We start from the raw sequence: 55,228 nt of genomic DNA, 5'->3' as shown, positions 1-55,228 counted from the left end.
TGGATGCTCGGCTCGGAGCTTGCGGAAGCCGCCGCAGCGACACGGCTTGGCGCTGCGGGTGCGCAGATCATCCGCATACCGCCCGCAAGCGCCTCCGGGCTTGATCTTCCGGCTGTGCTGCATGCGCTGGCCGAGAAGGGCATCACGCGGCTGATGGTCGAGGGCGGCAGCCGTGTTGCCGCATCCTTCGTCGCCACCGAGCTTGCCGATCAGATATGGCTGTTCCGCGGGGCGGAAGGGGTCGGCGCCGATGGGGTTGATGCGCTCGATGCATTGCCCCTGTCGAAAATCACGCAGTCGCAGGGATTCCGCGTTCATGCTAGCGAGACATTCGACAGCGATACTCTCACCATCTACGAGCGCGCATAAATGTTCACCGGCATTGTCACCGATATCGGCGAGATCGTCAGCCTGACAGCTGTGGCGCAGGGGCAGTTGCACCGCCTTCGCATCGCCTGCCGCTACGATCGTGCGACCATCGCCGACGGCGCATCGATTGCCTGCAACGGCGTCTGTCTGACAGTGGTCGCCTCCGGTGTTGACGGCGCCAAAACCTGGTTCGACGTCGATGCTGCGGCCGAGACGCTGGCACTGACGACGGCGAAGCACTGGAAGGTCGGCTCAAAGCTCAATCTGGAGCGCGCTCTGAAGATCGGTGACGAGCTCGGCGGCCATATCGTGGCCGGCCATGCCGACGGGATCGCGACCATCGTCAGCCGCGAGGACTTGCCCGACATGGCGCGGTTCGAGCTTGGCACCACGCGCGAGCTGGCGCGTTTCATCGCCACCAAGGGCTCGATCACGCTCGATGGGGTGTCGCTGACCGTCAATACGGTGAAGGATGTGACCTTCTCGGTGCTGATCATCCCGCACACGCTGACGGTCACGACGATCGGCGGCTGGAAGGCGGGCGCCGAGGTCAACATCGAGGTCGATTTGATGGCCCGCTATGCGGCGCGGCTGACGGAAATGAAGTGACGGCGTAGCCGTCATTCCGGGATGGTCCGCAGGACCAGACCCGGAATCTCGAGATTCCGGGTTCGATGCTTCGCATCGCCCCGGAATGACGGTTTAAAACTTGGCTTAGCCCCTCGCGGCGACTACATAACGCCGACCCTCTGAAACGGATTTGACTATGGCAGACGCGCGGCGCGCAGCCCTGAAGGACCAGACCGACATTTCCGGCGCGCGCGCGCTGATTGTCGAGGCGCGGTTCTATGACGATCTCCAGGACGCGATGCTCGAAGGCGCCGTGGCTGAGCTGAAGGCGGCCGGCCTGACCCACGACGTCATCACAGTTCCCGGCGCGCTGGAAATTCCCGCGGCGATCGCCATCGCGGTCGACGCCGCGGCGGGCAGCGGCAAGCCCTATGATGCGGCGATCGCGCTCGGCTGCGTGATCCGCGGCGACACCATCCATTTCGAGATCGTCTCGCAGGAATCCTCGCGCGCGCTGATGGATATTGCGGTGGCGCGAAAGCTGCCGCTCGGCAACGGCATCCTGACCGTCAACACCGAGGCGCAGGCCTGGGCGCGGGCGCGCGCCAGCGAGCTCAACAAAGGCGGCGACGCCGCGCGCGCCGCAATTGCGATGCTGCGCATCAAGCGCCGGCTGGCGCGAGCTTGATCATGGCCGACAACAGCAAAAAGCCGCCGGCTGGCACGGAGAAGAAGGCGAACCGACGCGGTGCGGCGCGGCTCGCAGCCGTGCAGGCGCTGTACCAGATGGATGTCGGCGGCGCCGGAATCAACGACATTTTTGCGGAGTTCGAGAGTCACTGGCTGGGCAACGAGGTCGAGGGCGACACTTATCTCCCCGCGGAAGCAGCGTTCTTCCGCGACGTCGTCTCCGGCGTCGTGCGCGACCAGAAGAAGCTCGATCCGCTGATTGACGAGGCGCTTTCAAGGGGCTGGCCTTTGAAGCGGATCGAGGCGATTCTGCGCGCGGTGCTGCGGGCAGGGGCCTACGAATTGGAACACCGCAAGGACGTGCCGGGCCGCGTCGTCGTGTCCGAGTATGTCGACGTCGCCAACGCGTTCGTCGATCGCGAGGAGACCGGCATGGTGAACGCGGTGCTCGACCAGATCGGCCGCCAGTTTCGCGGCGACGAGTTCGGGCGGGGGTAGGACGAGACGCAGGGCGGTGAAGTGATGCGACGTGGCTGCCCCATATTCCGTCGTCATCACCCGCGAAGGCGGGTGATCCAGTACTCCGCGGCGGTCGTGCTTGAGCAGAGGCGGCTCGGCGTACTGGATCGCCCGGTCAAGCCGGGCGACGACAGCGATGTGTGTGGCCGACGCTGATGGCAAGCCCACAGAATCCCTCCGGCGAAGACTCCCTCATCGCGCGCTATTTCAAGCCGCTGGCGACCGATCCCGGCGCGTTGGGGCTGGCCGACGACGCCGCGATCCTGCAATCGCTCGGTGAGGACATCGTCGTCACCACCGACGCCGTGGTCGAAGGCGTGCACTATCTTGCCGGTGATCCTCCCGATACCATCGCGCGTAAGGCGCTGCGGGTGAACCTGTCCGACCTCGCCGCCAAGGGTGCGATACCGGCCGGTTTCGTGCTGACGCTGGCGCTGCGCAGCAAGGAGGATGCCTGGCTCAGGCCATTCGCGGAGGCGCTGGGCGAGGACGCCAAGACTTTCGCCTGCCCGCTACTCGGCGGCGACACGGTATCGACGCCGGGGCCGCAGATGATCTCGATCACCGCCTTTGGCCGCGTGCCGCGGGGGCGGATGGTCGGCCGTAGCGGCGCCAGACCGGGCGACCGTATCCTGGTGACGGGCACAATTGGCGACGCCGCGCTCGGTCTCGACGTGCTCACGGGCGGTGCGCTGGCCGGGGCGCTTGCGTCCGATCCCGCTGCAAGGGATGCACTGGTCTCGCGCTATCGCGTGCCGCAGCCGCGCAATGGGCTGGCGCGGGCCGTGCGCGACGATGCGACGGCCGCAATGGACATCTCCGACGGGTTCGCCGGCGATCTAACAAAACTCTGTGCGGCGTCGGGCGTCTCGGCCACGGTCGATGTGGCGAGCGTGCCGCTCTCAGCCATTGCGGCAGGTCTGGTCGCGCGCAACGCCGTTCGCCTCGAGACGCTGCTTGCCGGGGGCGACGACTACGAGGTGCTGTGCACCGTGCCGGCCGCCCAAAGCTTTGCGCTGATTACCGCCGGGCGGGCTGTAGGGATTGGCGTCACGGCGGTCGGCACGATCATCGAGGGCAATGGACGGCCGCACTTCCTGGATTGCATGGGCCGGGAACTGGCATTGAAGCGGCTGTCCTACAGTCACTTCTAGGACTTGCTCCAGCCTGGGTCCAAGCCCTTGGGACGAGGCTAAATACCTGCCGAGATCGGCCTTTTCGGCCGCTTACGGCGTTGCACACGCATTCTGATTTTGGCAAGCTTGTGGCTGAACAGGGCCGCCCCTTCGGGCAGGGGCGGCCCTGTTCAACATAAAGGTGCCGCACCGCAAGACGGAAGAACAAAGGCGCCGGGGGTACGTTCATCAAGGATCTGAGGCAAAAAATCACATGACAGCATTATGGTTGATTGTGCTCTGCGGAGTGCTTTCCGTCGTCTACGCGATTTGGGCGACGTCTTCGGTGTTGAGCGCGGATGCGGGGTCGCCGCGCATGCAGGAGATCGCGGGTGCGGTGCGTGAAGGCGCACAGGCCTACTTGCGGCGTCAATACACCACCATCGGTCTCGTCGGCATCGTCATCTTCGCGCTGCTCGTCTACTTCCTCGGTCTGTATGTTGCGATCGGTTTTGCCATCGGCGCCATCCTGTCGGGGGCGGCCGGTTTCATCGGCATGAACGTCTCGGTCCGCGCCAATGTGCGGACCGCCCAGGCTGCGACGACGTCGCTGGCGGGCGGGCTCGAGCTCGCCTTCAAGGCGGGTGCCATCACCGGCATGCTGGTCGCCGGCCTCGCGTTGCTCGGCGTGACGCTCTATTTCGGCTTCTTGGTCTATTCGCTGAAGCTCGCGCCTGACAGCCGGGTCGTCGTCGACGCCATGGTGGCGCTCGGCTTCGGCGCCTCGCTGATCTCGATCTTCGCCCGTCTCGGCGGCGGCATCTTCACCAAGGGTGCGGACGTCGGCGGCGACCTCGTCGGCAAGGTCGAGGCCGGCATTCCCGAGGACGATCCGCGCAACCCGGCCACCATCGCCGACAACGTCGGCGACAACGTCGGCGACTGCGCCGGCATGGCCGCCGATCTGTTCGAGACCTATGCGGTGACTGCGGTCGCCACCATGGTGCTCGCGGCGATCTTCTTCGCCAAGACGCCGATCCTCATGAACATGATGACGTTGCCGCTCGCCATCGGGGGCATCTGCATCATCACATCGATCGTCGGCACCTTCTTCGTCAAGCTCGGGCCGAGCCAGTCGATCATGGGCGCGCTCTACAAGGGCCTGATCGCAACCGGCATCCTGTCGCTGGTCGGCATTGCCGGCGTCATCTACACCCTGATCGGCTTCGGCAAGCTCGACGGCGTCGAGTTCACCGGCGCGGCGCTGTTCGAATGCGGCATTGTCGGCCTCGTCGTCACCGCATTGATCATCTGGATCACCGAATACTACACCGGCACCGACTATCGCCCGGTGAAGTCGATCGCGGCGGCCTCGGTGACCGGCCACGGCACCAATGTGATCCAGGGTCTGGCGATCTCGATGGAGGCAACCGCGCTGCCTGCGCTCGTCATCATCGCCGGCATCCTTGTCACTTACAGCCTTGCCGGCCTGTTCGGCATCGCGATCGCGACCGCCACCATGCTGGCGCTCGCCGGCATGGTCGTCGCGCTCGATGCGTTCGGTCCGGTGACCGACAACGCCGGTGGCATCGCCGAGATGGCGGGTCTGCCGAAGGAAGTGCGCAAGTCGACCGACGCCCTCGACGCGGTCGGCAACACCACCAAGGCGGTGACGAAGGGCTACGCGATCGGCTCTGCCGGTCTCGGCGCTCTGGTGCTGTTTGCGGCCTACAACCAGGACCTCAAATTCTTCATTGCGGACTCGGCGCACCACGCTTACTTCGCCGGCGTCAATCCGGACTTCTCGCTCAACAACCCCTATGTGGTTGTCGGCTTGTTGTTCGGCGGTCTGCTGCCCTATCTGTTCGGTGCGATGGGCATGACCGCGGTGGGACGCGCGGCCAGCGCGATCGTCGAGGAGGTGCGCCGGCAGTTCCGGGAGAAGCCGGGCATCATGCAGGGCACCGACAAGCCGGATTACGGCAAGGCGGTCGACCTGCTGACCAAGGCGGCGATCAAGGAGATGATCATCCCGTCGCTGCTGCCGGTGCTGTCGCCGATCGTGGTCTACTTCCTGATCTACGCGATCGCGGGCGGTGGCGCGGCCGGCAAGTCGGCGGCGTTCTCGGCCGTTGGCGCGATGTTGCTCGGCGTGATCGTGACAGGCCTGTTCGTCGCGATCTCGATGACCTCGGGCGGCGGCGCCTGGGACAACGCCAAGAAGTATATCGAGGACGGCCATTACGGCGGCAAGGGCAGTGATGCCCACAAATCCGCTGTTACCGGCGACACGGTCGGCGATCCCTACAAGGATACGGCCGGCCCCGCGGTGAACCCGATGATCAAGATCACCAACATCGTGGCCCTGTTGCTGCTGGCGATCCTGGCGCACTGAACCTGTCAGGCGTCCCGAACGACAAACCCGCGGTGCAAGCCGCGGGTTTTTTCTTGTCGGCTTTACAGGGGACCGTCGCCATGACGTTCGAGACCACCAAGTGTATCCAGTGCGGCTGCGACATGTTGGCGGCCGATACTGTCTGTCCGGCTTGCGGCAAAACGCAAAGAGGCTCCCGGCAATCCGGGCCTCGCACATTGCTGGCGGCCGCGCTGGCGGGGGCTGTTCTCTTGGCTTTCAACTGGTTCAAGTCGCCTGCGCCGCACGGGGGACAGGCTACTGCACATCCATCTGCAAGCCTTCCTTCTCGATGATGCCGGCGAACTTCTTGGTCTCGGCATCCACGAAGTCGGAGAACTGCTGCGGTGTGCCGTAATCGGCGCGGGCACCCATGGCCGTGATCTGCTTCTTGATGTCCTCGCGCTCCAGCATCGCCTTGACTTGAAGATTGAGCGCTTCGAGCACCGGAGCGGCGGCGCCTTTCGGCAGGAACACCGCGAACCAGGACGACACGTCGAAGTTCGCAAGCTCCGGCGCGCTCTCGCGCATGGTCGGCAGGTTCGGCGCGAGCTCGCTGCGCTCGGTCGTGGTGACGCAGAGGCCGTTGAGCGTGCCGTTCTGCACCTGCGGCAGGCTTGGATAGAGATTGTCGAACAGGATCTGGATATCGCCGGCGAGGGCAGCCTGGAGCGCGGGGCCGGCACCGCGGAACGGGATGTGCGTCATCTTCAGCCCGGCAAGCTGGAGGAACCAGGCGCCGGTGAGGTGAGGGCTCTGGCCGACGCCGGACGAGGCGTAGCTGAGCTTGTCTGGATTGGCCTTGAGGTAGGCGATCAGCTCGGGAATCGACTTGATGCCGGTTTTCGGATGCGCCGAGACGATGTTCGGGATCCGGATCATGTTGGAGACCGGCTGCAGCTGGTTCGGCTTGTAGTTGAGGTTCTTGAAGATGCTATAGGCGATCGCGTTCGGACCGGGATTGCCGATCAGGATGGTGTGGCCGTCAGGCTTCGAGCGCACCACCTCCGCCGTGCCGATCGTGCCGCCGCCGCCTGAGCGGTTCTCCACGACGGCAGTCTGGCCCCAGGCGGATTGCAGATGAGCGGCGAGCAGCCGGCCCATCACGTCGGTCGAGCCGCCGGCCGCGGCCGGCACGATGATGCGGATATTCTCGGTCGGCTTCCAGTCGGCGAGGCTCGATCGCGGCAGGATGGCTGCTGCTGACAGTCCTACAGCACCGGTGAGCACGCGACGACGCGACAGCAACTTCTCGGACACGAATCCACCCCCCACTGCTTGTTTTGCAGAGAGCGTAGGGAACCCGGCGCACGACGGCAAGCCGCACGAGGCGGCACGACGCCGCAGGCTGAAGCCTCAGTTAAAGCTGAGCAGCTTGAACAGCGGCGCGAGGTAACTCATCTCCTGGCCCGAGGTCGGCGTGGTCCGGCTGATGAAGTCGAAGATCTTGCCGTCCTGGAGGCCGTAATTCGCAAGCCGGCGCACGCGCCGGTTCTTGTCGAAATAAATCGCGATGACGCGCTGATCGACCAGCTTCTGGTTCATGAAGGCGACCGGCCGCTCCGAGCGCTGCGAAATGTAATAGAACACTTCACCGTCCAGCGTGGCGACGGTGGAGGGCGTGCCCATCACGATCAGCACCTGATCCTGGCTCGCGCCGATCGGAATTTGCTCGAGCGCGCCGGGCGGCAGGATATAGCCCTTCTGGAATTGCTCACCGGTGCAGCCGGCCAGCGCCGCGCCAACCAGGGTCACGGCCGCGAGCATGCGCAGGCCGCGCCAGCGCGAATTCAAGGCGCGCCAGCGCGAATGAAGGCCGCGCGGTCTGTCGGCGCGCGGGCGGCTCTGGTTCGTTATCGTCATTGCGGAACTGATTCCGTCCCCTTGCGTCGCGCGAGGCGCTGAAGTACCGGGCGGAGGCTCTGAATGCAACACGCGCGCGCCCGCTTGCGGAAACCACAATGCTTTGGCCGTTCAATCACTTCAGGAAACCCCGGCTAACCCCGGCCGGCACCATTGAGGCCATCTATGGCATGATCGTGACGCAGGCGCGAGAACCCATATTTTACCGGGACTTGGGCGTGCCGGACACGGTTAACGGCCGTTTCGACCTGTTGCTGCTGCATCTTTGGCTGCTGCTGCGGCGCCTGCGGACCGCCCAGGACGGCGTGGAGCTGTCGCAGGTACTGTTTGACCGCTTCTGCGAGGACATGGACGACAATTTGCGCGAAATGGGCGTGGGCGACCAGACCGTCCCGCAGCGGATGCGGGCCTTCGGCGAGGCCTTTTACGGCCGCGTCCAGGCCTATGACCAGGCGATCGATGCCGGGGCTGAGGCGCTGGCGCAGGCGATCTGCAAGAATATCTTGAATGGCGCCGGGATCGATCGGGCGCGGCGGCTCGCCGTTTACGCGCAGGCCGCGGAGGCGGCTCTCGGCTTGGCTGGCGAACAGGCGCTGCTGCTCGGATCCTTCAAGTTTCCCGCGCCAAATGGGAAGGACGTGACGCCATGAACCGACCGATGACCGAATCCAAGCCCGACCCCTGGCGCGCGCCCGTGATGGTTGCCCATATTCCGGACACCGGCCTACATCGCGAGCTTGAGGCGTCGCCCGCCGAGCGTCAGGCTGTGGCCGAGTTTGCCGGTCTGCGCGAAATTCTGCCGCTCCACGCCAGTTTCGACGTCGTGCCGAAGAGCGGCGGCCGGATCCATGTCACAGGCCACGTCCGGGCCCGGGTCGGCCAGACCTGCGTGGTGACGCTCGATCCGATCGAGAGTGAAATCGACGAGGAGATCGATCTGATATTCGCGCCCGAGGCCGAGGTGCGGCGGCTGGCCGACCTGATCGAGGAAGGGCGGGACGATCAGGAGCCCCCCGAAGTCGCCGATCCGCCGGAGCCGATCGTCAACGGGATCATCGACCTCGGCCGGCTTGCGACCGACGCGCTGTTCCTAGCGATTGATCCCTATCCGCGCAAGCCCGGTGCCGTGTTCGAGGCGGAGGTCACCGCTCCCGATCCCGAGGACAATCCCTTTGCTGCACTGAAGGCGCTTCAGGACAAGAAGAAGGGCCCGTAGCTCGGCCGTCCCGCGGGGCCGTTTTGCGCCGTCGCGCGAGGTGCTTGCCTGGGCGGATTGAAAGATCGTGCTATCTGCTTGATTTATCCATATTTCCTTCAAACTTGCTGACTCGTGGCCAGATCGTCCGCAATCCAAAAGACTGGGGGCAAGAGGTTGTTTCGGGATCACAAAACGCTATTGTCGCGCCCCGGTCGGAGCGCGTCGCCGCGCTTGGCCGGTCGCCATGTTCGTGGCGTACCCATTTCGCGGCCCCGCTAGTTGACGACCGCACCAGACCAGGTTTCCGGGATTTTGATGCCAAGCAAGGTTCGTATTGCGCTTGACGCCATGGGGGGCGACGTGGGCGCCGCCGTGGTCATTCCAGGCGCGGCCATCTCGCTCGGCAGGCACAGCGGGACCGAGTTTCTGCTGGTGGGTGACCGCGCCAGGATCGAGCCCGAGCTTGACCGTTACCCGGAGCTCAAGGCCGCCTCCCGGATCATCCACACCGACGTCGCTGTCAGCATGGAGGACAAGCCGAGCCAGGCGCTGCGGCGCGGCCGCAAGACCTCCTCGATGTGGCTCGCCATCGAGGCGGTGAAGAAGGGCGAGGCCGATGTCGCGATCTCCGCCGGCAACACCGGCGCGCTGATGGCGATGGCGCGCTTCTGCCTGCGCACGCTGCCGGGGATCGACCGTCCCGCGATCACGGCGGTATGGCCGACCATGCGCGGCGATTCCGTCGTGCTCGACCTCGGTGCCACCATCGGCGGCGATGCGCGCCACCTGGTGGCGCTCGCGCTGATGGGCGCGGCGATGGCGAGCGTGCTGTTCAACAAGAAGCGTCCGACCGTCGGTCTGCTCAATATCGGGGTCGAGGAGATCAAGGGGCATGAGGAGATCCGCGAGGCCGGCGAAACCCTGCGCGCGATGAACCTGCCGCAGCTCGATTATATCGGCTTCGTCGAGGGCGACGGCATCGCCAAGGGGCTGGCCGACGTGATCGTCACCGAGGGCTTCAACGGCAACATCGCGCTCAAGGCCGCCGAAGGAACCGCGCGGCAGATCGCGGCCTTGCTCCGCGAGGAGATGCGCCGGAGCTGGATGTCGAAGCTCGGCTATCTGTTCGCGCGCCGCGCCTTCCAGACCCTGCGCGAGAGAATGGACCCCAACAAGTCCAATGGCGGCGTATTCCTTGGATTGAACGGGGTGGTGGTCAAGAGCCATGGCGGAACCAACGCCGAAGGCTTTGCCTATGCGATCGATGTTGGCTATGAGATGGCCAAGTTCGATCTTCTGAACAAGATCAATCAGATGCTCAACCGAGATGGGGGTGCGCTCAGTTCCGTGCCAACCGCTCCGGAGGATGTTTCGTGACGACAATTCGTTCGGTCGTGCTGGGCTGCGGTGCCTATCTGCCGGAGCAGGTGGTGACCAATGCCCAATTGGCGGCGCGCATCGACACGTCCGACGAGTGGATCGTGCAGCGCACCGGCATCCGCGAGCGGCACATTGCGGCCGACGGCGAGTTCACCTCGCATCTCGCCATCAAGGCGGCGCAGGCCGCACTCACCGATGCAGGCATCGATGCGCAGTCGATTGAGTTGATCGTGCTCGCGACCTCGACGCCTGACAACACATTCCCGGCAACCGCGGTCGCCGTGCAGCACGCGCTCGGCATCAACCATGGTGCGGCGTTCGATCTGCAGGCCGTGTGCTCGGGATTCGTATTCGCACTTGCGACCGCCGACAATTTCCTGCGCACCGGCGCCTTCAAGCGGGCGCTGGTGATTGGTGCGGAGACCTTCTCGCGCATTCTCGACTGGAACGACCGCGGCACCTGCGTGCTGTTTGGCGACGGCGCCGGCGCCGTGATTTTAGAAGCGCAGGAGCAGCCCGGCCAGGCCGCGACCGACCGCGGCGTGGTGACCACGCATCTGCGCTCCGACGGCCGTCACAAGGCGAAACTGTTCGTCGACGGCGGCCCGTCCTCGACTCAGACCGTCGGCCATCTGCGCATGGAGGGCCGCGAGGTGTTCAAGCACGCGGTCGGCATGATCACCGACGTGATCGTCGACGCCTTCGAGGCGACCGGCCTCAATGCCGACAGCATCGACTGGTTCGTGCCGCACCAGGCCAACAAGCGAATCATCGACGCGTCCGCCCACAAGCTGCATATCGCGCCGCAGAAGGTGGTGTTGACGGTCGACCGCCACGGCAACACCTCGGCGGCCTCGATTCCGCTGGCACTGTCGGCGGCGCGCAAGGACGGCCGCATCAAGCGCGGCGACCTGGTTTTGCTCGAGGCGATGGGCGGCGGCTTCACCTGGGGCTCCGCGCTCGTGCGCTGGTAAGGCCACAGTCGATAAAATTTTGCCGGAATCAGCTCCGATTATCGATGCGTCTGCATTGATGAGCGCTGTTGACCGTCGTATCGTAACCTCATAATTTCAGACAAGAATTGTTCGCCGTGATGTGGGGCAGGGCGATGACCGATACAAGCAAAACCGTAACGCGTGTTGATCTCTGCGAGGCCGTCTACCAGAAGGTGGGGCTGTCGCGGACGGAATCGTCTGCCTTCGTGGAACTCGTGCTGAAGGAGATCACCGACTGCCTTGAGAAGGGCGAGACGGTGAAATTGTCGTCATTCGGCTCCTTCATGGTCCGCAAGAAGGGTCAGCGCATCGGCCGCAACCCGAAGACCGGTACCGAAGTGCCGATCTCGCCGCGCCGGGTCATGGTGTTCAAGCCGTCGGCGATCCTGAAGCAGCGCATCAATGCGCAGCACCGCACCAACGGCGACGGCAGCAAGGTTCAACCGGAGGCGTAACCGCTCTCCAGAAGGATTTGGCATTTGGACAAGGCGCCGGATGCGTTCCGAACCATCAGCGAAGTAGCGCAGGAACTCGACATTCCGCAGCACGTGCTGCGGTTCTGGGAGACACGATTCTCCCAGATCAAGCCGATGAAGCGCAGCGGCGGCCGCCGCTATTACCGCCCCGACGACGTCGACCTGCTCAAGGGCATCCGCCGTCTCCTCTACGGCGAGGGCTACACCATCCGCGGGGTACAGCGGATCCTCAAGGAGCACGGCGTCAAATCGGTGCAGGGCCTGGCCGACAGCTCGGCCGCGGTCTCGTTCGGCGCGATCGAGGACGCCATCGGGGCGAGCCTGATGGAGCCCGAGGAGGAGACCGGCGTCCGCGGCAGCCGCGACACCGACGATGACGATTTCCAGGGCGAGGAGGCGGAAGGCATCGACTTCCGCTTCTCGGAGACCGACGACGAAGAAATCCTGACCACCTTCCGCAAGGGCGGCACCGCCGCCCCAGTCGGTCCCAGCGCGATCGACCGGGAGCGGCTGGGACGGGTGCTGAGCGACCTCGTCGCCTGCCGGGAAATGCTCGATCTGGCGCTGAAGGACGGCTGAGCGGCAAGTCCGCCGGTTTTGCGGGCGGTTCCGGACGCTATCAGCGAAGACACCAAATTGGTGTGACCTCGCCTTGCGCAAAGCAGCGATCCTAGCTAATGGAACGACGTTCGGAGCGTGGCGCAGCCCGGTTAGCGCACTAGTCTGGGAGACTAGGGGTCGGAGGTTCAAATCCTCTCGCTCCGACCATTTTTCAAATCATCTGTCGGGCGGATTGATCGGCGGCGTGGAGCTTGCTGCCGCCACGATCCGTGTGTGGCGCTCTGGAGCGCGTGGCCGCTTTGGTGGCCGTTACCAAAAATGCCGAAAACAACCCCCATGCACAGTAGCGAAGTCATTGGCAGGATTCGTTTTTTCCGAAGCGATTTGACGCGTCGTGCAAAGCAGGGGACATGATGTCATCGTGGCAGTCATGTGAGATCGGCGGAATCTGCTTCAGTTGCGTACAAGCTCAAGGCAGCGCCGAGACCTTGGGTGAAGTCGCCTTTAGCCGCGACGTCCAGTAGGGATGATTGCCGGACGCGACGTTGAGGCTGACCGTCGATTTGCTGCGCGAGTTAGGCGGGGGAGTTGAACGCGTCGAATGTCAACGTTTATGTTGACAACACACCTGTGTTCCTATTATGTTCTTCTGGCGATATTGAGTCTTGAGGATCCGTCTTGACGGGCAAGCCCTCTTCCTGTGTCTCTGCGATGCGAGGTTTTTGCTTCCTTAGGGGAGGGAGTTTTGGCGCTGCCGGAGCTTACAGCGGACAATGCGCTAATCTTCCGCATCACCCATAAAGATAATCTGCCTTGGATATTGGATAACGGCCTTCACTGTCGGAATTCCACAAAGCAGGACCCAAACTTCGTAAACATCGGACTCGTAGAGCTGATCGACAAGCGGAAGACGTGGGCTGTTCCCGTTGCGCCCAAAGGGACCTTGAGCGACTACGTCCCGTTTTACTTCACGCCACGGTCGATGATGGCCTACAACATCCATACTGGCCGCACTGTGCAGCAGAGAGACAACGACCAGATCGTAATTCTTGTCGCTTCGCTTGCGCGCCTTAAAGAGAAGGGGGTGCCGTTCATCATGACGGACAGGCACGCGTGCGCCTCACTGGCAAACTACTACGACAAGACGGACGGTCTCGAGAAAATCGATTGGACGATTCTTCGAAACAGCGACTTCAGTAGAAACAACGACGATCCCGATAAGACGAATCGGTACATGGCAGAGGCGTTAGTACATAAGCACATGCCAACCGATGCTCTTCTCTACGTGGCGTGTTGTGATGAAAAGAAAAAATCGTGGGCAAACGAACTAGTGTCTAAGCGCAAGCTAAACCTGGAAGTCCACACCAAACGAGGATGGTACTTCTGATGATTACCTTCACTGAGGGTAACCTGCTCAAGGCTGACACTGAGGCTTTGGTCAATACGGTGAATACAGTTGGTGTAATGGGGAAGGGGATTGCCTTGATGTTCAAGGAAACATTCCCTGAGAACTTCCGTGCGTATTGCGCTGCCTGCAAGAAGCATGAGATTAAGGTCGGCCATATCTTCGCTACTGAACGAAAAGATCTGATGGGCGGACCGAGGTGGATCATAAACTTTCCTACTAAGCAGCATTGGCGCAATCCGTCCAAGATCGAATGGATCAAGGATGGGCTAGAAGATTTGGTGCGGTTCATTGGTGAGCATAAAATCAAGTCGATTGCTCTGCCGCCATTAGGGAGCGGCAATGGCGGTTTGGATTGGAAGCGCGTTCGGCCGCTGATCGAATCGGCGATGGGTAATCTTGACGTTCAGGTCGTAGTTTACGAGCCGACAGCGCGCTATCAAAACGTCGCGAAAGCTGAGGGCGTCGAGAAGTTGACATCGGCGCGAGCATTGGTTGCAGAACTGGTTCGCCGTTATTCGGTCCTAGGGTTTGAATGTACGCTCCTGGAGATTCAGAAGCTCGCCTATCTTCTTCAGCGAAAGATAGTAGCAAGTGGGTTGGCAAGCCCGCTTGGGCTGAAATTCCAAGCCGACAAGTTCGGCCCGTACGCTCCGACTTTGGGGTATTTGCTAAATAACTTGGATGGAAGTTATCTTCACTGCGAGAGGCGCGTGGCTGATGCAAACATTCTCGATACGATTTGGTTCGAGAGTGCAAAGAAAGATGTTGTAGCCACCTATCTCAAGACCACAGAGGCGAAAGAATTCGTCGGGGCTCTGGATGAAACGACGGGCTTGATCGACGGTTTCGAGTACCCGCTCGGCATGGAGCTATTGGCTACTGTCGATTGGTTGCTCAATCAGGATAAGGTCGAGCCAACACTGGATGATGTGAAAAAGGGTCTCGCTAATTGGCTCGGAGGCGGTGAAGCCTCACAGCGCAAGTTGAGACTATTCGAAGATTCAATGATTGAATTGGCTCTTACGCGTCTCAAAAATTGATCCAGCAAAGCGCGCTTTCCTTGAGGGAGCGCGTCTCTCTCCATTGAAGTGCCTTACATGACTGAGGTCCACGACCCGCGCTGCATCGCGAATCTGATGCTTGATGAAAGTGCTCGAATTGGTCAGCCAATGACCAATTTGGCGCTTCACGGTGCCCATACGGAGCGAAGGCGGCCCCCGAGCGTTTCCTCGATATCAGTAGTTTTGCGGAGCCCTCAGGCGTGGCCCTTGATCTCGTAGTGGACCGGCACGCATTTGTAGCGGTCGAGGCGCCAGTCGGCGTGATAGATCGGATGCTCGCGCCCCGTCCGCCTTGAAACGTTTCACGAGGCGCTAGATACCTAACCTCTCTTTGGCCGTCTCGGCCTCTTTTCGGGCCGAGGCAATAAGAGGTGCGCGACGTTTTAGGATCTCCTGTGTCAGCGCCGGTCCGGCGCCCTCCGCGCTACCGGCGGCGAATGGTGGCTTTGGATCGTATTCGATCAGAAGCTGGATCCGCTTCGCGGTTTCCTCATTCGAGAGGCGAGCCGCGAGCGTCAGCCCAAAGTCGATCCCGGAGGTCACGCCGTCAGCAGTGATGCGGTCGCGATCCTCGACGACGCGCTCTGCCTTGAGCGTAGCGCCCATCAAGGGCAACAGCTCGCGAACATACCAGTGCGACGTGGCCTGATATCCTCTCAGCAGGCCTGCGGCGCCGAGCACCAATGATCCCGTACAAACGCTCGTCACATAACGAGCGCGAGCACCTCTCGAGGCGACGAAGGCGGTGACTTCCGCGTCCTTCATGCAGGCGATGGATCCCCGAGACCGCCAGGGACGAACAGGACATCCAGATCCATCGGACATCGCTATCCATCATGACAAGGCCTTCAAAGCGCATCCATCAGGTTGTGGCTGCCGATTCATGAGTCCGCGTCCTGGTTCTCGGTAAGGCTTCCCGGCGCAGCAACATTACCTCAAATACCCGACCACCATCCGCGTCGTCTCGTCCACCAGCGCCCGCACCATCTTCTCCGACAACAGCTCCGCCTGGTTCAGAACCGCGTTGTGCGCCACTGCTTCGATCGTGCTGACGCAGATGAAGGTGGCGAGCCCCGGATCGATCCTGCGCATCTCCTTGCGGCGGCTTTCGAGATAGGCGCGGACGAGGGTGTGGACTTCGCGGTTGAAGGCTTCGACGTAGGCGAGCTGACCGGTGCGGGGAATCTGCTCGGCGAGCACGCGATGCAATTTTGGGTCGATGCGGTGAGCTTCGACCGCGACGGTCACGAGCTTGCGCACGGCTTTCTCGATCGGAAAGTCGGCGACTTCGGCGAGCGCGGCGCGCACGACCTGCATGATCTTCTCGTTGTGACGGTCGATCACCGCCGCGACCAGCGCCTCCTTGCTGGGAAAATACTGGTAGAGCGAGCCGACGCTGACGCCTGCGACTTCGGCGATGCGGTTGGTGCTGGCCTTCTCAAAACCTTCCTTGACAAGAATGCGAGCGGTTGCCTCGACCAAGGCGTCGACGGTGACGCGGGATCGCTCCTGCGAGGCATTTTTCCGGGGTTTTGTGGGCGGTTTGCTGGCCACGACCTTGTGATCTGAATGCGAGTAGGAAAAGCGAGTGAATGCTCGCATTATAGCGGCAAATGGCGGCGGGTCGGCAAGCCTCTCTGTCGCCCTGCCGAAAGAGCCAGATGGGGATGTAGCCATGAGTTTTGCAAAAATGAGCGTTGCAAGATGAGTGTTGCAAGACTTGTGTCGGCCTTGCAGTTCTGTCCGGGCGGTTGCGTCTTCAGTGCGCCGTCCCGGCGCGATCCCGCACCAAGCCTGCAAAGCCGCGCCTTCAACATGCTGCTGAGGCAGCTTCCCTACAAGGCACAGCTCGCGTCCGCCGAGGCGGTGCAGGCGCACGTGCAAAAGCTCGCGCTGGAGCCGGCCTCGTTTGAACCGACGGGGCTCGGGCGCGGCGTCGAGGCGACGTTGACCAAGATGGGAGGGTGGCCGGTCTATTACACGGCGCCGCCATTGGGCCATGAGGGCTGCAACTACGTCATGTTCCTGCATGGCGGCGGCTACATCAACGAGATCGTGCCGGCGCACTGGCGCTTCGTTGGCCAGATGACGCGCAAGGCGGGCGTCGTCTGCGTGGTGCCGATCTATCCGCTTGCGCCGCGCGCGACCGCGAAGGACGTCGTGCCGGCGACGGCCGAGCTGTTGCGGATGCTGCTGGAGGATGCGGGTCCCGCAAAAGTCACCGTGGTCGGCAATTCGGCCGGCGCGGGCCTGGCGCTCGCCGCCTGCCAATGGCTGCGTGATCACGGGCATCGGCAGCCGAACCGGCTGGTGCTGATCTCGCCCGCGGCGGATGCGTCGATCAGCCGTCCGGAGCAGGTCGAGATCGCCGCGCGTGATCCCATGCAGGACATTCCGGGGATTGTCGAAGCGGGACGGCTCTATGCCGGCGAACTCGATGTCGGCCATCCCTTCGTCAGCCCGCTCAACGGCGCGTTCCGCTCACTCGCGCCGATGACGATCTTCTCGGGCACGCGCGATCTGCTTTACCCCGATAGCGTCGATCTTGCGGAGCGGGCGAGGGCGGTGGGCGTGCCGGTTGACCTGCAGCTTTTGCGTGATCAGCCGCACAATTATGCGCTGATGCCGACGCCGGAGGGGCGGCAGGCGCGTGCGATCATTCTGCGTGCGATTGCTTGAGGGGAAGGCGTGATCGTTGTCACAGAGCGCGCTGCCTCAAGCGGCTGGCGCTAGCGGTGCCCATGCGGAGCGACAAGGCGGCCTCCGGGGCGTCTCCTCGATAGCAGTCGTTTTGCGTGGCCCTCAGGCGTGGCCCTTGATCTCGTAGTGACCCGGCACGCATTTGTAGCGGTCGAGGCGCCAGTTGGCGTGATAGATCGGATGCTCGCCCATCCATTTCGCAAGCGGAGCCTGTGCGCCGATCGCGCACTGCATCATCGACATCTCGGGCGTCATGTTGCTGTCGGTCACGATTTCCTCGACACAGCCGCCAGAGGCAGCTGCGCCAAGCCGGCAGAGCACGGCAACGACGGTTATGAACATTCCAGTCACCTCATCGATAGTTTCTGACGACGAAGAGGATGCAAGCCTAGTGCCAGAGCCTGTGACACAAACAACACGCTGGCCTGGCCGACTCGATCCAGCGTCCACCCTCATTTGGCGATTCGGATTGTAAAAAATTTCCCCTTAAACCGAAGCCGGACAACTACGGGGAACCCAACGAATAACGACAGGAATGACCGATTGTGGGGGCAGCGCCGCGCAAGCGGGCCTTCACAGGCGTCATGCAGCCGATAGGCTCGGAAGCGTGCGGATACCCGTCAAAAGAGCGGGCCCGCCACAGGGTATTGGAAACGCGAGGACAGAGCATGAAGGTACGACCGACCGGCGTGATCCCGCCGATGACGACGCCGTTCCGGAAGGATGGCGAGATCGATCACAAGCTCCTGGCGCCGCAGGTCGACTGGATGATCGCTGCCGGCGCCCATGGCGTTGCGGCCGGCGGCTCGACCGGCGAGGGCCACACGCTCGACCATGAGGAATATCGCGACCTGATCGCCGCGACGGTGGACGCGGTGCAGGGACGCATTCCCGTGATCGCCGGCATCATCGTCGACTCCACGCGCGATGCGATCCGCCGCGGCAAGCTCGTGCGCGACATGGATGTCGCGGCCCTCCAGGTCACGCCGGTGCACTATCTGTTCAAGCCGGATGACGAGGCGATGGTGAGGCATTTCCGTGCCATGGCGGATGAGACCGGCATGCCCATCATCATCTACAACGTGGTGCCGTGGTCGTATTTGTCGCCGGCGCTGTTGACACGGATCATGACCGAGGTGCCGCTGGTCGTCGGCGTCAAGCAGAGCGCAGGCGACCTCAAGCTGTTCGCCGACCTCATGATGATGGCGCCGGACAAGCTGATCTACAGCGCGGTCGATGCGCTGATGTATCCGTCCTACACGCTGGGCGCTCATGGCTCGATCGCCGCGATCCTGACAGCGGCGCCGCACGCCTCGGTCGCGCTGTGGGATGCGGTGAAGGCGGGCGATCACCCGCGCGCGCTCGAGCTGCACAAGAAGCTGCTGACGCTGTGGAACGCGATCATTGCCGACAATCTGCCCGCCTGCACGCGTTACGCGCAGATGCTCCAGGGCCTGCCCAGGACCTATCCACGCGCGCCGATGCCGGAAGCCTCGCCCGCGCAGCAGGCCGCGACCCGCAAGGCGCTGCAGGCGCTCGGCGCCTTGAACGGCGCGGGGGTCGAAGCGGCCGAATAGTCCGCACACTGAAATCATCGACGCCGAAGCCGGCAGCGCCGATCCGCTTTTACCTGCGGATGCGGCGCTGCTACATTGGATCCGTCGCCGCGGCGCGCCGAGGATGAAGAAAACAAACTGACAAGGGGAGGGGCCGAAGTCCCGATGAAGGAATTTGCAGGAAAGATCGCAGTCGTCACCGGTGGCGGCACGGGAATGGGGCGGGAGCTCGCGCGGCAGCTCGTGGCCGAGGGCTGCAATGTCGCCATGTGCGACATCTCGGAGGCAGCGATGGCCGAGACCAAGCGGCTCTGCGAGGCCGAGAAGCTGCCGCAGGGCCTGCGCGTCACCACGCATGTCGCCGATGTCTCGATCGAGGATCATCTCAAGCGCTTCCGCGACGAGCTTGCCGACCAGCAGATGACGGACAGGATTCATCTGCTGTTCAACAACGCCGGCATCGGCGGCGGCGGCAGCCTGTTCACCAACACGCGCGAGCAGTGGGAGCGCACCTTCAACATCTGCTGGGGCGGGGTCTATCTCGGCGTGCGCACATTCCTGCCGATGCTGGTGAAGGCGGACGAGGCCCATATCGTCAATACCGCGAGTGTCAACGGCTTCTGGGCCTCGATCGGCATGAACCAGTCGCACACCGCCTATAGCTCTGCGAAGTTCGCCGTGAAGGGTTTTACCGAAGCGCTCATCAACGATCTCCGCCTGCACGCGCCGCACGTCAAATGCTCGGTGGTGATGCCGGGCCATATCGGCACCTCGATCGTCTCCAACTCGCGCAAGGTGCAGAGCGCCGATGGTTCGGAACGTCTCAACCCCGACGAGGTCGCGCTGACCCGCACCCGCATGGTCGCGACCGGCGTGCCAGATGCTGACAAAATGTCGGACGAAGACATCCAGGCTGTATTTGCCGAGCGCGCCCGCAGTTTCCTCGAGGATGCACCGACTACGGCTGCGCAAGCCGCGAAAATCATTCTCGACGGCGTGAAGGCGGAGCGATGGCGCATTCTGGTCGGCGAGGACGCCAAGCGGCTCGACGAGCGCGTGCGTGCGACGCCCGAGCAGGCCTACGACCGCGCCTTCTACGAAAGTTTTACCCAGGAGGTCGGCTGGCGGCTTGGCTGAGACCGTCAACGATGGCGCGCCGATATAAGTATGACGTTCATCATGACAAGAGGCGCGCAACTAATTTATGCGGCGTCGGGTCGCATGCATTCGTCGTCGTATGTCGCAAGGGAATGTCATGGATGTGGGAATCATTCACGCGTTCAAGAGATGGTGATCTCGGACGCGTCTCATTCGGCGCAAGCCAGCTTGGTCGGCGAATTAAAATAGTTTAATGAATCGGGGTAGCGCCACGATCGAGCGTAGCTCCCGATGATACCCGCATGCCTCTCCGACGACTGGACCCTCTGCCCGGAGAGAGAGGATATCTCCGCTGAATTCACGCGGCTGCTCACCGCGGCCCAGGAGGGCGGCGCCACCATCGCCGAATGCCTGATGATCGCCCGGCAGCTGAAGCGCGGCGACGAGCAGTCCTGGCATCGCGAGTGGAAGAAGCTGGCGCGGGCCAATCGGCAGCGCGCCGAGGCTGCGTTCGCGGAGGGCCATTTGGCGACCGCGCAGCGCAATTGGCTGCGCGCCATGAACTACTACAGCGCGGCCGCGATGCCGCTCGATGCGGCCGACGAGCGCCGCTGGGTTGCGGTACTCGCGATGCAGGATTGCGCCCGCCGCTTCCTCGCGGCGCGCAACCCGGCCGGCGAAGTCGTGACGGTGCCGTGGGTCGAAGGGCATTCGCTACAGGGCTATTTCCTGCCGGCGCCATCCGCCAACGGGCGGGCTCCGACCGTGATCTGCATCGGCGAGCCCGGCCATCGCAAGGAAGAGTTTCTGTTCAAGCTTGCGCCGCATGCACGCGAGCGCGGCCTTTCGATGCTCGCTCTCGACCTGCTTGGCGAGCAGCGCGACGATCACCTCGACCAGGTGTTGCAACGCCGGGATCTCGAGAGCTCGATTGCCGGCGCGATGGATTATCTGGAGACGCGCAGCGACGTCGATGTTGATCGCGTCGCGATCGTGGCGGACGGGTGGGGCTCTTCATTTGTCACACGTGCGGTGTTGCAGGAGCCGCGGCTCGCTGCAGCCGTGTGCGATGGCGGCCTGTGGGATCTGCACGAGCGGTCCTTCTTCGCCAGCCGTTTCGCGATGCGTGATCTCAGCATCGTTCCGGTGCCGCATTCGCTGCTGATGGCCTCCAGCGTCGACTGTCCGGTGCTGATCACACTTGGCGAGGACGGTTGGCTTGAGGCCGACCGGGCGCGTCAGATCGTGCAGGAATCGGGCCTTGCCAGTTCGGATCTCGTGCTGAAGGTGTTCACCGCAGCGGAGACCGGCGCGGCGCAGGCCCACGCGGACAATCCGAGCCTTGCCAACGAATACATCTTCGACTGGCTCGAATCGCAGCTCGGCGCCGCGGGCCGGGGGACCTGAGCGGAGCGTCCTAGTAGTCGAGCGACATCCGGACGCAGGCCTTTTCGAGCCGGGACTTCAACGTCGCGAGCTTGGTGGTGAATTCGGTCAGCTCGTTCTCATCGAATTCCTGGAAGACGAATTCACGGATCGTCTTGTACTGCTCGTTGAGGCTCGCAATATGCTTCTGCGTCTTGTCGAGCAACGATAGGCGCACCACCCGCGCATCGGTGGTCGACGGCCGCCGCCGCAGCAGGCCCTTCTTCTCGAGCAGCTTGGATTGGGTGGTGACGAAGGAGGGATCGACGTGGAGGAGTTTCGAGACCACGTTGACGGGGACGCCATCGTCCTTGTCGAGATCGGAGATGGCCATCAGGATCAGCCATTGCGGTCCGCTGATGCCGAGCGTCCTTGCCCAGAACTGACGCAGCTCCTCCAGATACATGTTGATCGACGATATCTCCCAGGTGAATCGCCTGATGATATCGAGATTGCCGACGGAGCGGAGACGCGCCCCTTCTTTCCTCGTCGCTGACACGGCGTCACTCCCGTCGGCCAATTTCTTTCTTTCCGGTGTTCGCGAGCCATAGTCCACGCAACTCTGCCCTGACGCAAGTGCAGAGCAGGGTAATTGTGTCATGGAAATTACAAAGATGATCAGGACAGGCTTTTTCGCCGAGCCCTGGGTGTGTTGCCTTGCAGACACAGAGTTACTGAAACCGGAAAGCTTATCTAATAAAGTATTTTGATTAGAAGAACGCCACATGCATATTGATCCGTGGCGGTGGGGGGTACTCGATCGTCCCGTTGCAGGTGGTCCGCTCACGTCCCTCGCGTCTCAGGCGGGTGTGTCCGAAAGCGCGAAGCGGCCGAGCGGATTTAGGAGACGGGGATCTGGGGGGCCTCACGGTCCGGTCTCCGTAAAATGAGCAACTTGGAGGTTTTAAAATGAGAATGGTGAAGAGCGTTTTGCTCGGCACTGCGGCGGGTCTGATCGCCGTCGGTGGAGCGCAGGCGGCTGATCTTCCGTTGAAGGCCAAGGCCGTCGAATATGTGAGGATCTGCTCCCTGTACGGCGCGGGTTTCTACTACATGCCAGGCACCGACACTTGCATCAAGCTCGGCGGCTATGTGCGTGCCGACATGATCCTCGGCGGCGCAGGCGATTATAGCTTCCAGCAAGGCACGCCCGCAGGCGCGAACAACCGTCTGACCGACTACTATCATTCCCGCGCTCGTATGGACTTTACCGTCGATACGCGCACGGCGACCGAGTATGGTGTGGTTCGCACTTATGCCGATATGGTCTTCACCTGGGATACTCCGTCGGTCACCGGCAGCACCCCGTCGGCGTTCGGCACCGGTTCGGCTTCGCTCGGCCTCTACCACGCGTTCATCCAGTTCGCCGGCTTCACCTTCGGCCGCACGGTTTCGTTGTTCGACGCTCCGTGGCAGAGCTATCCCGCTGGCGGTCCCGATACGCTTCCGGGCGGCAGCAACCACGTGAACGGCGTCAACCAGGTTGCCTACACGGCTGACTTCGGCCAGGGCATCACCGGTTCGATCGCGTTGCAGGACGAGACGTCGGCGAATGGTGGCCAGTCGAACCTCTGGAACACCACGTTCGCCACGCCTGCTGCTGCTGGCGCTGCGTTCGTGACGGGCACCTATGGTGCCAACGATTGGGGCGGCACGCGTACCCCTGACATCATCGGTCAGGTTCGCGTCGATCAGGCCTGGGGTCTGGCCCAGATCTCGGCTGTCGCGCATGAGCTCCATGCCGCCTACTACGGCGCGACCGAACCCAGTGGCCATCCCGAGGACAAGTGGGGCTGGGCGGTTCAGGGTGCGTTGTCGATCAAGAACATCCCGACCGGAGCTGGCGACAGCATCAACTTGCAGGCTGTCTACACGGATGGCGCGACTCGCTACAACTTCCAGAGCTTGTTCCCGCAGAGCTTCTTCATGTTCGGCGGTAGCGGCACGGCCTACCAGAGCGTCGGTATCGCCGGTCTTGCTGACGGTGTCTTCGGCGTCGGCACCGGCATCGATACCGTCAAGACCTGGGGCATGCGCGGTGGCTACACCCACAACTGGAACCCCTACTGGTCGACCAGCATCTACGGTGCGTATGCTCAGTTGAAGTACGGCGATGCCGGCAAGGCGATGATTTGCGGCAACTTCGCTGCGATCGCGCTCCCGGGTTCGACTTGTAACCCGGACTTCAACTTCGCAGCCATCGGTGGCAACGTCGCCTGGACCCCGGTCAAGAACCTGACCTTCACGGGAGACCTGAGCTATTCGCATCTGGATCAGAAGTATTCGGGTACGATCGCGAGCCCGGGCATTGCCGCCGCCGCCAAGCCGGCAGCTGTCTATGAACTGAAGGACCAGAACTCGGTCACCATGATGCTGCGCGCTCAGCGCAACTTCTAAGATCGAGTCTCGCGGATCGATCAGAGAACCCCGGCGGGAAACCGCCGGGGTTTTTGCGAAGCAAGCGAGCTTTCGAATGGCAGAAGCTTCTACGCAAACAGGAAGACAGCCATGCGATTCCACCGCGGCCAAATTTATTTACTTAGCTGAGTTACTAAGCTATATAGCTCCCAGCCGATTTCGAAAGTCACGGCTCTTGGCTTGATGCTAAGCCTCCAGAAACCTCCGGCGATGCCCCGCCGGAGGTTTTTCATTTTGGGACAAGATGACCCGGCCTCAGCCGCGCGCGACGCGCGCGCGGGAGTTCGGCCGGTAGGCGAGGCGGCTGTGGCCGGCGCAATAGGACTGCCCGTCAGGTGCAGCGTTGCCGCAGAAGCAGAAATCGTCGGCACCCGGCGTCGAGATCGGCCAGCGGCAGCGGTTTTCGCCGAGCTCCAGCAGCGAGCAGCGGTTGGCGTCGTCGATCGGCCGGTCGATCGCCGGCTCGCTGGTTTCGCCGTAGATCGTGGCGAGCATTTCGAACTGCAGGCGGGGCACCGCCTTCGCGCGCGCCGGCGGAAAATTCCTGTCCTGAAGCCTGCGCTCGTCGACGGAGCGGCCGCGCGTGAGATTCAATCGGGACAGCTTGCCGATCACGGCGTTGCGGCTGACGCCGATATCGGCGGCGATCTCGCGGCAGGACAGGCCGGCCTCGAAATGCTGCTTCAGAAGTTCGATGCGTTCGTCGGTCCAGGTCGGTGAAAGAACAGGCATTTGAACGGTCCCAGGTTGCAGATGTCGGCCATCCGCCGCTCGAGATCCGTCCGCTTCACGCTCGCTGCGCGCTCAGGTCCTGCCATTGTCGCGAATCGACAAAAGCCCGTCCTTGATGGCGAGACGGATGCCTTCCTCGATCAAAGTCCGTGCGACGCCGGGAACGCTGGTGCCGTGGGTGCCCTGTCTCACCAGTTTTTCCAGATAGGTGATGGTCGAGAGCGCCAAGGTTACGGGAATGCGGTCAGTCTCGGCTTTTTCGGTGGCCATGTCCGAACGCTAGCCTCATACGCGGGTACAGAAAAGTAACGATTAAGACTCTATTTAGGTTCGATAGCGGAAGTCAAATCCGGATCGCGACTATTCTTGAGCTTGTTGGAATCGCTGGAGAAAACATCCACGACGTCGGGCGCCGCGCCGGTATCCGGTGCGGCGGTGGAGCTGGACGCGAGGAAGGGAGAGGGGCTGAGCTAGCCGTGCACGATGGTCTTTTCGATCATGCAATGGATGCCCTTGGAGCCGTTCACGGTCTGCGTCACCCGCAAGTCGGCGGCGAGACTGCACAGCGTGTAGGCGTCCTCGCGCGACAGGTTTCGCCTCTCGCCGAGCAGCACGATCATGTCCCGCAACGCCCGCACCACGCACTGGTCGAGGTCGGGGTCCATCGCCATGGTCATGTAGTGCGTCGGCGTTTCGCCGCGCGGATAGTCGAGCCGCAGATCCTTGCGCAGCGTCAGCCGGAAGCGGCCCTGCAACGCGGTCTCGATCGCGGTGACGCAGACTTCGCCGTCGCCCTGCACGCCGTGGCCGTCGCCGCAGGAGAACATCGCCCCCGGCACGAACACCGGCAGATACAGCATCGCGCCCGCGCCGAGCTCCTTGTTGTCGAGATTGCCGCCCATCGCGCGTGGAATCAGCGAGGTGATGCGGCCCCAGGCCGGCGGCGGCGCCACACCCATCACGCCGAAGAACGGTTTGAGGGGCAACTCGAGGCCCCACGGCATGCGGCCGACCATCCGCGCCCGGTCCAGCGGGATGTTGAGCAGGCGCGTGTCGGGAAAATCGTCGGGCAGGGTGCCGGCAAGCGGCTTGATCAGATTGTAGCCCCAATCCTGCCGGAGCTCGATCTCGAGGATCTCGACCGCGAGCACGTCGCCGGGTTCGGCGCCATCGATTGCGATCGGACCGGTGAGGATATGGCCCGGGAGCATCCGTTCGGATGTCGCATGCACCTCGAACAACTCGGGCGGAACGTGAAACCGGCTGCGGTCCGGCACCACCTCCGGGCCACCGCTGATGGTGTCGATGGTGACCTCGTCGCCGCTCTTGATGGTCAGAACCGGCTTGAGCCTGGCCTCGAAGTAGCCCCAGTGGCAGGTGTCGGGGCTTGCATGCAGGTGGTGATGGGTCATTGGCGGTGTCCGGTCGTTTTCATTGACGGCAGCAGGAGAACTTGTCACGGCCGGGCTTGACCCCGCAATCGATCCTCTTCCAAGAAGATTTCCGAAGACGGGCGGGCAGGTCAAGCCCGCATGTCATAGGCTCGATCATTTCAGCGAGGTTCTCCTGTTCTTCATCCTGTCCAAGACGCTCGGTGCCGCGCTGCTGCCGATCAATCTGCTGGTCGAGCTTGGCCTCGTGTCGCTCATTCTAATGGTGACGCGCTTTGCGGCGTTGGGTCGCAAGCTCGCCGTGACCACGCTGATCCTGCTGGCCTTGGCCGCGTTTTCTCCGCTAGGCAATCTCCTGCTCTATCCGCTCGAGTCGCGTTTTCCGCAATGGGATCCGTCGCGCGGTGCGCCGGATGGCATCATCGTGCTCGGCGGCTCCGTCGACACGGACCTGTCGGCGGCGCATCACACGCCCGTCGTCCCGCATGCGGCCGATCGCCTGTTTGCACTGGCCGAGCTCGCGCGCCGCTATCCCAATGCGCGCATCGTCTTCACCGGGGGCAACGCGAACCTGGTTTCGACCGATGCCCGGGAATCCGACTACTCTGCGCCGATCCTCGAAAACCTGGGGGTGCCGAAGGAGCGCCTGGTCCTGGAACGGAATTCGCGCAACACCTACGAGAACGCGATTTTCACCAAACAATTGGTGGCGCCGAAGCCGGGCGAGCGCTGGCTTCTGGTGACTTCGGCGTTCCACATGCCGCGATCGATGGGAATTTTTCGCAAAGCCGGATTTGACGTCGAGGCCTATCCGGTGGACTGGCGGATGGGCGGACGCGACGAGCTTTTCGCCTTCACCAATATCGGCGCGGACGGGCTCGGCCGGACCGACGTCGCCATGCGCGAATGGATCGGCCTTGTGGCCTATCGCCTGATGGGCCGCACCGGCGAGTTGCTTCCCGGACCAGCCAGGGACTAGAACCGGAACTGGAAAAACAACAACAGCACCGGCGCGCGATCGCCGGCCCGGAGGAACGCCATGCCGCAACAGAGCGCCGAGACGATCGACCTTGCCGGCCTCGTCACCGATCTCAACAGCCTGTTGCGGCTGAAGACGACGGTGATCGGCATGAAGCTGTTCGCGCGCGTCGCGGAGATGGAGGCGATCCCGAAAATCCGGCGGCCGAACGCGGTCCATACCACCGACCAGATCGTCAGTATGGCTTCGCGGCTCGGCTGGACCGTCGGCATCACCGCCGACGATCTCGTAGGCCACCAGTGCCGCGCCGTGATTGGCCTCGCGCCGCAGGACGAAAAGTGGCTCGCCGGTGAAAACTATGTCGGCGTCTGGCACGGCACGGCGGAGGACGCGCGCAAGCGCCAGGAGGCGCTGGACGTGGTTCCGTTCGGCCAATACCAGGCGCTGGCGGTGAGCCCGCTTGCGAGCGGCCGGCTCGATCCGCCCGACATCTGCCTCGTCTATGCCACGCCCGGCCAGATGATCATCCTGATCAACGGGCTGCAATATACCGGCTACAAGAAATTCGAATGGGGCGTCGTCGGCGAGACGGCTTGCGCGGATTCGTGGGGGCGGGCGCTCAAAACCGGCGAGCCCAGCCTGTCCTTGCCATGCTATGCCGAACGGCGCTATGGCGGCGTGCCGGACGAGGAGATGCTGATGGCGCTGAAGCCCCAGCACCTCGCCAAGGCGATCGAAGGCATGAAGGCACTGGCCAAAAACGGCCTGCGCTATCCGATTCCACCCTATGGTATTCAAAGCGATGTCCGTGCCGGCATGGGCGTGAGCTATGCGAAGAAGTAAAGGCCGACCATGAGCTCTGCGAAATTCGACATCGTCGTCTACGGCGCGACCGGCTTCACCGGCCAGCTCGTCGCCGAATATCTGACGCAGCATTACAAGGGCGACATGGCGCTGAAATGGGCCATGGCAGGCCGGAGCCTCGGCAAGCTCAAATCGGTCCGCGATGCGATCGGCGCGCCCGGCAATACGCCGCTGATCGTCGCGGATGCGTCAGACGCCGCCTCGCTCAGGGCGATGGCGGAGCAGACCATGTCGGTGATCACCACCGTCGGTCCGTATCAGCACTATGGTGAGGAATTGTTGGCGGCCTGCGTCGCCACCGGTACCGACTATTTCGATCTCTGCGGCGAGCCGATCTGGATGCGGCAGATGATCGACAAGTACGAGGCTGAAGCGAAGGAGAGCGGCGCGCGCATCGTGTTCTCGTGCGGCTTCGATTCCGTGCCGTTCGAGCTCGGCGCGTTCTTCGTGCAGGAAGAGGCCAAGCGCGTATTCGGCGCGCCAGCGACGCGCGTGAAAGGCCGTGTGCGCGACATGCGCGGCACGCTCTCGGGCGGCACCGCGGCGAGCGCGAAGGCGACTTTCGATGCGGTCGCAAAGGACATCAGCCTCATCACCATCTTGAACGATCCGTTCGCGCTGACGCCCGGGTTCACCGGTCCGAAGCAGCCGAGGGGCAACAGGGCGGCGTTTGAAGAGGATCTGCAATCCTGGGCCGCGCCGTTTATGATGGCGTTGATCAACACGCGCAACGTCCACCGCTCCAACATGCTGATGGGTTTCCCCTACGGCCAGGACTTCGTCTACGACGAGATGGTCCTGACCGGTCCCGGCGAAAAGGGCGAGGCCAACGCCAAGCGCGTGATGGCGGCGAACGCCGAGAAGACCGGCCCGAGCGCGCCGAAGCCGGGCGAGGGGCCTTCCAAGGAAGAGCGCGAGACCGGCCGCTTCGACCTGCTCTATGTCGCGATCGCGCCCGACGGCCGTCAGGTCCGCGCCGGTGTCACCGGCGATCGCGATCCCGGCTACGGCTCGACCTCGAAGATGATTTCAGAATGCGCGATGTGCATGCTGCGCGATGTGACGGACGTCCCGGCCGGCTTCTGGACGCCGGGCGCAGCGATGCAGCACAAACTGATCAAGCGGCTGCAGGAGCATGCGGGACTGACGTTCGAGGTGGAAGCCCAGGCGTAGATTCCGTAGGGTGGGCAAAGCGAAGCGTGCCCACCACTTCCATCTGGAATGCGGAGAGATGGTGGGCACGGCGCGTCGCGCCTTTGCCCACCCTACGACACCGTGTGCTTACACCGCCCGCGCGTCGTACGCGTACATGAACTCCATGCTCTTGGAGCCCAGCGGCAACAGCCATTTCATCATCTGATTTCTGATCCAGGCGCCGGTGGCGCTGAATTCGCGCTTGCCGTTGCCGTTGCGGCGGGCCAAGGCGACGATCTTCTCCGCGCGCGGGCGTCGCTCGGCCTCGAAGGCCTGGAAGGTGGCGCTGAGCTCCTGGCCATCCTGCATCAGACGGGCAAGCCGCATCGCATCCTCGAGCGCGAGCGAGGCGCCCTGGCCGGCGTGGGGGCTGGTCGCATGCGCGGCATCGCCAATCAGCAGCGAACGCTTGCGCGACCAGGTCGGCAAGGTGGCGACGTCGAGCGTATCGGTGACCACGATGGTCTCGGCGGCCTCGATGATCGCGGGGATCGGATCGTGCCAGCCATGGTGGAAGCTGCGCAGATGCTGCTTCAGCGTCCGCTCGTCGAGCGCGCGGAACATCGCTGCATCCATGCCGTGCGCAGGCTGCGTGCTCCACCACATCACGCCGTCGCCGGGATCGGGGCTGCAATAGCCGTAGCCGAAGAAGCCGCTCTGTCCGAACGTGGTTTCGACGTGCCGGCCGACCGGCCTGCCGTCAAGAACCTTATGCGGAACGAAACCGCCGAAGCCGATCAAGCCGGTGTTGAACGGCTGCGGCCCGTCCGGCACCACCTGGCGCCGCGCCACCGAGTGCACGCCGTCCGCGCCGATCAGGAAATCACCTTCGGCGGTGGTGCCATCGGCAAAATAGGCGATGATCGGCTGGTCGCCGCGGTCCTCGACCTTGATCAGCCGCTTTTCGAAATAGAGCGACACGCAGGAGCACCAGGCCTTGTCGATCAGCATCTCGTTCAGCGTCGCACGGCAGACGTTGACCGCGGGCTGGCCGAAACGACGCGCCATGTTGCGGTTGATCGAGCCGAGCCTTCGGCCCTCCTGCGAATAGAAATCGAAGGACTCCGCGACCGAGCCGCGGCTGATGAGCTCGCCGGCGAGCCCGATCTCGTCGATGACCTGCATGCCGTTCGGCGCGATCTGGAGGCCGCCGCCGATGCCCTTGGAGTAGGGCCAGGCTTCGTAGATCGCGGATTCGATGCCGGCGCGGCGCAGCAGGATCGCGGTGACGGGGCCGGCAATGCCGGCGCCGATGATCAGGGCCTTGCGGGGACGATGGGACATGGCTTGCTCCGGACGCTTCCGCGGTGATAGGAGAAATCACGGTCGCTAAATATCTTAGCGGCTAAGATATATATTCGGTAAGATATGAGGTCAGCCGTGTCAAGGGCGAAGGCGCGCGCGTCGTTGTTGGGAGAGCTCGAGGAGGCGATGCGGCGGTCGTCCGCGCAGGGTGTGCTCTATGGCCAGGCCGTTGCGAACGTTGCCGGAATTGCCAACTCCGACCTCGAATGCATGGACATCCTCTACCTGGAAGGCCGCGTCACCGCGGGCCGGCTCGCCGAAGTGACGGGGCTGACCACCGGCGCCATCACCGGCGTGGTGGACCGGCTCGAGAAGGCCGGTTTGGTGCGCCGCGAGCGCGACGAGGCCGATCGCCGCAAGGTCTACATCGCCGTGGTGCCGGAGACGGCCATGAAGATCGGCCAGCTCTATGTGCCGATGCAGCAGGCGATGGAGAAGGTGTTCAATGCCTATTCCGACGAGGAGCTGCGGCTGCTGCTACGTTTCGCCAACGAGGGCTACAAGGGCGTGGTTGCGGCGACAGCGGCGCTGAAGGGCCTGCTCGATACGCCTCCGGATAAGCGTCCCGATCTCAAGCTGAAGAAGCGTCGTTAGTCTTGTAGGCCTGTGCGGCCGCGATCATGCCCCACATCGCGCCCAGCATCATCCAGAAGTGCCGCCAGTGGTCGGTGTCGATCACGAAGCTTTCGCCGACGGTGCCGACAAAGGCCGAGAACACCGCGAGATAAGCGCGCTGCCACGGCACCCGCACGAAGATGTGGCGGAAGCCCATCATCACCGTGGTGAAGACCAGTGCGGGATAGCACACGCCCGACAGCCAGCCGCCGGACATGAAGGCGTTGAGGTAGGAATTGTGGGTGTCCTCGGGGAAGAAGCGGTGGAATTGCAGCGGGCCGATGCCGAACGGCAGGTCGAGCGCCATCTCGGCACCGAGGACGTGCCGGCCGAACCGGCCGAAGCGGCCTTCGTCATAACTCTGGTCGAAGCTCGCGCGCTGCTTGAACATCTCGGCGATGCTGTCGAATGACAACAGCACCGCGATCAGCGCCAGGCCCAGCACCACGGCAACGATCGCCATGATGATGATGCGCGAGCGCTGCGCGTTGGTGCGGCTGGTCAGCACCATCAGCGCCAGCATGAAGGCCGAGGTCAGGACCAGTCCGCCCCAGGCGGCGCGGGAGAAGGCGAGCAGGATCGCCAGCGACATGACGCTGAACGCAATGAGATTGCGGAATGCCTTGCCCACCTTGTCCGAGACCACACTCTGGAGCGAGAACAACGCCGGCAGGATCAGGAAGGCGCCAAGCACGTTCGGATCCTTGAACGTGCCGCGGGCGCGCTCGTACAGGGTCAGGAGGTCGTGGCCGCCGGGAACGAGGTTGAAATAGCCCGCGACCGCCGAGAGCGCGGCGACCATTGCGCCGACCACGAGGCCGCGGCGCAGCATGTCGAGCCGGGCTGTCGTGTCCTCGGACATGACCATGGCGAAGAACACCACGGTCACCGCCATGTACCAGGAGGTCGCGATCCAGCTCGCGACCTCGGACTGATCGAGCAGCGGGATCGCGCTGATGGTGTAGCCGACATTGAGCAGCACCAATGCCAGCAGCAGCGGCATCAGCACGAGCTTGAGCCGCAGGCCGGTGGCGAAGAAGGTGACGGTGGCGAGCAGCGTCACGATCTCATAGGGGCTCGGCTCGATGAAGACGATCGCGCCCGACGCGCCGACCAGCCACACCAGCGCGCGCTGCAGGGCCAGCACGCCGGGCGCAGCGCGAACCGCTACACTCATGTCCCCGGCCGTTGCCGCATACGCCATTACACGCTCACACGTTTACGCAAACTGGTACACACACGCTCGCTGTCATCGCCCGGTCGAGCCGGCGCATGACAGAGAAACTCAATTCAATACGCGTTCTCGTTCTTGGTCAGCAGAGCGATCGGCGTTTTCAAGAGAATGACCAGGTCGAACAGCACTGACCAGTTCTCGATGTAGTAGAGGTCGAACTCGACGCGCTTCTGGATCTTCTCCTCGTTGTCGATCTCGCCGCGCCAGCCATTGACCTGGGCCCAGCCGGTGATGCCGGGCTTGACACGGTGGCGGGCGAAGTAGCCGTCGACGGCCTCGTCGAACAGCCGGCTCTGCAGCTTGCCCTGCACCGCGTGCGGCCGCGGGCCGACCAGGGAGAGATTGCCGGAGAAGATAACGTTGAACAGCTGCGGCAGCTCGTCCAGGCTGGTCTTGCGAATGAAGCGGCCGACGCGGGTGACGCGCGGATCGTTCCTGGTCACGACCTTCGAGGCCGTCGGGTCGGCCTGGTGATGATACATCGAGCGGAACTTGTAGACGTCGATGCGCTCGTTGTTGAAGCCGAAGCGCTTCTGGCGGAACAGCACGGGGCCGGGACTGTCGAGCTTCACCGCCACTGCGACCAGCGCCATCACGGGGAGCGCGGCCAGCAATGCGAGGCCGCCGACGATACGGTCGAACAGCCATTTCATCACCAGATCCCAGTCGGTGATCGGCGCCTCGAACACGTCGAGCGTCGGCACCGTGCCAAGATAGGAATAGGAGCGGGGACGGAAGCGCAGCTTGTTGGTGTGCGCGGACAGCCGGATGTCGACCGGCAGCACCCAGAGCTTCTTCAGCATCTCCAGGATGCGCGTCTCCGCCGAGATCGGCAGCGCGAACAGCACGAGATCGACCCGGGTGCGGCGGGCGAACTCGACGATGTCGTCGACCTTGCCGAGCTTGGGCGCGCCGGCGCAGGTGTCGAGCGCACGGCTGTCGTTGCGATCGTCGAACACGCCGAGCACGTGGATGTCGGAATCCTCCTGCGCCTTGAGCGCCTCCACCAGCTGCTCGCCATTGTGGTCGGAGCCGACGATGATGGTGCGGCGATCGAGCCGGCCCTGACGCGCCCAGTTGCGCACCAGCGCGCGCAGCACGAGGCGCTCGCCGACCAGCCCGGCCAGTCCAAGAAAGAAGAAGGAGGCGAGCCACAGCCGCGACACCTCGCCGCCGAGCTTGGCGAAGAAGGACGCGCCAATGAACAGCAGGAAGACGAAGGCCCAGGACGAGATCATCCGCGTCATCTGCCGCAGCTGTCCGCGGAACAGCTGCACTTGGTAGATGTCGGCGGCCTGGAAGCAGACGACCGCGGCAGTGGCCACGGCGAAGATCGCCGCGAGATAATCCCAGCGGAATCCGGCGAGCGGTATGATATAGCCGGCATAGACCACGATGCCGATGAAGCTCAGCAGCAGGAAATCGGCAGCGCGCGCGATGCCGGTGATCACGATCGGCGAATAGGCGCGGGCGACCTTCTGATTGACGATTTCGAGCGCAGCCGGCGTCAGCCGGCGGCGGCGTTCGACGAAAGCTGTTTCAGCCGGGTTGGCCGCGGCGCTGGTCGCGGCATCGAGCATCGAGCGTGCGTTGAGCGGTTCCACGGGCGTCCCGTCCATTCCAACAGCCCCGGGCCACGGCTTGGCGTCCCGGGTGAGCATCCCCCGGGCTCATCGCTATCCGACAAATCGGAAGATTCTCTAAAGCGGTCTTAAGAATGGTTAATGATTTGCAAATGCGGCGCGGTACCCCGCGAGCACGCCGTCGACCATTGCCTGCTGGGAGAACTGCGCCGATATCCGCTCGCGAAGCGTCGCCGCTCGTCGTGCGGTCGCTTGCGGGTCTCCAAGCGCGGTCGCGATGGCTTCGGCCATCGCATCGGGATTGCTGGCGGCGAACAGGGCTGGGCTCTCCGCGCCAAAGATTTCGGGGATGCCGCCGACGCGCGCCGCGATCATGGGGATTCCGGCCGCGCCCGCCTCGATCACGACATAGGGCATGGAATCGCCGCGCGATGGCACGACCAGGAGCCGCCCCTTGGAAAAACCGTAGCGCGCCTTGACGTGGCCGATGAAGCGGATCGATCCGGTCAGGCCGAGCTTCTCGACCTGTGCCTTGAGTGCGGCCGTCTCTTCGCCGTCGCCGCCGAGCGTCAGCGTGACCTTCTTGCCGCCGGCATGCAGCCGCGCCACCGCATCGACCAGCAGGTCGGCGCCCTTGATGTGCCTGAACTCGCCGACATAGGCGAGGTCGGTGGCGTCCTCCGCGATGACGACGGGCTCGAACTCTTCCGGGGTCACGCCGTTGAAGACGCAATGCACCACCCCCTTGGGCGTGCCGACGATGCGTTGGTAAGTGTCGCGGGCAAAGGCGCTCTCGAACAGGAACAGATCGGTCGCATCCATCAGCGTCCGCTCCAGCCGCGCGTAAAACTCGCCTTTGAAAGTGTTGAGCGGGTAGTGCAGCGAGCCACCGTGCGGGGTGTAGATGCGAATGGTCTTGTCCGAACGCCGCCGCATGCGCACGAAAGCGCCGGCCTTGGCGCCGTGGCCGTGCGTTACGTCGGGCTTGAGTTGCGCGATCAGGCGCCGCATCCGAAGCCACACCAGAAAATCCGCCGGCGAAGGCTCGCGGTGGATCGCCAGCCGATGCACGCCGAGCTTCAGCCGCGGCGCGAGCTCGGCCAACGCCTTGTCGGCGCGCTCGCCGCCGGTGAGACTGTCGGCGAGAATGCCGACATGATGACCGCGATCGACCTGCCCGTTGGCGAGATCGAGGATGTGCCGGATAATGCCGCCGACGGGTGCGCGCACGGCGTGAAGGATACGAAGCGGCTGGTCGGAAGAGGGGGGCATGGATCAAACCAGCGCTCGACGGCGAATGCCGAACAAGTTCTCGGATATCGAGACGGATTAAGGGCCTTCATGGTTAACAAACGGTGACGAGCGCGCGCGTGGCGGTTGTGACACGCCACGATTAACCCAGCGGCAACCTTAATGGAGTGTAATCGCCCCGCTTGAGGTGGTTTGGTGGCGTTGCCCCCGCGGGAGTGTTCGATGCGTTTAGCGTTCTGGCGTGCCGGCAAGGACAGGGCGGTGATCGAGCGGGTTGTGTCGAAGCCCAAAGCCGAAGCCAGGCCCGAGGCAAAGCCCAAGATTGAAGCCAGGCCCGCGCCCGTTGCCGCGAAGCCGGCGCCAGCCGAATCCGGTGACATCGATCTGCACGCGCTCGGAGGCGCGCTGGGTCGCAAGCGCAGCTGGATCATCGTGCCGACGGTGCTGGTGCTGGTGGCCTCCGTCGCTGTCGTCAACCTGGTGACACCCCGCTTCAAGTCGGAATCACGCATCCTGATCGACGGCCGGGAGAACGTATTCCTGCGGCCGAGCAGCGACCGCAGCACCGAGGAGCGGCAGGCGCTCGACCCCGAGGCCGTGACGAGCCAGGTCCAGCTGGTGCTGTCGCGCGATCTCGCGCGCGAGATCATCAGGAAGAACAAGCTTGCGGAGCGGCCGGAGTTCGATCCGGTGCTGGGAGGCGTGTCCCCGCTGAAGTCGCTTGCGGCGCTGGTCGGCATCGGCCGCGATCCGTTCTCGATGACGCCGGAAGAGCGCGTGCTCGACGCTTATTACGATCGCCTCCAGGCCTATGCCGTCGACAAGTCGCGCGTGATCGTGGTCGAATTCCAGTCGGCCGATCCGGAGCTTGCCGCGCGCGTCGCCAATTCGATTGCCGACGGCTATCTCGTGCTGCAGCAGAATGCACGGCAGGACCAGGCGCGCAGTGCCAGCCAGTGGCTTTCGGGTGAGATCGAGAATCTGCGCAAAAAGGTCTCCGACGCCGAGGCAAAGGTCGAGGATTTCCGCTCGAAGTCGAGCCTGTTCATCGGCACCAACAACACCACGCTGTCGAACCAGCAGATGGGCGAGTTGAACACCCAGCTCAACAATGCGCGCGCGCTGAAGTCGGACGCGGAATCCAAGGCACGCCTGATCCGCGAGATGCTCCAGAGCGGCAAGCCGATCGAGGCCTCGGAGGTGGTGAATTCCGAACTGATGCGGCGGCTGTCGGAGCAGCGGGTGACCCTGCGGGCGCAGCTCGCCGAACAATCATCCACGCTGCTCGGCAATCACCCGCGGATCAAGGAGCTCAAGGCGCAGCTCGGCGACCTCGACAATCAAATTCGCGACGAGGCGGCCAAGATCTCGCGCTCGCTCGAAAACGACGCGCGGATCGCCAGCGGCCGGGTCGACGGCCTGACCGCGAGCCTCGAACAGCTCAAGAAGCAGGCGACCTCGACCAACGGCCAGGACGTGCAGCTCCGCGCGCTCGATCGCGAAGCCAAGGCCCAGCGCGACCTGCTCGAGACCTATCTCGCCAAGTACCGCGAAGCCAACGCCCGCGAGACCATCGATACCGCGCCGACGGAAGGCCGCATCATTTCCCGCGGCATCGTCTCCAACACACCGGCCTATCCCAAGAAGCTGCCGATCGTGCTGATCGCGACACTGGCCATGCTGCTGCTTTCCTCCGGCCTCGTCGTCACCGGCGAACTCCTGCGCCAGACCGCGCCGCGCGCCGTAGCCGCGCTGATTCCGGCAGCGGCTCGTCGTGAACCCGCCGTGGATTCCGTGGTGGCGGACTCCGTGCCGCTTCAACCGGAGATGACAGCCGATGCCGATGTCGGCGATTTCGCTGAGATCGGGCGGCTGGCCGAGGACCTGCGCGCCGCCGGTGCTGCGGCGAAGAAGGTCACGGTGCTCGGCACCGCATCGGGCGATGCCATCACGCTGTCGGCGCTGACGCTCGCCCGTCATCTGGCGCGCGACGCGCGTGTGGTCGTGGTCGATCTCGCCGGATCTTCGCCGATGATTGCCGCGGTGTCGGCCGATCCGATGGCTCCCGGCCTTGCCGAACTGATGCAGGGCGAGGCTTCGTTTGCGCAAGTCATCACCAAGGACAGGCTCTCGCGGCTGCAATTGGTCGTCGCCGGCCGTCCTGGCTTCGACCGCAGCCTGCTTCAGTCGCCACGGGTGACGCTCGCGATCGACGCGCTGCTTCGCGCCTACGACCATGTGCTGATCGATGCCGGCAGTGCCTCCGATTTGCCGGCCGAGCTGCTGACCGCGAATGCCCGCGCGGTCGTGGTGCCCGATAGCGCGATGGAGCCGGATGCGCGCGCGCTGATGTGCGAGCAGCTGAGAGCGGTAGGTTTCAGCGAGGTGACGATGCTCAGCAAGCCGGTGCAGCCATCCGATCCCGGCGAGCCCGCGCCGCGCGTGGTGGCGGCGTAGTTCTTACCTTCCCCTGCGGGAGAGGGGGCTCGCCGCGATAGCGACGGGTCAGGCATCTGTCTCCGCGAGTTCGGAATCGTAGGGTGGGCAAAGGCGCACTTGCGCCGTGCCCACCATCTTTCAACGATCGCGGTTGACATGGTGGGCACGCTCCGCTTTGCCCACCCTACGACAGTTCGGCGCTTACCCGAACGCCTGCCGCAACCGTCGGGCCAGGTCGAACAGCATCTGGTTCTGCTTCACCAGCCGCTTGCCGTGGTTGAGCGAGGACATTGCCATGGCCGCGAGCTTGCCGCGGGAGGTCAGCGGGACGAAGCTGTCGAAGATGTCTTCGTCATCCTTGCAGAACATCCGCTTGTAGCCGTCCGAGCCGATGCCGAGGTCGAGCGAGCGGTAGCCTCGCTCGCCGTAGCGGTCGATGATGTTGCGCATCAGGATCAGGCCGGGACTGTAGCGGGCCTGCTCCGACAGCGTGTAGGTGTTGAACATCATCGAGAAGCGCTGGCCGTCGGCGACCCCGGCGAAGATCGCGATCACCTCGTCGTCGCATTCGAGTGCGTGGATGTCGATGATGCGGCCTTCGCCGCGCGGTGACAGGCATGCGCTGCGGATGAACGGCTCGACGCCAGGATCGGCGAACACGTTCGGCAGCTTGTGTTCAGCCATCCGCGCCGGCTTGATCCGAAAAAACCAGTCGAGCAGGCGGGTGATCTCTGCGTCGGTGGTCGCGAGATGATAGCGGTAGCCGCCGAGTGCCTGGAGCTTCTTCTCCTTGCTTTTCAGACGGCGGCGGAACGAATTGCTGATCCGCGATGCCGGCGGTCCGCCGGGCTGCATCACCAACAAGGGGCAGCCGTTGATCGAACTCTGCCGCGGCAGAAGCGCAAACGGATTTTGCTGCTCATGCCATTGCTTCGGCTGCTGCATAAGTGCGAGGACGTCGACGTGCTCGCGCAGCGGCGCCACCAGCGCGTCGAGATCGGCGAGCACCGCCTGCGCGGCAAACTCGGCGTTCCACAGCCCCATGTTGAAGGTCGTGTGCTTGCCGCCTATGAAGCAGGCGGTGCGCACGCCGTGGCTTTGGCGCAGCGAGAGTGGCAGCAGCGCGAGCGGCTTTTGCTCGGCATCACGGGCAATCACGATGAACGGGCGGGCGCCCTCGATCTCGCCAACCAGCCGCTGCCAGGGGCTCAACAGATCGAAGCGCTGATACGGCGTGAAGAGATGACCGGGTTCTTCGAAGGCGCGCCAGACCGGCTCGGCGCGGCCGAGATCGGCGACGATGTCGACATGCGCGATGCGGCTCGCTTTCGACCGCGCTGGCGCTCCTGCCGTCCGGCCTTGCATCGCCGCAGCCATGGTCATTCACGAAACCTGTCGGGAAAGCAAAAAATGCGTATTTCGGCCTGTGGCCGACCTTTGCAAAGAAATGTCAACAAAGGGTAATGACAATGAGCGCGGAAACCGGCCGCCGGCGAACCCGAAGGTGGGATATTGGCATCCGACGACAGATGGCTGGAGCGGTTGCGGCTTGAACTGGCCTGGTTCACCGGCCAGCCGCTGCTGCGCAGCCGCGGCGAGGGCGCCATCCTTCGCTTCGAGCGCGTGCGGCCGCGCCGGCGCGGCGGGTTTCAGCCGCTGCGCAACAACGAGATCTCGCCGCAATTCCTCGACCGCGCCATTCGCGCGCTGAAGCGCTGGAAGTATGATTTTGTCGGCATGGACGAGGTTTGCCGGCGCGCGGTCACGCTGCCGGAGAAACGGCGCTTCGTGGCGCTCACCTTCGATGGCGCGGCCAAGGACGTCATCAGCTTTGCCTATCCCGTATTGGCCCGCCACGCCGTTCCCTTCACCATCTACGTTCCCACCGCCTTTCCCGATGGCGTCGGAGAGGCGTGGTGGCTCGGGCTCGAGCGGGTGATTGCGTGCGAGGACCGCGTCAGCCTGTTGATGGGTGACACGGAGCAGCGCTTCACCGTGACCGGCAATGCCGAGAAGCAGGCGCTGTTTTCGTTTCTCGAGGGCTGGTTGCGCTCGTTGCCGCCGGCGGAGCTGTCGGCCGCGATTGCCGATCTCTGCACGCGTTACCGGATCGATCTCGCGGCACTCTCGCGCGAGGCGTCGATGAATTGGGAGGATCTGGCGAAGCTCGCCGCCGATCCGCTGGTCACGATCGGCAGCGCGACCGTGAACTATTTCGTTCTGGCCAACATGAAGGATGCGGCCGCGCTGCGCGAGGTGACGATGGGCAAGGCGGTGGCGGAAGCGGCGTTCGGCCGCGAGATCCGGCATCTGGCGTTTCCGTTCGGCGACCGTGCCTCGTTCCGGCGCAACCACGTCGTGATGGCGGAGGAGGCGGGTTTTGCCAGCGCGGTGTCGACGATCCCAGGCATCGTGGATGCGGAGGGACGAACCAATCTGCGCGCGCTGCCGCGGATTTCCTGGGACGGCCGGGTACGCTCGCTGCGCATGATGCGCGTGCTGGTGTCCGGAATTGCGTTTCCGCCGGTGAAGCCTACCGGCGGCGCTACGGGCTAGATTTAACCCAGTCTGGCCGCTGCATCCAGCTCACGATCGGCATCGCGGGCAACACCCAGCCCATGCCGACCACCACGTAGTAGATCGCCTGCCGCCACCCGGATTCGGCAATCCACGGCATCTGCGCCAACGCCATGCCGAGCAGGGCCCAGACGGTGGCGAGCACCAGCAGCAGGATGGTGCCAAGGAACTTCCGGGTGCGGCTGGACATGATGGACTGTTGTGGCTTTGCGTAACTTGCGCTGCGGGTGCGGGGGACTATAAGGGGCACGCTATCCGGTTCAAGTCTCAACGGTTCAAGTCTCTTGGATTCGAGTTCCTTAGATTCACGTTCTGGTTTCGACCCCGAAATGACGACGATCTCCACCCCGTCCGAGCCGCATCGCGCCGTGCGCTGGTGGCTGATCTCGGTAGCCGCTTTGATCGCGCTGATGGTGCTGGTCGGTGGCGCAACGCGGCTGACGGAATCCGGGCTCTCGATCGTCGAATGGAAACCGGTCACCGGCAGCTTGCCGCCGCTCTCGGCGGCGCAATGGACCGACGCCTTCGAGGCCTACAAGAAGATCCCGCAATATCGCGAGCTCAACGCCGGCATGAGCCTGTCCGAGTTCAAGGAGATCTTCTGGTGGGAGTGGAGCCACCGGCTGCTCGGCCGTTTCATCGGCGTCGCCTATCTGCTGCCGTTCCTGTTCTTCCTGTGGCGGGGCGGATTGTCCGGTGAGTTGAAGCGGCGCCTGTGGTTCCTGTTCGCGCTCGGTGGCCTCCAGGGCGCGGTCGGCTGGTGGATGGTGGCATCTGGCCTCTCCGAGCGTGTCGAGGTCTCGCAATACCGGTTGGCGACGCATCTGGTGCTTGCGCTCTTGATCTTCGCCGGGATCGTCTGGACGGTGCGCCGGCTTGCCGAACGGCGGCCGATCGCAGCGCCTGCGCGGTTGCGGTTGACGAGCGCGCTGCTGCTCGTGATGACCTTTCTGCAGATCTATTTTGGCGCGCTGGTCGCGGGCCTGCGCGCCGGGCGCGCGTACAACACCTGGCCGGCGATCGACGGCGCATTCATTCCGTCGGCCGACCGGCTGTGGTTCGAGACGCCGTGGTGGCGCAACATGTTCGACAATGTGCTGACGGTGCAGTTCGAGCACCGCATGACGGCCTATGCGCTGTTCGTGCTTGCGGCCCTGCATGCGCTCGATGCGGTGCGATCGCGCGCGGCGGCGGGCGGCGCGTTGTGGCTGTTTGCGGCCGTGAGCCTGCAAGCGCTGCTCGGCATTCTCACGCTGCTCAACCAGGTGCCGATCGCGCTTGCGCTTTCGCACCAGGCCGTTGCGATCGTGGTGCTGACGCTTGCGGTGATGCAGGCGGAGCGGCTTGTGTCGCGGCAATCTACCGAAGCGGAATCGCGCGCGGTTGCGGTTGGTCAGGCCGGCTGATCAGATGGTGCGGTCAGCAATAGCCGTAGACGCCGCAGGCGTAGGGCAGCCGCCAGAAATAGTCGACCTGCTTCCCGCCGTAATACGAGCCCTGATAGTCGTAGTCCCAGGGCCGGCCGTAATAGCCCGGCAGTGTGTGAGAGCCCGGCAGCAGCGGCGTGCCCGGGAGATTGCGGATGTAGCTGCCGATGCCATAGGCCGGCGAGATCAGCGCGTCCGGATCGGTCTCGACATAGACTTTGGGCGGTTCTGGCGTAGCGCCGGCGCGCCGCTTCGGTGTCGCAGGCAAATCCGCCGCGAGCGCGCCTGAAACCGTCAGCATCGCCGCAAGGGCGGGCATCATCCGGCGCAGCAGCATCGTCGGCTCCGAATCAAAGGGTTGATCCAGTGACGATCTATGCGGCCGCTATGGTTAACGACTGTTAACCGGCGATCGTCATTCCGGGGCGGTGCGAAGCACCGAACCCGGAATCCAGAGATAATTATGCCATGTCGAGATTCCGGGTTCGCGCTGTCGCGCGCCCCGGAATGACAAGAGCTACGCCCCCAGCGCCTGCTCGAGATCGGCGATGAGGTCTTCCTTGTCCTCGATGCCGATCGAGAGCCGGACCACGTCGGGGCCGGCGCCGGACTTGATCTTGGCGGCGTCGTCGAGCTGGCTGTGCGTGGTCGAGGCGGGGTGGATCACCAGCGAGCGGGTGTCGCCGACATTGGCCAGATGCGAGAACAACTGCAATTTCGAGACGAGGCCGACACCCGCGTCATAGCCGCCCTTCAGGCTGAATGTGAAAACGGCGCCTGCGCCCTTCGGCGCGTATTTGCGCGCGAGCTGGTAATACTTATCGTTCGGCAGGCCCGCATAGCTCACCGAGGCCACCGCCGGATGGCCGGCGAGGAATTCGGCGACCGCCTTGGCGTTGTCGCAGTGCTTCTGCATGCGCAGCGGCAATGTCTCGATGCCTGTGAGGATCAGGAAAGCGTTGAACGGTGACAGCGCGGGTCCGAGATCGCGCAGGCCGAGCACGCGGCAGGCGATCGCGAAGGCGAAATTGCCAAAGGTCTCCTGCAGCCTGATGCCGTGATATTCGGGCCGCGGCTCCGAAAGCATCGGATATTTGCCGGCGGTCGACCAGTCGAACGTGCCGGCATCGACGATGATGCCGCCGATCGAATTGCCGTGGCCGCCGAGAAACTTCGTCAGCGAATGCACGACGATGTCGGCGCCGTGGTCGATGGGGCGGATCAGATAGGGCGAGGCCAGCGTGTTGTCGACGATCAACGGCACGCCCGCTTTGGTCGCCACGGTCGAGATCGCCTCGATATCGGTGATGCTGCCGGCGGGATTGGCGATGGACTCGATGAAGATGGCCTTGGTGCGCGGCGTGACCGCGCGTTCGAAGCTTGCAATGTCGTCGGGGTCGGCCCACACCACGTTCCAACCAAAGCTCTTGAACGCATGCGTGAACTGGTTGATCGAGCCGCCATAGAGCTTTCGCGCGGCGATGAACTCGTCGCCGGGCTGCAGCAATTGCTGCAGCACCACGACCTGCGCGGCATGGCCCGAGGCGACCGCGAGCGCGGCGGTGCCGCCTTCGAGCGCGGCGACGCGCTCTTCCAGCACGGCGTTGGTGGGGTTGCCGATGCGGGTATAGATGTTGCCGAACGCCTGCAAGCCGAACAGCGAGGCGGCGTGGTCGGCGTCGTTGAAGACGAAGGACGTGGTTTGATAAATCGGAGTCGCGCGCGCACCGGTGGTCGGGTCGGGCTGCGCACCGGCATGCACTGCGAGGGTTGAAAATCCCGGAAGGCGATCGCTCATTGAGGGCGTCCTGTTCTTGTTGTCCTGAAATCGCGCGGCATGCTGATCGGCGCCGCGCCCGCCGTCAAGGCGCCGGTTCACATCAGGGCAATCGTGCTACGCATTGTCGCGTTCGCGAAATGAATGCTTCGCAATTGCGTCAGCTTTGCTCGCTCTTGTTTTTGGCGGCGCGGTCCGACGCCGCGGTGTCGCCACCGCCCACACTCATCCGATTGAGGGATAGCCGCATGCCCTGCGTCGGTGCTGGTGCGCGCTTGGAACTGAGTGTACGCGAATTCACGCCCATCCAGGAGATTTCGGACGACAGGCGGCCGTATTCGATCTTGGGGCAGCGGTTCATCACCACCTTGATGCCAACCGCTTCCGCCTTTTCTGCCGCCGCGTCGTCACGCGCGCCCAGCTGCATCCAGATCACCTTCGGCAGCGGATCGAGCCTCAGGGCTTCCTCGACCACCGGCATGATGTGGCTGGAATTGCGAAAGATGTCGATCATGTCGATGGGATGGCCGATGTCGGAGAGCGAGGCGACGAAAGGTTTTCCAAGCAGGTCCTTGCCGACATGGCCGGGATTGACCGGGATTATGTCGTAGCCGCGCTGCGCCAGATATTTGAAGGCAAAATAGCTCGGCCGCACGTTGACCGGCGAGGCGCCGACCATCGCGATCGACTTCACGCTGTTGAGGATGGCGCGGATGTAATTGTCGGGATAGGCGTCGTGGTTCATCTTTTTCTTTCGTTCGTCGTTCCGGGGCGATGCGCAGCATCGAACCCGGAATCTCGAGATTCTCAGGTGCGCAATCGCGCACCATAGTTCGGCTCTGCGAGCCGCCCCGGAATGACGGTGCAACAAGTACAGTCACTCATCCCGCCATGTCGGCGTGCGCTTATCGATGAAGGCGCCGATGCCTTCCTCGGCGTCGCGCGCCATCATGTTCTCGGTCATCACCTCTGCCGCATAGCGATAGGCGTCCGCAAGGCTCATTTCGGCCTGGCGGTAGAACGCCTCCTTGCCGAGCTTGACCGTGTAGGCCGACTTCAGCGCGACCTGCTGCGCCAGCGCAATCGCCGCGTCGCGCTCGGTGCCGGCGGCGACCACGCGATTGACCAGACCAATCTCGCGGGCACGCACGGCCGGGATCGGCTCGCCCGTCAGCAGCATTTCCATCGCCTGCTTGCGCGGCACGTTGCGCGACAGCGCCACCATCGGCGTCGAGCAGAACAGCCCGATGTCGACGCCGGGCGTGGCGAAGCTTGCCGCTTCCGACGCGATCGCGAGATCGCAGCTGGCAACGAGCTGGCACCCGGCCGCCGTCGCGATGCCCTGGACGGCCGCAACCACCGGCTTTGGCAGGTGCACGATCGCCTGCATCATCGCACTGCAGGCGTTCATCATGTCCGCGAAGAAGGCGCGGCCGCGATCGGGATCGGCGCGGCGCGCGGTCAGCTCCTTCATGTCGTGGCCTGCGGAGAAGGCGAGACCGTTGGCTGCGATCACGGCGCCGCGGACGGCCTTGTCGTCCCGGATGGCATCGAGCTCTGCATGCAGGCCGGCGATCATCGCCTCCGATAGGCTGTTGCGCGCGTCCGGGCGGTTCAGCGTGAGAACCGCGATGCTGCCGATAGTCTCACGCAGCAGGATCGGCGGTTGCGGGGAAGGGGTACGGGCGGCCTGGACGGACATTGACGCGATTCCGCTGGATCATTGCAATTGGATGACGCAGATAACTTAATGTAGCAGGCGCAGTGAAGCGAGGGTGGGGAACAGCATGGCGTTGGCGAAAATGAGCGTGGCGGAGCTCGAGGACTTTCTCCGGAACGAATTTCCCCAGGCGTTCAGCGGCGACGACATCACGATCGAGAGCGCGGACGGCCAGACCAGCCTTTTGCGGCAGCGCTACGGTGAAAAAATGCTCCGGCCCGGCGGAACCGTGTCGGGCCCGACACTGATGGCTCTGGCCGATTTCGCCATGTACGTGGTGCTGTTGTCGGCCATTGGGCCGATCGGGCTCGCGGTCACCACCAATCTCAACATCAACTTCCTGCGCAAGGGCCAGCCCGGCCAGGACGTGCTGGCGGAGGCGCGCCTGCTCAAGCTTGGCAAGCGCCTGGCGGTCGGGGAGGTGAACCTGCTGTCCGGCACCTCGCCCGATCCCATTGCCCATGTCACATCGACCTATTCCATTCCAAATGTTTGATCTTTTTGCAGGTAATATCGCACCATATTTTTAAACCTTTGATATTGCTTCTACAATTTCAATCGGTGGGCATTGACCGTTGCGCGTCAGTTCTCTAGAAAACCGCGCAGTCCGGTGCGGTGTTCGCGCCGATGCCTCCCGTCCACGGAAACTCTGACATGAAAACCTTTTCGGCAAAGCCGGCCGAGGTGACGAAGAAGTGGGTGCTGATCGACGCCAAGGGTCTGGTCGTCGGCCGCCTCGCCACCATCGTCGCCATGCGCCTGCGCGGCAAACACCTCCCGACCTACACCCCGCATGTTGATTGCGGCGACAACATCATCATCATCAATGCCCAGCATGCGGTCCTCACCGGTCGCAAGCGCGAGCAGAAGACCTATTACAAGCACACCGGCTATGTCGGCCACGTCAAGGAGCGCACCGCGCGCCAGATCCTCGAAGGCAAGCATCCCGAGCGCGTGCTCGAGAAGGCCGTCGAGCGCATGATCCCGCGTGGTCCGCTCGGTCGCGTCCAGATGGGCAATCTCCGCGTTTACGGCGGCGCCGATCATCCGCACGAGGCCCAGACGCCCGAGAAGATCGACATCGCCAAGTTGAACCGCAAGAACACGAGGGCCGCATAATCATGGCCGAATCCATTCAGTCGCTCGATCAGCTCTCGCAGCTCAAGACCGCAGCGGCGCCCGACGCGCCCAAGCACGAGAAGAAGGTCGACAAGTTCAACCGCGCCTACGCCACCGGCAAGCGCAAGGACGCGGTCGCCCGCGTCTGGATCAAGCCGGGCGCCGGCAAGGTCACGGTCAACTCGCGCGAGGTCGAGGTCTATTTCGCCCGTCCCGTGCTGCGCATGATGATCGAGCAGCCGTTCTCCGTGGCCGCGCGTTCGGGCCAGTACGATGTGATCTGCACGGTCGCCGGCGGTGGTTTGTCCGGCCAGGCCGGCGCCGTCCGTCACGGCATCTCCAAGGCGCTCACCTATTTCGAGCCGGAGCTGCGTACCGTGCTCAAGAAGGGCGGCTTCCTGACCCGCGACTCCCGCGTGGTCGAGCGCAAGAAGTACGGCAAGGCCAAGGCCCGCCGCTCGTTCCAGTTCTCGAAGCGTTAATCGCTTCGGTCACATTCGCTGCGAAAGCGGCTTCAATGAAATGCAAAAGGGCGCTGATTTCAGCGCCCTTTTTGTTGTTCGTTTGTACGCAAATTGATGACGTGTTTCCGGAAAACTTGGCCTCGCGTGAAAACCTCAATGGAACTTGCGGGACATAGCGTCGCATCTGGAAGGGCGCGCAAATCGGTTGGGCCGATCGCGCAACTGCTATGTTCAAGAGGGGGCCGACATGATGTCGCTCGATAGCATCACGCTCTATTTGGTTGCCACGATGGTCGCCGCATTGCTCGGCGCCATGATGGTATTTTTCGGCAAGCAGGAGAACAGTCCCGCGCTGAAATGGTGGGGCACCGCATATCTCCTCGGCGCGGCGTCCGTCGCGCTGTGGACGGCGACTGGCGACAAGCTCGGTCCGTACCTCTATCTCGCGCTGAATGCAGTGGGCTTCGTCGCCTGCGGCATGGTGTGGAATGCGGCGCGCGTCTTCCACGGCCGCAAGCCGAACTGGCTCGGTCTCGTGCTCGGCGCGCTCGCCTGGGTCGCGACAGTGACGTTGCTCGATCCCGCCGCCTCCATGCTGCGCATGATCATCGGCGCCGGCATCGTCTCGGTCTACGCGGCGCTGACCGCAAGCGAGCTCTGGGTCGAGCGGCGCAAGAGCCTGCAGCGGCGCTGGCCGGCCTTCGTGGTACCGGTGATGCACGGCTGTGTGCTGATGCTGCCGATCCTGCTCGGCAGCGTCCTTCGCCCGAACGATGCCGGGTTTTCCGGCAGCGTCTGGGTCACGGTGTTCGCGGTCGAGCTCGTGCTCTATGCCGTCGGCACCGTGTTCGTGATCTTCATGCTGGTGTCGGAGCGCACCGTCACCGCGCACCGGACCGCGGCGTCGACCGATCCCCTGACCGGCATGCTCAACCGCCGCGGCTTCTCGGAAGCCTGTGCGCGCGTGATCGAGCGCGAAGCCAAGGGCGGCCGTCCGGTTACCGTGATGATCTTCGACATCGACCACTTCAAGTCGATCAACGATCGCTTCGGCCACCCCGCCGGCGACGAGATGCTGAAGCTGTTCTCGACCGTGGTCGTCAGCAATCTGCGGATCTCGGACCTGTCGGGCCGTATCGGCGGCGAGGAGTTCGCGGCGCTGTTGCCGTGTTCGCTGGAGGAGGGGGTGGTGGTCGCCGAGCGCGTGCGCGAGGCATTCGAGACCTCCGGCGTCGTGGTCGACGAGGGCCCGGTCGACACCACCGTCAGCATCGGCGTGTCCGGCGGTCCGGCCGGCACCGAGCTCGAGGTGCTGCTGGCTTCGGCCGACACTGCGCTTTACCAGGCCAAGCGCGGCGGGCGTAACCGCGTCGAGGCGGCGGAGGAGTTGCCGTTGTCGCTGGAGAACTGGCGCCGCCAGAGCGCCGCGCGGATCGGTGTGCCCAAGACACAATCCAAGGCACAGCCGGCGACGGCTTAAGCCACAGAAGTCTCGCGGTAATCCTCTGTTTACCATTCGGTTCCTACCATTGCGGTCATGGAATCGATCCGTCGACGGAATCCGCAGGCCGCCCTGCTATCGCTCGAAGCCGCTGCTGTCTCGGCACGCGGCGGCTTCGCCTGCCTGTTCTCGACCGCAGACGAATACGAGACCGCAGTCATCACCGAGCGCCGCGCGCAGGGGCGCTATACACAGAGCCGCAGCGCCTGGCCGCTCACGCTGTTCGTCGGTTGCGCCCTCGTCGTGGCAGGCGCGGTTCTGCTGTTCGCCTGAGAGCGCCGCGTTTTGAGCCGATCAGGGCGCCGTTCGGGCGCCTTTTTCTTTGTCCCCGGCTGCGGTAGATACGCCCATCAAGCAACAAGGGCGGAAACGATGATCACCGAGATCGCGCAAATCGACATCAAGCCGGGCAGCGAGAAGGATTTTGAGGCGGCTGTCGCCAAGGCCAAGGCCGCCTTCGGCCGCTCCAAGGGCTTTCATGGTTTCGAGCTGCACAAGTCGATCGAGAAGCCGCAGCGCTACCGTTTGATGGTGAAGTGGGAGACGCTGGAAAATCACACCGTCGATTTCCGCGGCTCGGAGAATTTTACCGAATGGCGCGGGCTCGTCGGCCAGTATTTTGCCTCGCCCCCGGACGTCGAGCACACCGAGACCGTGCTGACGACCTGAGGCGTATCACGCCGCCTCCGCCAAAGGCGGCGGCTCATACGTCTTGAAATGGTCGATCATCACCTTGGCGATGGCGACCAGGGGCAGCGCCAGCGCGAGGCCCCAGATTCCGAAGACGACGCCGAGCAGGATCTGGAACGCGAACAGCGTGGCCGGCGGGATGTCCAGCGCCTGGCGCTGGAGCAGGGGCGTCAGCACGTAGCTCTCCATCGCGTGCACGCCAAGGAACAGGACGAAGGCGGATAGCGTCGCGATCCAGCCCGAGGCGAGGCTCGCCAGCACCACGACGACGCCGGCGATGATGGCGCCGACGGTCGGGATAAAGGCGAGCAGGCCGGCCTGGATCCCCAGGATGAACGAGCCGGGGATGCCGATGATGGCGAGACCGATCCAGGTCACCATTCCGACCGCGAGCATGACGATCATCTGGGCGATCAGCCAGCGCTCCAGCGTCTCGCCGATATGGTCGATGACGAGGGTGGCGCGGACACGGTGTCTCGCCGGGACGAGGAACAGCAATCCGTCGTGATAGACCGCGGGCTGCGCGGCAAAGGCCAGCCCGAGGAACAGCACGATGAAGACGTTGCCGACGGCGCCGATCGTGCCGAGCAGCAGCTTGAAGGTCTGGCTCACGATGGCGCCGCCGCTGGAGGCAAGCGCGCCGGCGCCCGGCAAATTGCCGTGCGAGGCCGGGCTCGGGGTGGGAGTGGGTCCCGCGTCGGTCGAGGCGTCGGCGCCGGCGTTGCCGAGATCGAACACGCTGGTGTCGATGCCGTGGCTGTCGAGGAACGACTTCACATTGGTGATCTGGGACTTGATGGTCTTGCTGAGCAGCGAGGCCTGGTCGGCGATGGTGGCGCCGCCGAGATAGGCGACGCCTGCGAGCAGCAGCGCAAGCGCGACGCAGACGATCGCAAGCCGGAGGGCATGCGGCAGGTGAACGCGGCGCCCCAGCGCGTTCGTCAGCGCATTGAGGCCGACGCCGAGCAGCATGCCGGCGAAAATCAGGAGCAGGGTGGTCGCAAAATACCAGGTGAAAGCGAGTAGCGCGGTGAACAGCACCACGCCGATGCCGCCAACCGAAATCGCCCAAGCCAGATCAGAGCGGGTCCCGGGCCGTCCATCCGTGGGAATCGTCACGTTGTATCCTTCTCGTCGGCCTTGTCGGGGCAGTCTTTCGTGAAATCCCGCAAAGGAGCAAGCGATCCAGCGATCCGGCCGAAGCCCGGACCCGCGCGCTGGTTGGACGCATCCGCGGCCCCTCGGGCCAACGGTGAGGGGCTAGACGAGTGCCACAATTGCCTCCGGCCGGACGTTTGCGCGAAATAGCATTGCCGTCCCGCGATCCCTTTGGTTGAATTTGTTCCATCGGAAGGGCATGTTCGGAGAATCTTCTTAACGGGAGGTCGGAACGGGAGATGAGAAAGCCGGTCGTCGGCGTGATCGGGAACGCCCATCGCGTCGAGAATCGATTTCAGGTGCAGATGGTCGGCGAGCGCAACTTGCGCGCGGTTGCCGAGGTCTCCGGCGGCTTGCCGGTGATGTTTGCGGGCTCCCCTGACATTACCGATATCGGCGCACTGCTCGGTGCCGTCGACGGCATCGTGCTCACCGGTGCCCGTGCCAATGTCCATCCGACCCGTTTCAACGTCGACCCCTGCGAGAAGCACGAGCCCTACGACATCCATCGCGACGAGGTGGCGCTGGCGCTGTCGGTGGCCTGCGTCGCCCGCGGTATCCCGATATTCGGCATCTGCCGGGGCTTGCAGGAGATGAACGTCGCCTTCGGCGGCTCGCTGCATCCCGAAATCCGCGAAATCCCCGGCCGCATCAACCATCGCATGCCGCGGCTGGAGAACGGCGAGATCCATCCGGACCCGACCGTGGTGTTCGCCGATCGCCACGACGTCGACCTCACGCCGGGCGGCGCGTTCGCTAAACTGCTCGGATGCGAGAGGATCCGGGTCAATTCGCTGCACGGGCAGGGCATCCTCGATCCCGGCAAGCGCGTGCTGATCGAAGGCATCGCCGAGGACGGCACCATCGAAGCCATCCGCATCGCCGAAGCGCCGAGCTTTGCGCTCGGCGTGCAATGGCACGCCGAATACGACCCGCAGCGCAATCCGATCAACCGCAAGCTGTTCGAGGCGTTTGGCGAGGCCTTGGTGGAGCGGCAGCGCGCGGCGGCGTAAGCGGTCCGAGCCCGCGGCGACTCCTCTCGCTGCTTGGCTTGGGTGGTTGTACAAGACCACGACCTCGAATCCGTTCGTGAGCCGATATGGACCGACGCGGGCTAATTTTGGGATTGGGCCTCATCGCGGCGTTTTCAGGCGCGATGCGGGCGGCGCGGTCGGCCGAGGGCAAGCGCGTCGCATTGGTGGTCGGCAACGGCGCCTACAGCAACGTGCCGGAGCTGCCCAATCCGCCCAATGACGCCAGCGACCTCGCTGCGGCGCTCGGGCGGCTCGGCTTTGCGGTCACGCTTTTGACCAATGCCTCCTTCGAGGAGATGCGTCGCGGCTTGATCGCGCTGGGCCGCGAAGCGGCGGGCGCCGACATGGCGGCAGTGTTCTTTGCCGGGCACGGCATGGAAATCGTCGGCGAGAACTGGCTCATTCCGGTCGACGCGGAACTGAAGAAAGACACTGACGCGGAAAACGAGGCGATCAGCCTCCGCAGCGTGATGTTGCAGGTCTCGAACACGACGAGCCTTGGTCTCGTCATTCTCGACGCCTGCCGCAACAACCCATTCACCGCGAAGATGCGCCGGTCCATGGCCCTGCGTGCCGCGCCTGGCCGGGGCCTCGGACCGATCGAGCCGGTTGGCAATGTGCTCGTCGCCTATGCCGCTCGCGACGGCACGACGGCCCTTGATGGTGATGGCCGCAATAGCCCCTTCACTGCGGCGCTCCTGCGCAACATCGAAGCGCCGGACGTCGAGGTCACCTTCATATTCCGCAACGTCCATGACGATGTCATGGAGGCGACCAGGAACGAGCAGCAGCCATTCGTTTACGGCTCTCTCTCGCGCAAGGCGATTTATCTCGCAAGGACCTCATTGGCCGACCAGGCCAGCCGAAAACAGGCCAATGCTGCATCGGCGATTGCAGCTGAACCGTTGAGGGGGCCCACGCCTGCTCTCCTGGTTGATCCTGCCCTCGTCGGGACATGGGAGATCACAGTCCCCAACGATCGCGGCTTCTCGCGTTGGATCTGGCACATCATGCGCGACGGCACCTACAAATTTCGCGCAGAGGGGGCGCGCGCTGCACCGGCGCATGAAGGCACGATGACCGCCACCAACGGTCATTGGACGCTGCATGCGACCAAGGGACTCTCGAACTATAACGATGGCGGCTCATACGAAGTACGGGACGCGACTGCGGTGATCACCGGCAAGCTCGGGACTGGCCACTGGCGACAGAGCGGCTTGTGACCCGGAACAGGCTATCTGCGCGCCGTAACTTCCAGCTCGTTTCCAGATTGGAATGGCATGTCGATGATACGCAATGCGGCCGCTGCCACTCTTGTCCTGCTCACATCGCCCGCATTCGCGCAAACCGCGCGGCCGCAGGGAGGTCCGATCACCTGCGCTTCGCCAATTGCACGTGACGACCCTGAAACGAGCCTGAAGCTGCGCTTCGGCAAGGAGGCGGTGGTACAGGACCTCGCGGACGCCGAGGGCGAGACCCACAAGGGGCTCGTGCTGTTTCCGAACGCTGCGGACCGGCGCATCGAGGTCTCCTTCTCGGAAGACAACGCCAGGCGCGTCTCTCGCCTGGCCCTGCGCGACACCGCCGAGACCAGCCGCTGGAACGTCAATGGCGTCACGATCGGCTCCAGCCTTCTTGATGTGCAGAAGGCCAACGGCAGGCCGTTCCTGGTCAACGGCTTCGAATGGGACTATGGCGGTCTGGTCACCGACTGGAAAGGCGGCGCGCTCGGCCGGCCGCTGCAAGGCGGCTGCACGGTCACAATCCGTTTCGACAAGAATGCCGCCGCGCCCAAGTCGCTGCTGGGTGACAGCGTGAAAGCGGCCTCCGACGACGCGGCGCTAGTGAAGTGGGCGCCGCGGGTGAGGGAGATCGGGGTCAACTTTCCGGAGAAGTGACGCCGCCGTGAAAGGGCACGATATGGATGTCGATGCGACTCTCACCGCGTAGCTTGGGGGACGCCATCGGCTACCGCAGTTCGCCCCGCGCATTGCATCGCACAACCACAGCTGCAAGCCACCACATTGAGGTTTGGGAGGCACACACCATATCTGCGTCAAGGGAGCCCTTGCCGTGCAGACTATGAAGGCGGCCCTCGTTGCGGCGATCGGCATCGTCGCTTTTCTTGCTTTTCTCCTTCCTGGCTCAGCGGAGGAGAACAGACGTGTTGCACTCGTCGTCACCATCGATGGGGCCATTGGCCCGGCGTCGGCCAGTTACGTCAAGGAGGCATTGCTCAGGGCAGGCCAACGACGCGCCGAGATCGTGATTCTGACAATGAACACGCCTGGTGGTCTCAACTCCAGCATGCGCGAGATCATCGCGGATGTGCTCGGCTCGTCTGTTCCAGTCGTCGGCTACGTCGCGCCGGCAGGCGCCCATGCGGCGAGCGCCGGGACCTATATCCTGTATGCGACCCATATCGCGGCGATGGCGCCAGGCACCAATATCGGTGCCGCGACGCCGGTGCAGATTGGCGGACCGCTTCCGGGCCTGCCGAGCGGCACACCCGACAAGGACAGCAAGGACAAGAAGGATGAGCCGAAGGACGCGATGACGGCGAAGGTGACGAACGACGCCGTCGCCTTTATCCGCAGTCTCGCCGAACTGCGCGGCCGCAACGCCGATTGGGCCGAGAAGGCGGTCCGTGAAGCCGCCACCCTGTCCGCCAACGGCGCGTTGCAGGCGCACGCCATCGACCTCGTGGCGCGCGATCCCGCCGAATTGCTCAGGCAGATCGATGGTCGCCTCGTCGAGGTCGCGGGTGGCAAGACGCAACGCCTGGCAACGCAGGACGCCGTCATCGAAGCCGTCGATCCCGGGTGGATCTCTCGATTCCTGGCGGTCATCACCGATCCCAACATCTCGTTCATTCTGCTGATGGTCGGCATCTACGGCCTGATCTTCGAGTTCGTATCCCCCGGCGTCGTCGCTCCGGGAGTGGTCGGGACGATCTGCCTGCTGCTCGGCCTTTACGCCCTCAACATGCTGCCGATCAATTATGCCGGCCTCGGCCTGATGCTGGTCGGGATCGGGCTCCTCGCCATCGAGGCGTTTAATCCAACCATCGTGATCGGCCTCGGAGGCGTCGTTGCCTTCGTGCTTGGCGCCGTCATGCTGGTCAGGGTCGAAGCGCCGGGCTACCGGCTCTCGTGGTCGGTCATCGCCGTCGTCGCAGCGATGTTCACGGGTTTCGTTCTGGTCGTGCTCGGCGCGCTTCGGCGCGCCCGCCGCGGTCCGCCGCGGGTCGGCGCGCAAGCCATGCGCGGACTGATCGCCGAGGTTCTCGACTGGAACGAGAACGCCGGGCACGTCTTTACGCATGGCGAGCGCTGGCAAGCGCGCGGCGCGGATACCTTCAAGCCCGGCGAGAGGGTCGAGGTCGCCAATATCGCCGGTTTGACGCTGGTGGTTCGGCGTCCGAGCGCTGCGAGCGGTGAAGGAGGTCAGCTCTGATGTTTGAATATTCGATCTATGCAGCGCTTGCGCTGATCGTCATCCTGTTTCTCACCCAGGCGGTTCGCATCCTCAGGGAATACGAGCGCGGCGTTATCTTCACGCTCGGCCGCTTCACCGGGGTGAAGGGGCCGGGCCTCATCATCCTCATTCCGGTCGTGCAGCAGCTCGTCAAGGTCGACCTCAGGGTGATGGTGCAGGTCGTGCCGCCCCAGGACGTGATTTCGCGCGACAACGTCTCGGTCAAGGTCAATGCCGTTCTCTACTTCCGCATCGTCGATCCCGAGCGCGCCATCATCAAGGTGGGCGACTACATGGCCGCGACCAGCCAGCTCGCTCAGACCACGCTGCGCTCGGTGCTTGGCAAGCACGAACTCGACGAGATGCTCGCAGAGCGTGACAGGCTGAATGCCGATATCCAGGAGATCCTCGACAAGCAGACCGACATCTGGGGCATCAAGGTCACGGGAATCGAAATCAAGGACGTCGACATCAACGAAACCATGGTGCGCGCGATCGCCAAGCAGGCCGAGGCGGAACGGTTGCGGCGGGCGAAGGTGATCAACGCAATGGGCGAACAGCAGGCCGCCGAAAAGCTGGTCGAGGCCGGCCGGATTCTCGCGCAGGAGCCGCAGGCGATGCAGCTACGTTATTTCGCGGCTCTGCACGACATCGCCGGCGAACGGTCGTCGACGGTCGTGTTTCCGCTGCCGATCGGCCTGCTCGATCATCTGTTGCCCCGGCGGGAGAAGCCGTAGCGTGAAGGCCCTCCGCTCTCAAACAAAAAAGGCGCCTCCTTGCGGAAGCGCCTCTTGCCTGTCGTGTCCTGGGCGGATTCAACCGGTCGTCGCAACAGTTCGTGTATGGCTCATCCGTAGCAATACGTCGAGAGCTTCCGCTGGT

The 55,228-nt window shown here is 63.8% G+C and carries 57 protein-coding genes and 1 tRNA gene (1 of these 58 cut by a window edge); 38 read left to right on the top strand and 20 right to left on the bottom strand.

What is annotated here, in order from left to right:
* From ribD to AC0L2O_RS20285, 6 genes are all read left to right on the top strand, one after another.
* On the top strand, window positions 1-369 hold the final stretch of the coding sequence (gene ribD / locus AC0L2O_RS20310; RefSeq protein WP_473370949.1) for a bifunctional diaminohydroxyphosphoribosylaminopyrimidine deaminase/5-amino-6-(5-phosphoribosylamino)uracil reductase RibD. Its footprint begins 780 nt before the window's first position; 369 of the gene's 1,149 nt are visible here — the last part of the coding sequence; the start codon falls outside the window, past its left edge; it ends in the stop codon at window positions 367-369.
* Window positions 370-978 (top strand): riboflavin synthase, encoded by a 609-nt coding sequence (locus AC0L2O_RS20305; RefSeq protein WP_409188385.1) that lies wholly within the window; start codon window positions 370-372, stop codon window positions 976-978.
* A 157-nt stretch (window positions 979-1,135) separates the two neighbouring features.
* Window positions 1,136-1,627, top strand: coding sequence for a 6,7-dimethyl-8-ribityllumazine synthase (gene ribH, locus AC0L2O_RS20300; protein ID WP_473370948.1), 492 nt, complete (start codon window positions 1,136-1,138; stop codon window positions 1,625-1,627).
* Window positions 1,628-1,629: 2 nt separating this feature from the next.
* Window positions 1,630-2,127, top strand: a complete 498-nt coding sequence (gene nusB / locus AC0L2O_RS20295) for a transcription antitermination factor NusB (RefSeq protein ID WP_369723293.1) — start codon at window positions 1,630-1,632, stop codon at window positions 2,125-2,127.
* Between the two features lie 176 nt (window positions 2,128-2,303).
* Complete coding sequence (gene thiL, locus AC0L2O_RS20290; protein WP_473370947.1) at window positions 2,304-3,302, top strand: thiamine-phosphate kinase; 999 nt, start codon at window positions 2,304-2,306, stop codon at window positions 3,300-3,302.
* 235 nt (window positions 3,303-3,537) lie between these two features.
* Window positions 3,538-5,658 carry a sodium-translocating pyrophosphatase gene (locus AC0L2O_RS20285; RefSeq protein WP_473370946.1) on the top strand — a complete coding sequence of 707 codons (2,121 nt, stop codon included), beginning with the start codon at window positions 3,538-3,540 and terminating at the stop codon, window positions 5,656-5,658.
* Between the two features lie 276 nt (window positions 5,659-5,934).
* Here the strand turns inward: AC0L2O_RS20285 and AC0L2O_RS20280 are convergent, their stop codons facing one another.
* Window positions 5,935-6,936 (bottom strand): Bug family tripartite tricarboxylate transporter substrate binding protein, encoded by a 1,002-nt coding sequence (locus AC0L2O_RS20280; RefSeq protein WP_473370945.1) that lies wholly within the window; start codon window positions 6,934-6,936, stop codon window positions 5,935-5,937.
* A 96-nt stretch (window positions 6,937-7,032) separates the two neighbouring features.
* Window positions 7,033-7,539, bottom strand: coding sequence for an outer membrane protein assembly factor BamE (locus AC0L2O_RS20275; RefSeq protein ID WP_369723296.1), 507 nt, complete (start codon window positions 7,537-7,539; stop codon window positions 7,033-7,035).
* A 98-nt stretch (window positions 7,540-7,637) separates the two neighbouring features.
* Here AC0L2O_RS20275 and AC0L2O_RS20270 point away from each other — a divergent pair, with 98 nt between their 5' ends.
* The 9 genes from AC0L2O_RS20270 (at window position 7,638) to darG (ending at window position 14,597) form a co-directional block, all read left to right on the top strand.
* Window positions 7,638-8,189, top strand: coding sequence for a ubiquinol-cytochrome C chaperone family protein (locus AC0L2O_RS20270; protein WP_473370944.1), 552 nt, complete (start codon window positions 7,638-7,640; stop codon window positions 8,187-8,189).
* Window positions 8,186-8,755, top strand: a complete 570-nt coding sequence (locus AC0L2O_RS20265; RefSeq protein ID WP_473370943.1) for a YceD family protein — start codon at window positions 8,186-8,188, stop codon at window positions 8,753-8,755. Before AC0L2O_RS20270 ends, AC0L2O_RS20265 begins: the two co-directional genes overlap by 4 nt.
* A 297-nt stretch (window positions 8,756-9,052) precedes the next feature.
* Complete coding sequence (gene plsX, locus AC0L2O_RS20260) at window positions 9,053-10,114, top strand: phosphate acyltransferase PlsX (protein WP_369723299.1); 1,062 nt, start codon at window positions 9,053-9,055, stop codon at window positions 10,112-10,114.
* Window positions 10,111-11,091, top strand: coding sequence for a beta-ketoacyl-ACP synthase III (locus AC0L2O_RS20255; RefSeq protein WP_473370942.1), 981 nt, complete (start codon window positions 10,111-10,113; stop codon window positions 11,089-11,091). The genes plsX and AC0L2O_RS20255 overlap by 4 nt, the downstream gene beginning before the upstream one ends.
* A gap of 134 nt (window positions 11,092-11,225) precedes the next feature.
* A complete protein-coding gene (locus AC0L2O_RS20250) occupies window positions 11,226-11,567 on the top strand; it encodes an integration host factor subunit alpha (protein WP_028171641.1) in 342 nt (113 codons plus the stop codon).
* 24 nt (window positions 11,568-11,591) lie between these two features.
* Window positions 11,592-12,167: a MerR family transcriptional regulator gene (locus AC0L2O_RS20245; protein WP_473370941.1), complete on the top strand. Its 576-nt coding sequence runs from the start codon at window positions 11,592-11,594 to the stop codon at window positions 12,165-12,167.
* Window positions 12,168-12,278: 111 nt separating this feature from the next.
* Window positions 12,279-12,356 (top strand) — tRNA-Pro (locus AC0L2O_RS20240).
* Between the two features lie 538 nt (window positions 12,357-12,894).
* Window positions 12,895-13,536 (top strand): type II toxin-antitoxin system toxin DNA ADP-ribosyl transferase DarT, encoded by a 642-nt coding sequence (gene darT / locus AC0L2O_RS20235; protein ID WP_473370940.1) that lies wholly within the window; start codon window positions 12,895-12,897, stop codon window positions 13,534-13,536.
* On the top strand, window positions 13,536-14,597 hold the full coding sequence (darG, locus tag AC0L2O_RS20230; RefSeq protein ID WP_473370939.1) for a type II toxin-antitoxin system antitoxin DNA ADP-ribosyl glycohydrolase DarG: 1,062 nt from the start codon (window positions 13,536-13,538) through the stop codon (window positions 14,595-14,597). The genes darT and darG overlap by 1 nt, the downstream gene beginning before the upstream one ends.
* A 333-nt stretch (window positions 14,598-14,930) precedes the next feature.
* Here the strand turns inward: darG and AC0L2O_RS20225 are convergent, their stop codons facing one another.
* Window positions 14,931-15,383, bottom strand: a complete 453-nt coding sequence (locus AC0L2O_RS20225) for a DJ-1/PfpI family protein (protein ID WP_473370938.1) — start codon at window positions 15,381-15,383, stop codon at window positions 14,931-14,933.
* Window positions 15,384-15,548: 165 nt separating this feature from the next.
* Window positions 15,549-16,172, bottom strand: coding sequence for a TetR/AcrR family transcriptional regulator (locus tag AC0L2O_RS20220; protein WP_473370937.1), 624 nt, complete (start codon window positions 16,170-16,172; stop codon window positions 15,549-15,551).
* A 150-nt stretch (window positions 16,173-16,322) separates the two neighbouring features.
* On the opposite strand from AC0L2O_RS20220, the gene AC0L2O_RS20215 reads away from it, so the two are divergent.
* Window positions 16,323-17,297 carry an alpha/beta fold hydrolase gene (locus tag AC0L2O_RS20215; protein WP_369723323.1) on the top strand — a complete coding sequence of 325 codons (975 nt, stop codon included), beginning with the start codon at window positions 16,323-16,325 and terminating at the stop codon, window positions 17,295-17,297.
* Window positions 17,298-17,420: 123 nt separating this feature from the next.
* On the opposite strand, the gene AC0L2O_RS20210 is transcribed toward AC0L2O_RS20215, so the two are convergent.
* Entirely contained in the window at window positions 17,421-17,660 is a 240-nt protein-coding gene (locus tag AC0L2O_RS20210; protein ID WP_369723324.1) for a hypothetical protein, read from the bottom strand.
* A gap of 326 nt (window positions 17,661-17,986) precedes the next feature.
* On the opposite strand from AC0L2O_RS20210, the gene AC0L2O_RS20205 reads away from it, so the two are divergent.
* The 3 genes from AC0L2O_RS20205 to AC0L2O_RS20195 all read left to right on the top strand — a co-directional run bounded on the left by AC0L2O_RS20205 (window position 17,987) and on the right by AC0L2O_RS20195 (window position 21,379).
* A complete protein-coding gene (locus AC0L2O_RS20205; RefSeq protein WP_369723325.1) occupies window positions 17,987-18,895 on the top strand; it encodes a dihydrodipicolinate synthase family protein in 909 nt (302 codons plus the stop codon).
* 144 nt (window positions 18,896-19,039) lie between these two features.
* Window positions 19,040-20,011, top strand: a complete 972-nt coding sequence (locus AC0L2O_RS20200) for an SDR family NAD(P)-dependent oxidoreductase (protein ID WP_473370936.1) — start codon at window positions 19,040-19,042, stop codon at window positions 20,009-20,011.
* A gap of 252 nt (window positions 20,012-20,263) precedes the next feature.
* Window positions 20,264-21,379: an alpha/beta hydrolase family protein gene (locus AC0L2O_RS20195; protein ID WP_369723327.1), complete on the top strand. Its 1,116-nt coding sequence runs from the start codon at window positions 20,264-20,266 to the stop codon at window positions 21,377-21,379.
* A gap of 10 nt (window positions 21,380-21,389) precedes the next feature.
* Here AC0L2O_RS20195 and AC0L2O_RS20190 read toward each other — a convergent pair whose 3' ends face one another.
* Window positions 21,390-21,896, bottom strand: coding sequence for a MarR family winged helix-turn-helix transcriptional regulator (locus AC0L2O_RS20190; protein WP_369723328.1), 507 nt, complete (start codon window positions 21,894-21,896; stop codon window positions 21,390-21,392).
* Between the two features lie 410 nt (window positions 21,897-22,306).
* Here AC0L2O_RS20190 and AC0L2O_RS20185 point away from each other — a divergent pair, with 410 nt between their 5' ends.
* The gene (locus AC0L2O_RS20185) at window positions 22,307-23,794 is read left to right on the top strand and encodes a porin (RefSeq protein WP_369723329.1); all 1,488 of its coding nucleotides are present in this window, start codon (window positions 22,307-22,309) and stop codon (window positions 23,792-23,794) included.
* 276 nt (window positions 23,795-24,070) lie between these two features.
* Here AC0L2O_RS20185 and AC0L2O_RS20180 read toward each other — a convergent pair whose 3' ends face one another.
* The 3 genes from AC0L2O_RS20180 to AC0L2O_RS20170 form a co-directional block, all read right to left on the bottom strand.
* Window positions 24,071-24,547 (bottom strand): GcrA family cell cycle regulator, encoded by a 477-nt coding sequence (locus tag AC0L2O_RS20180; RefSeq protein ID WP_409188509.1) that lies wholly within the window; start codon window positions 24,545-24,547, stop codon window positions 24,071-24,073.
* Window positions 24,548-24,619: 72 nt separating this feature from the next.
* Complete coding sequence (locus AC0L2O_RS20175) at window positions 24,620-24,817, bottom strand: hypothetical protein (RefSeq protein WP_007603456.1); 198 nt, start codon at window positions 24,815-24,817, stop codon at window positions 24,620-24,622.
* 200 nt (window positions 24,818-25,017) lie between these two features.
* Window positions 25,018-25,959, bottom strand: coding sequence for an acetamidase/formamidase family protein (locus AC0L2O_RS20170; RefSeq protein ID WP_473370935.1), 942 nt, complete (start codon window positions 25,957-25,959; stop codon window positions 25,018-25,020).
* Window positions 25,960-26,149: 190 nt separating this feature from the next.
* Between AC0L2O_RS20170 and AC0L2O_RS20165 the strand changes: the two genes are divergently transcribed.
* From AC0L2O_RS20165 to AC0L2O_RS20155, 3 genes are read left to right on the top strand one after another with little or no spacing between them, the layout of a single operon-like run.
* A complete protein-coding gene (locus tag AC0L2O_RS20165; protein ID WP_473371032.1) occupies window positions 26,150-26,917 on the top strand; it encodes a YdcF family protein in 768 nt (255 codons plus the stop codon).
* Window positions 26,918-26,977: 60 nt separating this feature from the next.
* The gene (locus tag AC0L2O_RS20160; protein ID WP_409188511.1) at window positions 26,978-27,760 is read left to right on the top strand and encodes a DUF169 domain-containing protein; all 783 of its coding nucleotides are present in this window, start codon (window positions 26,978-26,980) and stop codon (window positions 27,758-27,760) included.
* A 9-nt stretch (window positions 27,761-27,769) separates the two neighbouring features.
* On the top strand, window positions 27,770-28,954 hold the full coding sequence (locus tag AC0L2O_RS20155; RefSeq protein WP_473370934.1) for a saccharopine dehydrogenase family protein: 1,185 nt from the start codon (window positions 27,770-27,772) through the stop codon (window positions 28,952-28,954).
* A gap of 108 nt (window positions 28,955-29,062) precedes the next feature.
* On the opposite strand, the gene AC0L2O_RS20150 is transcribed toward AC0L2O_RS20155, so the two are convergent.
* Window positions 29,063-30,259 (bottom strand): FAD-dependent monooxygenase, encoded by a 1,197-nt coding sequence (locus AC0L2O_RS20150; protein ID WP_473370933.1) that lies wholly within the window; start codon window positions 30,257-30,259, stop codon window positions 29,063-29,065.
* Window positions 30,260-30,406: 147 nt separating this feature from the next.
* On the opposite strand from AC0L2O_RS20150, the gene AC0L2O_RS20145 reads away from it, so the two are divergent.
* On the top strand, window positions 30,407-30,874 hold the full coding sequence (locus AC0L2O_RS20145) for a MarR family transcriptional regulator (protein ID WP_409192868.1): 468 nt from the start codon (window positions 30,407-30,409) through the stop codon (window positions 30,872-30,874).
* Here the strand turns inward: AC0L2O_RS20145 and AC0L2O_RS20140 are convergent.
* From AC0L2O_RS20140 to AC0L2O_RS20130, 3 genes are all read right to left on the bottom strand, one after another.
* Window positions 30,852-32,099, bottom strand: coding sequence for an O-antigen ligase family protein (locus tag AC0L2O_RS20140; RefSeq protein ID WP_473370932.1), 1,248 nt, complete (start codon window positions 32,097-32,099; stop codon window positions 30,852-30,854). The two genes, AC0L2O_RS20145 and AC0L2O_RS20140, sit on opposite strands and share 23 nt — an antisense overlap.
* Before the next feature lie 86 nt (window positions 32,100-32,185).
* Window positions 32,186-33,748 (bottom strand): undecaprenyl-phosphate glucose phosphotransferase, encoded by a 1,563-nt coding sequence (locus AC0L2O_RS20135; RefSeq protein ID WP_473370931.1) that lies wholly within the window; start codon window positions 33,746-33,748, stop codon window positions 32,186-32,188.
* Window positions 33,749-33,850: 102 nt separating this feature from the next.
* Window positions 33,851-34,984 carry a glycosyltransferase family 4 protein gene (locus tag AC0L2O_RS20130; protein WP_473370930.1) on the bottom strand — a complete coding sequence of 378 codons (1,134 nt, stop codon included), beginning with the start codon at window positions 34,982-34,984 and terminating at the stop codon, window positions 33,851-33,853.
* A 201-nt stretch (window positions 34,985-35,185) separates the two neighbouring features.
* Between AC0L2O_RS20130 and AC0L2O_RS20125 the strand changes: the two genes are divergently transcribed.
* Window positions 35,186-37,420: a GumC family protein gene (locus AC0L2O_RS20125; protein WP_473370929.1), complete on the top strand. Its 2,235-nt coding sequence runs from the start codon at window positions 35,186-35,188 to the stop codon at window positions 37,418-37,420.
* A gap of 183 nt (window positions 37,421-37,603) precedes the next feature.
* Here AC0L2O_RS20125 and AC0L2O_RS20120 read toward each other — a convergent pair whose 3' ends face one another.
* On the bottom strand, window positions 37,604-38,785 hold the full coding sequence (locus AC0L2O_RS20120) for a GNAT family N-acetyltransferase (RefSeq protein WP_473370928.1): 1,182 nt from the start codon (window positions 38,783-38,785) through the stop codon (window positions 37,604-37,606).
* Between the two features lie 129 nt (window positions 38,786-38,914).
* Between AC0L2O_RS20120 and AC0L2O_RS20115 the strand changes: the two genes are divergently transcribed.
* Complete coding sequence (locus AC0L2O_RS20115) at window positions 38,915-39,958, top strand: polysaccharide deacetylase family protein (protein WP_473370927.1); 1,044 nt, start codon at window positions 38,915-38,917, stop codon at window positions 39,956-39,958.
* Here AC0L2O_RS20115 and AC0L2O_RS20110 read toward each other — a convergent pair.
* A complete protein-coding gene (locus AC0L2O_RS20110) occupies window positions 39,948-40,169 on the bottom strand; it encodes a DUF2842 domain-containing protein (protein ID WP_473370926.1) in 222 nt (73 codons plus the stop codon). The genes AC0L2O_RS20115 and AC0L2O_RS20110 overlap by 11 nt on opposite strands.
* A gap of 139 nt (window positions 40,170-40,308) precedes the next feature.
* On the opposite strand from AC0L2O_RS20110, the gene AC0L2O_RS20105 reads away from it, so the two are divergent.
* A complete protein-coding gene (locus tag AC0L2O_RS20105) occupies window positions 40,309-41,385 on the top strand; it encodes a COX15/CtaA family protein (protein ID WP_473370925.1) in 1,077 nt (358 codons plus the stop codon).
* Between the two features lie 13 nt (window positions 41,386-41,398).
* Here AC0L2O_RS20105 and AC0L2O_RS20100 read toward each other — a convergent pair whose 3' ends face one another.
* The 4 genes from AC0L2O_RS20100 to AC0L2O_RS20085 all read right to left on the bottom strand — a co-directional run bounded on the left by AC0L2O_RS20100 (window position 41,399) and on the right by AC0L2O_RS20085 (window position 44,885).
* Complete coding sequence (locus tag AC0L2O_RS20100; protein ID WP_473371031.1) at window positions 41,399-41,740, bottom strand: hypothetical protein; 342 nt, start codon at window positions 41,738-41,740, stop codon at window positions 41,399-41,401.
* Between the two features lie 183 nt (window positions 41,741-41,923).
* The gene (locus AC0L2O_RS20095; RefSeq protein ID WP_473370924.1) at window positions 41,924-43,204 is read right to left on the bottom strand and encodes an O-acetylhomoserine aminocarboxypropyltransferase; all 1,281 of its coding nucleotides are present in this window, start codon (window positions 43,202-43,204) and stop codon (window positions 41,924-41,926) included.
* Window positions 43,205-43,343: 139 nt separating this feature from the next.
* Window positions 43,344-43,928 carry a CoA-binding protein gene (locus AC0L2O_RS20090; protein ID WP_473370923.1) on the bottom strand — a complete coding sequence of 195 codons (585 nt, stop codon included), beginning with the start codon at window positions 43,926-43,928 and terminating at the stop codon, window positions 43,344-43,346.
* Between the two features lie 132 nt (window positions 43,929-44,060).
* A complete protein-coding gene (locus AC0L2O_RS20085) occupies window positions 44,061-44,885 on the bottom strand; it encodes an enoyl-CoA hydratase (RefSeq protein WP_473370922.1) in 825 nt (274 codons plus the stop codon).
* Between the two features lie 85 nt (window positions 44,886-44,970).
* On the opposite strand from AC0L2O_RS20085, the gene AC0L2O_RS20080 reads away from it, so the two are divergent.
* From AC0L2O_RS20080 to AC0L2O_RS20055, 6 genes are all read left to right on the top strand, one after another.
* Window positions 44,971-45,399, top strand: a complete 429-nt coding sequence (locus AC0L2O_RS20080; protein ID WP_369723346.1) for a PaaI family thioesterase — start codon at window positions 44,971-44,973, stop codon at window positions 45,397-45,399.
* Between the two features lie 158 nt (window positions 45,400-45,557).
* Entirely contained in the window at window positions 45,558-46,022 is a 465-nt protein-coding gene (gene rplM, locus AC0L2O_RS20075) for a 50S ribosomal protein L13 (protein WP_018455120.1), read from the top strand.
* 2 nt (window positions 46,023-46,024) lie between these two features.
* Window positions 46,025-46,504, top strand: a complete 480-nt coding sequence (rpsI, locus tag AC0L2O_RS20070; RefSeq protein ID WP_007611021.1) for a 30S ribosomal protein S9 — start codon at window positions 46,025-46,027, stop codon at window positions 46,502-46,504.
* 229 nt (window positions 46,505-46,733) lie between these two features.
* Complete coding sequence (locus AC0L2O_RS20065) at window positions 46,734-47,966, top strand: GGDEF domain-containing protein (RefSeq protein ID WP_369723347.1); 1,233 nt, start codon at window positions 46,734-46,736, stop codon at window positions 47,964-47,966.
* A gap of 57 nt (window positions 47,967-48,023) precedes the next feature.
* Window positions 48,024-48,260 carry a hypothetical protein gene (locus AC0L2O_RS20060; protein ID WP_473370921.1) on the top strand — a complete coding sequence of 79 codons (237 nt, stop codon included), beginning with the start codon at window positions 48,024-48,026 and terminating at the stop codon, window positions 48,258-48,260.
* A gap of 99 nt (window positions 48,261-48,359) precedes the next feature.
* Window positions 48,360-48,656 carry an antibiotic biosynthesis monooxygenase family protein gene (locus AC0L2O_RS20055; protein WP_369723349.1) on the top strand — a complete coding sequence of 99 codons (297 nt, stop codon included), beginning with the start codon at window positions 48,360-48,362 and terminating at the stop codon, window positions 48,654-48,656.
* 6 nt (window positions 48,657-48,662) lie between these two features.
* On the opposite strand, the gene AC0L2O_RS20050 is transcribed toward AC0L2O_RS20055, so the two are convergent.
* Entirely contained in the window at window positions 48,663-49,796 is a 1,134-nt protein-coding gene (locus AC0L2O_RS20050; protein ID WP_473370920.1) for an AI-2E family transporter, read from the bottom strand.
* A 278-nt stretch (window positions 49,797-50,074) separates the two neighbouring features.
* Here AC0L2O_RS20050 and AC0L2O_RS20045 point away from each other — a divergent pair, with 278 nt between their 5' ends.
* From AC0L2O_RS20045 to AC0L2O_RS20025, 5 genes are all read left to right on the top strand, one after another.
* Complete coding sequence (locus AC0L2O_RS20045) at window positions 50,075-50,848, top strand: gamma-glutamyl-gamma-aminobutyrate hydrolase family protein (RefSeq protein ID WP_473370919.1); 774 nt, start codon at window positions 50,075-50,077, stop codon at window positions 50,846-50,848.
* An 86-nt stretch (window positions 50,849-50,934) separates the two neighbouring features.
* Window positions 50,935-52,092: a caspase family protein gene (locus AC0L2O_RS20040; protein WP_473370918.1), complete on the top strand. Its 1,158-nt coding sequence runs from the start codon at window positions 50,935-50,937 to the stop codon at window positions 52,090-52,092.
* A gap of 57 nt (window positions 52,093-52,149) precedes the next feature.
* A complete protein-coding gene (locus AC0L2O_RS20035) occupies window positions 52,150-52,767 on the top strand; it encodes a hypothetical protein (protein ID WP_369723353.1) in 618 nt (205 codons plus the stop codon).
* Between the two features lie 175 nt (window positions 52,768-52,942).
* Complete coding sequence (locus AC0L2O_RS20030) at window positions 52,943-54,325, top strand: NfeD family protein (protein ID WP_473370917.1); 1,383 nt, start codon at window positions 52,943-52,945, stop codon at window positions 54,323-54,325.
* Entirely contained in the window at window positions 54,325-55,083 is a 759-nt protein-coding gene (locus AC0L2O_RS20025; protein ID WP_473370916.1) for a slipin family protein, read from the top strand. The genes AC0L2O_RS20030 and AC0L2O_RS20025 overlap by 1 nt, the downstream gene beginning before the upstream one ends.
* Window positions 55,084-55,228 lie beyond the last annotated feature (145 nt).

Source organism: Bradyrhizobium sp. Kon10 (assembly GCF_055807395.1).
Note: the sequence above shows the minus strand (reverse complement) of the source record. Positions and strands in the feature narration are given on the sequence as shown.

Excerpts from the sequence above, each read along its gene's own strand:
- AC0L2O_RS20305 (WP_409188385.1), top strand. The coding sequence starts at position 370 with ATGTTCACCGGCATTGTCACCGATATCGGCGAGATCGTCAGCCTGACA.
- ribH (WP_473370948.1), top strand. The coding sequence starts at position 1,136 with ATGGCAGACGCGCGGCGCGCAGCCCTGAAGGACCAGACCGACATTTCC.
- nusB (WP_369723293.1), top strand. The coding sequence starts at position 1,630 with ATGGCCGACAACAGCAAAAAGCCGCCGGCTGGCACGGAGAAGAAGGCG.
- thiL (WP_473370947.1), top strand. The coding sequence starts at position 2,304 with ATGGCAAGCCCACAGAATCCCTCCGGCGAAGACTCCCTCATCGCGCGC.
- AC0L2O_RS20285 (WP_473370946.1), top strand. The coding sequence starts at position 3,538 with ATGACAGCATTATGGTTGATTGTGCTCTGCGGAGTGCTTTCCGTCGTC.
- AC0L2O_RS20275 (WP_369723296.1), bottom strand. The coding sequence starts at position 7,539 with ATGACGATAACGAACCAGAGCCGCCCGCGCGCCGACAGACCGCGCGGC.
- AC0L2O_RS20270 (WP_473370944.1), top strand. The coding sequence starts at position 7,638 with ATGCTTTGGCCGTTCAATCACTTCAGGAAACCCCGGCTAACCCCGGCC.
- AC0L2O_RS20265 (WP_473370943.1), top strand. The coding sequence starts at position 8,186 with ATGAACCGACCGATGACCGAATCCAAGCCCGACCCCTGGCGCGCGCCC.
- plsX (WP_369723299.1), top strand. The coding sequence starts at position 9,053 with ATGCCAAGCAAGGTTCGTATTGCGCTTGACGCCATGGGGGGCGACGTG.
- AC0L2O_RS20250 (WP_028171641.1), top strand. The coding sequence starts at position 11,226 with ATGACCGATACAAGCAAAACCGTAACGCGTGTTGATCTCTGCGAGGCC.
- darG (WP_473370939.1), top strand. The coding sequence starts at position 13,536 with ATGATTACCTTCACTGAGGGTAACCTGCTCAAGGCTGACACTGAGGCT.
- AC0L2O_RS20225 (WP_473370938.1), bottom strand. The coding sequence starts at position 15,383 with ATGAAGGACGCGGAAGTCACCGCCTTCGTCGCCTCGAGAGGTGCTCGC.
- AC0L2O_RS20215 (WP_369723323.1), top strand. The coding sequence starts at position 16,323 with ATGAGTGTTGCAAGACTTGTGTCGGCCTTGCAGTTCTGTCCGGGCGGT.
- AC0L2O_RS20210 (WP_369723324.1), bottom strand. The coding sequence starts at position 17,660 with ATGTTCATAACCGTCGTTGCCGTGCTCTGCCGGCTTGGCGCAGCTGCC.
- AC0L2O_RS20205 (WP_369723325.1), top strand. The coding sequence starts at position 17,987 with ATGAAGGTACGACCGACCGGCGTGATCCCGCCGATGACGACGCCGTTC.
- AC0L2O_RS20200 (WP_473370936.1), top strand. The coding sequence starts at position 19,040 with ATGAAGGAATTTGCAGGAAAGATCGCAGTCGTCACCGGTGGCGGCACG.
- AC0L2O_RS20195 (WP_369723327.1), top strand. The coding sequence starts at position 20,264 with ATGATACCCGCATGCCTCTCCGACGACTGGACCCTCTGCCCGGAGAGA.
- AC0L2O_RS20185 (WP_369723329.1), top strand. The coding sequence starts at position 22,307 with ATGAGAATGGTGAAGAGCGTTTTGCTCGGCACTGCGGCGGGTCTGATC.
- AC0L2O_RS20180 (WP_409188509.1), bottom strand. The coding sequence starts at position 24,547 with ATGCCTGTTCTTTCACCGACCTGGACCGACGAACGCATCGAACTTCTG.
- AC0L2O_RS20175 (WP_007603456.1), bottom strand. The coding sequence starts at position 24,817 with ATGGCCACCGAAAAAGCCGAGACTGACCGCATTCCCGTAACCTTGGCG.
- AC0L2O_RS20170 (WP_473370935.1), bottom strand. The coding sequence starts at position 25,959 with ATGACCCATCACCACCTGCATGCAAGCCCCGACACCTGCCACTGGGGC.
- AC0L2O_RS20160 (WP_409188511.1), top strand. The coding sequence starts at position 26,978 with ATGCCGCAACAGAGCGCCGAGACGATCGACCTTGCCGGCCTCGTCACC.
- AC0L2O_RS20155 (WP_473370934.1), top strand. The coding sequence starts at position 27,770 with ATGAGCTCTGCGAAATTCGACATCGTCGTCTACGGCGCGACCGGCTTC.
- AC0L2O_RS20150 (WP_473370933.1), bottom strand. The coding sequence starts at position 30,259 with ATGTCCCATCGTCCCCGCAAGGCCCTGATCATCGGCGCCGGCATTGCC.
- AC0L2O_RS20145 (WP_409192868.1), top strand. The coding sequence starts at position 30,407 with ATGCGGCGGTCGTCCGCGCAGGGTGTGCTCTATGGCCAGGCCGTTGCG.
- AC0L2O_RS20140 (WP_473370932.1), bottom strand. The coding sequence starts at position 32,099 with ATGGCGTATGCGGCAACGGCCGGGGACATGAGTGTAGCGGTTCGCGCT.
- AC0L2O_RS20135 (WP_473370931.1), bottom strand. The coding sequence starts at position 33,748 with ATGGACGGGACGCCCGTGGAACCGCTCAACGCACGCTCGATGCTCGAT.
- AC0L2O_RS20130 (WP_473370930.1), bottom strand. The coding sequence starts at position 34,984 with ATGCCCCCCTCTTCCGACCAGCCGCTTCGTATCCTTCACGCCGTGCGC.
- AC0L2O_RS20125 (WP_473370929.1), top strand. The coding sequence starts at position 35,186 with ATGCGTTTAGCGTTCTGGCGTGCCGGCAAGGACAGGGCGGTGATCGAG.
- AC0L2O_RS20120 (WP_473370928.1), bottom strand. The coding sequence starts at position 38,785 with ATGACCATGGCTGCGGCGATGCAAGGCCGGACGGCAGGAGCGCCAGCG.
- AC0L2O_RS20110 (WP_473370926.1), bottom strand. The coding sequence starts at position 40,169 with ATGTCCAGCCGCACCCGGAAGTTCCTTGGCACCATCCTGCTGCTGGTG.
- AC0L2O_RS20105 (WP_473370925.1), top strand. The coding sequence starts at position 40,309 with ATGACGACGATCTCCACCCCGTCCGAGCCGCATCGCGCCGTGCGCTGG.
- AC0L2O_RS20095 (WP_473370924.1), bottom strand. The coding sequence starts at position 43,204 with ATGAGCGATCGCCTTCCGGGATTTTCAACCCTCGCAGTGCATGCCGGT.
- AC0L2O_RS20090 (WP_473370923.1), bottom strand. The coding sequence starts at position 43,928 with ATGAACCACGACGCCTATCCCGACAATTACATCCGCGCCATCCTCAAC.
- AC0L2O_RS20085 (WP_473370922.1), bottom strand. The coding sequence starts at position 44,885 with ATGTCCGTCCAGGCCGCCCGTACCCCTTCCCCGCAACCGCCGATCCTG.
- AC0L2O_RS20080 (WP_369723346.1), top strand. The coding sequence starts at position 44,971 with ATGGCGTTGGCGAAAATGAGCGTGGCGGAGCTCGAGGACTTTCTCCGG.
- rplM (WP_018455120.1), top strand. The coding sequence starts at position 45,558 with ATGAAAACCTTTTCGGCAAAGCCGGCCGAGGTGACGAAGAAGTGGGTG.
- rpsI (WP_007611021.1), top strand. The coding sequence starts at position 46,025 with ATGGCCGAATCCATTCAGTCGCTCGATCAGCTCTCGCAGCTCAAGACC.
- AC0L2O_RS20065 (WP_369723347.1), top strand. The coding sequence starts at position 46,734 with ATGATGTCGCTCGATAGCATCACGCTCTATTTGGTTGCCACGATGGTC.
- AC0L2O_RS20060 (WP_473370921.1), top strand. The coding sequence starts at position 48,024 with ATGGAATCGATCCGTCGACGGAATCCGCAGGCCGCCCTGCTATCGCTC.
- AC0L2O_RS20055 (WP_369723349.1), top strand. The coding sequence starts at position 48,360 with ATGATCACCGAGATCGCGCAAATCGACATCAAGCCGGGCAGCGAGAAG.
- AC0L2O_RS20045 (WP_473370919.1), top strand. The coding sequence starts at position 50,075 with ATGAGAAAGCCGGTCGTCGGCGTGATCGGGAACGCCCATCGCGTCGAG.
- AC0L2O_RS20040 (WP_473370918.1), top strand. The coding sequence starts at position 50,935 with ATGGACCGACGCGGGCTAATTTTGGGATTGGGCCTCATCGCGGCGTTT.
- AC0L2O_RS20035 (WP_369723353.1), top strand. The coding sequence starts at position 52,150 with ATGTCGATGATACGCAATGCGGCCGCTGCCACTCTTGTCCTGCTCACA.
- AC0L2O_RS20025 (WP_473370916.1), top strand. The coding sequence starts at position 54,325 with ATGTTTGAATATTCGATCTATGCAGCGCTTGCGCTGATCGTCATCCTG.